Below are 40,703 nucleotides of genomic sequence, written 5' to 3' on the forward strand. Positions count from 1 at the left end.
GAAGTAAAAGAAAAATATCCTCAAGTTCATATAGATTATTTTCAATCGAATATAGAAGGTGAGTTGATTGATAAACTGCAAGAAGTGGGGTTTAGTTGTGATGGTATCATTTTAAACGCTGCAGCTTACACACATACGTCTTTAGGTATTGGCGATGCTGTAAAAGCAATAGAAACACCCGTTGTAGAAGTTCATATTTCTAACACGTTTAATAGAGAAGAGTTTAGGCATCAATCGTTTATATCACCAAACGCTAGGGGCGTAATTCTTGGTTTTGGTTTGCAGAGTTATGAGTTGGCAATTCAAAGTTTTTTGAATTAGAATTTTAGAGATTTACAAACGTAAGTGTTAGACATAAAAAAAGTTCCAGAAATTTATTTCTGGAACTTTTTTTATGTCTAACAATTTTTATAGTCTATAAGTGAATTACCTCATCATAAGCATCAGCTACAGCTTCCATCACCGCTTCACTCATGGTAGGGTGAGGGTGAATTGTTTTTAACACTTCATGACCAGTAGTTTCAAGTTTTCTACCTAAAACAGCTTCAGCAATCATATCAGTAACACCAGCACCAATCATATGACATCCTAACCATTCGCCATATTTGGCATCAAAGATAACTTTTACAAAACCTTCTTTAGTTCCACTAGCACTGGCTTTACCAGATGCTGAAAATGGGAATTTACCGACTTTAATATCTAAACCTTTATCTTTCGCTTGCTTTTCAGTTAAACCAACAGATGCTATTTCTGGAGAACAATATGTACACCCAGGAATATTTCCATAGTCAATAGCTTCAACATGCAGTCCTGCAAGTTTTTCAACACAAAGAATCCCTTCCGCGGAAGCGACATGAGCTAAAGCTTGCCCTGGCGTTACATCTCCAATAGCATAATAACCAGGTATGTTGGTTTGGTAAAAATCATTTACAATAATTTTATCTCTATCAACTACAATACCTACGTCTTCAAGTCCTATGTTTTCAATGTTAGTTTTAATACCAACAGCACTTAAAATAATATCAGCTTCAAGAACTTCTTCGCCTTTTTTAGTTTTTACTGTAGCTTTTACGCTTTTTCCAGAAGTATCAACAGAGGTTACTTCAGCAGAAGTCATAATTTTAATGCCACTCTTTTTAAAAGAGCGTTCTAATTGTTTAGAAATATCTTCATCTTCAACAGGAACAATACCAGGTAAATATTCAACAATAGTGACATCGGTTCCCATAGAATTATAGAAATAAGCAAACTCAACTCCAATAGCACCAGAACCAACCACAATCATTTTCTTAGGTTGTTTCTTTAAGGTCATGGCTTGTCTGTATCCAATTACTTTTTCTCCATCTTGCGGTAAACTTGGTAACTCGCGAGTGCGGGCTCCTGTAGCAATAATAATATTGTCGGCACTATATTCTGTTCCATCAACATCAACTTTTTTTCCTGGTTTAATCTTTCCGTAACCATTAATAACGTCAATTTTGTTCTTCTTCATTAAAAACTGAACACCTTTGCTCATACCATCTGCAACACCACGACTACGGTTAACTACAGCATCAAAATCATGAGCAGCATCTTTAACAGTTAAACCATAATCTTCTGCATGCTTAAGATATTCAAATACTTGCGCAGATTTCAATAAAGCTTTTGTTGGAATACAACCCCAGTTTAAGCATACGCCACCAAGATTTTCTTTTTCAATAATAGCGGTTTTAAAACCTAATTGTGATGCTCTAATAGCTGTTACATAACCACCAGGACCACTTCCAAGAACAATAATATCGTATTTACTCATCTGTTAAAGTTTAAGCTGCGAATTTACAAAATCGAATTTGAATAATAAATTTTAGAAACCTATAAATTTATATCTTTTGCTACCTTTGCCATCATGGATAAAAATCTGAACATCACTAAAACCAGTTACCCTCGAATTGTAATTATTGGTGGCGGTTTTGCTGGGGTTGCCCTTGCAAAAAAATTATCGAAGCAAGAAGTGCAAGTTGTGCTTTTAGATAAGAATAATTATCACACATTTCAGCCTTTATTGTATCAAGTGTCTACTGGAGGTTTAGAACCAGATTCTATTGCTTACCCAATAAGAAAAATTTTAAAAGACTTTCCTAATTTCTATTTTAGGATGGCGGTTGTTGAAGAAATAGATACAGATAAGAACAAAGTAAAAACAAATATTGGTAATTTAAAATTTGATTATTTGGTTGTGGCTTCAGGTTCTACAACAAACTTTTTTGGAAATTCTGAAATAGAAAAGCATAGTATGGCAATGAAAACCATACCACAGTCCTTAAATTTAAGAAGTTTAATTCTTGAAAATTTTGAGGAAGCTTTATTGACTTCAGATTTAAACGAACGAAATGCTTTAATGAACTTTGTTATTGTTGGAGGTGGGCCAACGGGAGTAGAGCTTGCTGGTGCTTTAGCAGAAATAAAGAAAGGGATTCTCCCTAAAGATTACCCGGATTTAGATACACGCTCGGCACAAATACATATTGTTCAATCTGGTGATTGTATATTAAAAGGGATGAGTGGAAAGGCTTCGGCAAAGGCAGAAGATTTTCTTGAAAAGTTAGGTGTAAATATTTGGAAAAACGTTCGGGTCACAAGCTATGATGGAAAAACGGTAACCACAAATACCGATTTAACTTTTGAAACAGCAACCTTAGTTTGGGCTGCAGGTGTTAAAGGCGCTACTATAAAAGGTTTAGATGCAGAGGAGTTCGTAACCAGAGGGAATAGATTATTAGTAAACCAATTCAATCAAGTAAAAGGGTTCAGACATATTTTTGCTATTGGTGATATTGCATGTATGGTTTCAGATGCGTTTCCACATGGCTTTCCTATGATGGCTCAACCTGCCATACAACAAGGCGACCAACTTGGAGAAAATATTTTAAAATTTATTGAACAAAAACCAATGAAAGCCTTCGTTTATAAAGATAAAGGTGCTATGGCTACCATAGGAAGAAACAAAGCGGTTGTAGATTTGCAACATTATAAATTTCAAGGTGTTTTCGCATGGTATGTTTGGATGTTTGTACATCTTTTCTTTTTAATAGGTTTTAGAAATAGAATGGTGGTATTTGTAAATTGGGTATATAATTATGTCCGCTTTGATCGAGAAGCTCGATTAATAATTAGACCTTTTAAAAAGAGACTTAAAAAGTAATTAGTAGAATGATTAATACAACATCTATATAAAATATCTGACTGTAAACGTCGTTTTTTCAGCTATTTTGATTAAATTGAGTGATATTAATCAACAAAAACCTTTTTAAAAATGAAAAAACATGTCATTATTATCATGATGCTTTTCACGTGCATCATGTTTTCGCAAACAAAAAAAAACGGAACCGTTTACAATGAGCATCCTGCAATAAATGCAGTGGAAACCATGATGCAAGCCTATTTTGATGGAGATGCAGATAAAGTAGCAAGTTATTTAACCGATGATTTTAAGGCTTGGGATGGCGTAAGTACAAATAAAGACGCTAAAGGAAATCCCAAGGATAATTTTTTAAATGGTGTAAAATGGGTTAAAGAAAATTTACTATACTCGAGTTATAAAAGAACATCTGGGGCTTATCCTGATGCAATAAAATATAAAGGCGACACAGGGTTGTGGGTGCAAACATGGGATCACTTAAAAGCAATTGACGCTAAAACTGGCGTAAGAATTGATATGCCAATACATCGTCTTTATCAAATGACAGATGATAATAAAGTTAAAAGCATGATTACCTATGATAATGATTTACCTTGGGCAGAAAGAAGAAGTAGTTTTGCGTCGAGAACAAACGGTACAATTTATAACAACCATGATAATATTAATACCGTTAGATTAATGATGGGTGCTTTGGAAAATGGTGATGCTGACAAAGGGTTTAGCTATTTTACTGAAGATGCAACTTTTAGTAATTTAGACATGGCTGAGGGTGTAAGGGCTACTTTAGCTGAAGAAAAAGAAGGGTTTTTAGGAATGCTCGAAAATTGGACTATTACTAGCATTGATGTTCAGGGATATCCCGATTATTTAGAATATGAGTTAGGGAATGCTAAAGTTGTACAGTCTTGGTGGATTGCGAGAATGACAAGAAAGTCTGATGGAAAAAAAGTAAAATTACCATTAATGATGACTCATGATTTTAATGATGAAGGTGAAATAACAGGGGAGAATGGTTATTATTCATTACGAGTGTTGTCAGTAAAATAAATTTTAAGTGTAATAAAAAGAATCCTTCAAATTAAATTTTGGAGGTTTTTTTTTGAGTAAATTCTTTATCTCTTCGTCGCCATTCTTTTTCTCCATCTTCCGTTAAAAAGTTTGTTCAGCTACTAATTATATTGCCAACTATATATATTTATTTATTTTCAATAAACTTAAGTGAAACTCCATTTATACAATGACGCTTACCAGTAGTGTTTTTTGGGCCATCATTAAAAACATGACCTAAGTGTCCACCGCAAGTGGCACAATGTTCTTCTGTTCTAGCATAACCTAAATCGTAATCTGTTGAAAATGCAACATTGTCTTCAACCTCTCTATCAAAACTTGGCCATCCTGATCTAGAATCATATTTATGTTCACTTTTAAATAAGGGTGTGTCACAACCTTTACATATATAAATACCTGCTTCATTATTTTTGTTAAACGGGCTAGTAAATGCACGTTCGGTACCCGCCTTTCTTAATACATTAAACTCTATTGCCGTTAACTGAGTTTTCCATTCAGCTTCAGTTTTCATGACTTTATAAATTTCTGTTTTCTCGTTTGATTTTTTTTGTGCTGAAGAGTTGCAGTTGAAAAATAGAGTTAAGGCAAAAACCATTAATATTTTATTCATAATTATTAGTTTTAAATATTTAAGTCGGTATATAACATAAAACATAACAATAATAAAATACTGATTAAGTTCTGTTTAATGTTCAATGTTTTTTATTTTTGATATTGGGTGACAAATAAACAACTTTAGTGTCTAAAGATTAAAGATACAATTTTTGTATTTTTAAGAATCAGATAAAACCTTTGAAAGATGAAGATAAAAAATACATTTTTTTTAATAGCCATTGTGACTTTAGTTTTTGCATGTGCTACTAATCCTTTTACAGGAAAGAAAACCATGGCATTAGTTCCGAATTCCCAATTATTTCCTACGGCCTTTGCTCAATATAGTCAGTTCCTCAATGAAAATAAAATAGTTACAGGAACTAAAGATTCTGAGATGATAACTAGGGTGGGGCAGCGTATTGCTGTTGCTGCTGAAAGGTGGTTAAATGCTAATGGGCATCAAGCTTATTTAAAAGATTATAAATGGGAGTACAACTTGGTTGATGATAAGACAGTTAATGCTTGGTGTATGCCAGGTGGTAAAATTGTGTTTTATACAGGTATTTTACCAATAGCTGAAAATGAAGCAGGTGTTGCAGCTATTATGGGACATGAGGTGGCACATGCCTTAGCGAATCACGGACAGCAGCGTATGAGCGCAGGAATGTTGCAGCAATTTGGAGCTGTAGCAGGTAATATTGCTATTAAAGACGAAAAATCAAGAAATGCGTTTAATCAGTATTATGGTGTAGGATCACAAGTTGGTGTTATGTTACCTTTTAGTAGAGGTCATGAAACAGAGTCTGATCAAATTGGGATTTATTTAATGGCTATTGCGGGTTATAATCCAGAAGAAGCTTCTAAACTATGGAAACGAATGAAGGCCAATAGTGGCGGACAAGCACCGCCTGAGTTTTTAAGTACACACCCATCAAACGATACTAGAATTGCTAACCTAAAAGCATGGGCGCCAAAAGCCAAAGTAGAAGCTGAAAAATTTGGTGTTACGACATTTAGACAAAAATAAATGACTTTATAAATAAAAATATTGATTATTTTAGACGCTGCTCATAAAAGGGCAGCTTTTTTATTATGGCAATATTAGAAAAAGGAAGTAAAAAGCTTCTTAATGCTTGGGCTTTTTACGATTGGGCCAATTCAGTTTATACGCTTACTATAGCGTCATCTATATTTCCAATATTTTATTCAGCTTTATTTATTAAGAGTACCTCGCAAATCAAAACAGTTTGGGCCTTTGGGTTTGAGTTTAAAAGTACCGCACTAATTACTTTTGTAACCGCATTTACATTTTTAGTAGTCGCATTTACATCGCCAATCATTTCTGGTGTTGCCGATTATGTTGGAAATAAAAAAAGTTTTTTAAAATTTTTCTGTTATGTCGGAAGTGCTGGTTGTATTGGTTTATATTGGTTCGATATCGCGCCAGAAAAAATACATTTAAGTTTGCTGTTTTACTTTATGGGTTTGATAGGATATTGGGGGAGTTTGGTATTTTACAATTCTTATCTGCCAGACATCGCTTTTCCTGAACAACAAGATTTTGTTAGTGCTAAAGGCTTTTCACTAGGTTATTTAGGGAGTGTGCTTCTACTCATTTTTAATTTACTGATGGTTATGTTTCCACAGTTATTTGGGTTTGATATTAGTATATCGAATTCTATAATGGAAAATGGATCAGAAACTGAAATTAATGAGGCTATGAATGCAGCGAAAGATATTGCGTCTTTTCAGGCTATGAAAACATCATTTATAACAGTTGGTATTTGGTGGGCTTTGTTTAGTCAATATTCATTTTATTATTTACCTAAAGGTGTGTCCTCTGGTCATAAAGTAACAAAAGCTGTAATTTTTAATGGATTAAGAGAATTGCGTCAGGTTTGGAATCAATTAAAATTGAACTTAAGACTAAAACGATATTTGTATGCTTTTTTTGTGTTTAGTATGTCGGTACAAACCATTATGCTTGTAGCAGTGTATTTTGGCGAAGAAGAAATTTCATGGGGAGGAGAAAGTGATAAAACAATGGGATTAATAATAAGTATTTTGGTTATTCAATTGGTAGCAATATTAGGCGCGTTCTTAACATCTAGAGCATCTTCAAAATTCGGGAATATTAAAACACTAATTGTTGTTAATTTTATATGGATGGCATTATGTTTTTATGCTTATTTAATGAAAACCCCAATGCAGTTTTATATAGCAGCGAGCTTTGTTGGTTTGGTAATGGGAGGAGTGCAGTCTCTAGCGCGTTCTACATATTCAAAATTTTTACCAGAGACAGAAGACACTACTTCTTATTTTAGTTTTTATGATGTTGCAGAAAAAATAGGGATTGTTATTGGCATGGTTATATTCGCATTTATAGATCAAATAACGGGGAGTATGCGTAATGGTATTTTGTTCTTGGTTCTTTTCTTTCTGGGTGGAATTATATTATTGTTTAGAGTGCCAAAAGAAAATAAGATACATTAGAAAACGCCACTCATTGCGTGGCGTTTTTATACAAAACTGTTTGTTTTTTGATAAATTAGTTTTTAAAAAGTGTTACGCTTCCGTAATCAGAATCAATAGATATATTATTGGTCGATGATGAACTGCCATAATACCCTTGATAGAATTTATCTGATGAATCTTTTATTTCTTTTGTAATTGTTAAGTTGTCGCTATCTCTTAATGAGCCATAGTCTAAATCAATAGTAAAGTTGAAATTGTAAGTAGAAGCATATCCTATTTTAATACCTGTGTAATCAGATTTAATAGTTGCGTTACGTGCATTTTCGTTCATACGGTTTATTTTAATGGATCCATAATCAGCTTTAAGTGTCAAACTCTTATAAATATCTCCAATTACAGTAGTTAAATAATCGCCATTTCCAATAATATTATTTGCTTTGTCTATTTTTATACTTCCGTAATCACAGTTGTAATTTACATCTTCAGCAATTTCAATTTTTGAATTTGTGTAATCCGCATTTATATCTATATTTTTTGTTTTAGAAATGGTGAAATCGCTATAATCAGCATTTATTTTTCCGCTTTTTATATATTCAAAATAGCTTCCTTTTGTGTAATCGAAATTAAAAACATTCCCTTCTGCCATTAACTCTTTAGTGGTAATTTTGCCATAATCACAATTAATTTCTGCTTTACCTTTGAGCTTATCTAGATTAATATTTCCATAATCGTTGTTTAGGTTTACCTTTCCCGAAATAGGCATTTTAACAACATAATTTATTTTTATATTCACATCATTTTTACTGCCCCAATTCCACCAAGAATTTGAACTCTTTTTTCCGAATAATGTTTCTGCCGCTACCCAATCTTTGGATGCCGAAAATTTTACATCAATTTCATTTAATCGCTTTTCTGTTTTTTCTTCATTATTGCCAGAAGCTGTTATTTTAATTTCAAATACGATTCTATTTTCGTTCCAAGTAATAACATCTATATTTCCATAACTATTATTTATTTTTAAAGTAGCGTTAGAATTTACTGCAAATTCTTTATTGATAGTTTTTGTTTTTTCATGTTTGTTCTTTATTTCTGGTGTAGCCGAAATAACTAGGGGCAGCATTAAAAATGCCAGAATAGTTTTAAATTGTCGTGCTCGTGTCATGTGATGAGTTTTTTAATTGTTTTACGATTTCTATTTGATTTAATGTGTTTTTTAAGATGTCTATTCTATTTTGAAAATTGGAAATCATGGCATATATAACGCGACTATCATCACCGCTATTTGTTAAATCTACTTTTAACTTTGTATAGTCGTTTTCCAGTATTTTTATTTGCTTTAAAGCATCATTTATAAGATTTTGAGCTATGGGTGAAGCCTCTTCTTTTAGTTTATTTAATTCTTCATTAATAGCTGAAGTAAAAAAGTTTTGTGTTTCTTCCATTTTTGGAGACACACTGGCTAAATCTCTTGATTCGTTTTGTTGCAGGCTTCCAATAAACAAGGTAATTATAAGAGTGACAGAAGCCGCGATGCCTATAAAAGGCTTCCATAAATTCTTTTTCTTCTTATTTAAACTTGAATCTTGAGTTTTTAATTTTTGAAAGAATCGTTCTTGATGTCCTAAATCTGGGTTTTCTGTATCAAATTTATTTTCAAGACTTTTAAATAAGTTGTCTATTTTGTTTTTACTCATTATGTTTTCTTTAAGCGTTAACTACTTGTAATTTTTTCCTTAAACTTTCTTTCGCTCTAGAAATTGTAGTTCTACAATTCGCATTAGATATGTTCATTATTTTACTAATTTCTTCAATGTCATAACCTTCAATAAGGTTTAAGGTTAAAGCTAATCTGTAATTGTCTTTCAGTGTTTTCATAGAATTTAAAACTTGCTGCGCTTTTAAGTTTGTAAATTCATAATCACTACTAATTCCATCTTCTTCATTTTCAACTTTGTATAATATATCATCAATAGGAACTTCATTATTTTTAATGGTTTTCTTATAATGATAAATACTGTTATTGATAACAATCCGTTTTAGCCATGGTCCGAAAGTTGCTATGTTTTTTAGGCTTTCTAATTTTGTAAATGCCGTTAAAAACGAATCTTGCATAATGTCTTCAGCTTCAAAATTGTTTTTTACAATCCGTAATGAAACATTATACATAGCTTTGTAATACCTATTATAAATCTCTAATTGCGCAGATTGATTTCCAGATTTACAAAGGGTAACGAGCTGCTCGGTATTTAGTTTGGTTAGCGTCACAAAAAAATGGTTGTTATAGTATAGATACTTATCGTTTTAATTTGTTACAGTTTTTCAAAAAAAAATCCTACTTTAAGGTTAAAGTAGGATTTTAATTAGTGTTAAATTTATTAGATTTAAGACTCTGTCGGCTTTTCAGCTTTCTCAATACTAATGCTTAATTCATCAGTTTTGGTGTCTAAATCTATTTTAATATGATCACCTTCTTGCAGATGTGATGCCACAATCTCTTCAGCTAGAGCATCTTCAACATATTTTTGAATAGCTCTTTTAAGAGGTCTTGCTCCATATTGTTTATCAAAACCTTTTTCAGCTATATAATTTTTGGCACTTTCAGTGAGTGTTAAAATGTAGCCTAAGCCTTTAATCCTCGTTAAAAGTTTCTCTAGTTCAATATCAATAATTTTATTAATATCCTCTTTCTCTAGGGCATTAAATATAACAACATCATCAATTCTATTTAAGAACTCAGGAGCAAATGATTTTTTCAAAGCATTTTCTATAACACTTCGTGCATTGTCATCTTCTTGAGCCTTTTGTGATGCTGTGCCGAAACCTATACCTGTTCCAAAGTCTTTAAGCTTACGAGCACCAATATTAGACGTCATAATAATAATCGTATTTCTAAAATCAATCTTTCTTCCTAGGCTATCTGTTAAATAACCATCATCAAGCACTTGAAGCAACATATTAAATACATCTGGATGTGCTTTTTCAATTTCATCTAATAGAAGAACAGCATAAGGTTTTCTTCTGATTTTTTCAGTAAGTTGCCCGCCTTCTTCATAACCTACATATCCTGGAGGTGCACCAATTAATCTAGAGATAGCAAATTTCTCCATGTATTCACTCATGTCAATTCTAACAAGTGAATCTTCACTATCGAATAATTCGCTAGATAAAACTTTGGCTAACTGTGTTTTACCAACCCCGGTTTGACCTAAAAATATAAATGAACCAATGGGTTTGTTTGGGTCTTTAAGACCTGCTCTATTACGCTGGATAGCCTTAACTACTTTAGCAACTGCCTCATCTTGACCAATTACTTTTCCTTTTATGAGGTTTGGTAAATCGGCAAGCTTATTAATCTCAGTTTGAGCGATTCTATTCACAGGAACTCCGGTCATCATAGAAACCACATCTGCGACATTATCTTCAGTTACAATTTCACGATGCTGTTTCGTTTCTTCTTCCCATTTTTCTTGCGCAATAGTTAGTTCTTTTTCAATACGCTTTTCGTCATCTCTAAGTTTTGCAGCTTCTTCATATTTTTGTTTTCTAACAACTGCATTTTTAGTTTCTTTAATGCTTTCTAGTTGTTTTTCAAGTTCTGTAATTTGCTTTGGCACTTCTATATTTGTAATATGCACACGAGATCCAGCCTCGTCTAGAGCATCAATAGCTTTGTCTGGTAAAAATCGTTCGGTCATATATCTATTTGTTAATTTTACACAAGCTTCAATAGCTTCCGGAGTATAATCAACATTATGATGCTCTTCGTATTTTTCTTTTATATTATTTAGAATTTCAATAGTTTCTTCAACTGTAGTTGGCTCAACAATAACTTTTTGGAAACGACGCTCTAAAGCACCATCTTTTTCTATATACTGTCTGTATTCATCTAAAGTTGTAGCACCAATACATTGAATTTCACCTCTTGCTAAAGCAGGTTTAAACATGTTTGAAGCATCTAAACTTCCTGTTGCACCACCAGCTCCAACAATGGTATGTATTTCATCAATAAATAAAATAACATCATCATTTTTTTCAAGCTCATTCATTACAGCTTTCATGCGTTCTTCAAACTGACCACGGTATTTTGTACCAGCTACCAGGCTTGCTAAATCTAAAGTAACCACACGCTTGTTAAACAAAATACGTGACACTTTTCGTTTAACAATTCTAAGCGCTAAACCTTCAGCAATGGCAGATTTACCAACACCAGGCTCTCCAATTAAAAGTGGATTATTTTTCTTTCTTCTACTTAAAACTTGAGAAACGCGCTGAATTTCCTTTTCTCTACCCACTACAGGGTCTAACTTACCTTCTTCAGCCATCGCTGTTAAATCACGCCCAAAATTATCTAAAACAGGGGTTTTAGACTTCTTGTTAGACTTTCCAGCAGGAGCATTAAAAATATTATCTTTTGTTGAATCCTCTTCAGGAGAATTGTCGTCGTCTTGAAATTCTGACTTAGGTTCCGTAAAATTATTATCGTTTGTAATCATAAGTTTAAATTGTTCTTTAACATTATCGTAGTCAACTTTAAGCTTATTTAATAGCTTTGTAGTGGGGTCGTTTTCGTTTCTTAAAATGCAAAGCAATAAATGTGCTGTGTTAATTGACGTGCTTTGAAATAATTTTGCTTCTAAGAATGTGGTTTTCAGAGCGCGTTCTGCTTGCCTTGTAAGGTGTAGATTTGTTTTTTGATTAGAAGCTATAGTCGTATTAGGGTTCGCCGGACTTAATATTTCAACTTTGCGCCTTAAATGATTTAAGTCAATATTTAAGGTATTAAGTATATTTATTGCTTTTCCATCACCATCACGTAAAAGCCCTAACATTAAATGTTCAGTGCCAATAAAATCGTGACCTAAACGCAAAGCTTCTTCTTTGCTATAAGCAATAACATCTTTTACTCTTGGGGAAAAATTATCATCCATAATCGTTTGTGCTTTCTGCATTAAAAATAGTAAAACATTTTACTAAAGTCAAAAACTATACCTAAAATTGTATGTAAATTGCTAATTGACGAAAAAATCTTTATAAAATCAAAATTTTAGCACTCATACTTATCAACCAAATAAGCCGTTTAAATTGTTAATAAATCACATTAAAAAGGAAGCTTGATAGTCTTGCTATGACTGACGAAATTCTTATATTAGCATGTTTTGAAAATCACATAAAATTAAATTCAAATATTTATGGCAGAAGGAGAAAAATTAATCCCGATTAATATTGAGGATGAGATGAAATCGGCATACATTGATTATTCAATGTCGGTCATTGTGTCACGTGCTTTACCAGATGTAAGAGATGGTTTAAAACCAGTTCATAGACGTGTGCTTTATGGCATGCACGAACTTGGTATTAGAGCAAATACGGCACATAAAAAATCTGCAAGAATAGTTGGGGAAGTTTTAGGTAAGTATCACCCACATGGCGACACCTCGGTTTACGACGCTATGGTGCGTATGGCTCAAGAATGGAGTTTGCGTTATATGCTTGTTGATGGACAAGGAAACTTTGGTTCTATTGATGGAGATAGTCCTGCAGCAATGCGTTATACAGAAGCGCGTATGCAAAAAATATCTGAGGATATGTTGGCAGATATTGATAAAGAAACAGTAGACCACAAGTTGAATTTTGATGATACCCTGCAAGAGCCGACGGTTTTGCCAACGCGTATTCCAGGACTTTTAGTTAATGGTGCATCTGGTATTGCAGTAGGTATGGCAACGAATATGCCTCCTCACAATTTAACTGAAGTTGTGAACGGAACCATTGCGTACATAGAGAATAACGATATTGAAATTGACGAGTTAATTACTCACATTAAAGCACCAGACTTTCCAACTGGCGGAACTATTTATGGTTACGATGGGGTAAAGGAGGCTTTTCATACAGGGCGTGGACGTGTAATGATGCGTGCCAAAACCAATATTGAGGAGGTGAATGGTCGTGAATGTATTATAGTTGACGAGATTCCTTACCAAGTGAATAAGGCAGATATGATCAAGAAAACTGCTGATTTGGTAAACGATAAAAAGTTAGAAGGTATTTCGCTTATTCGTGATGAATCTGATAGAAATGGGATGCGCATTGTTTACGTTTTAAAACGTGATGCTATTCCAAATATCGTATTAAATAAATTATTTAAGTACACAGCGTTACAATCCTCATTTAGTGTAAATAACATTGCATTAGTTAATGGACGTCCACAGATGTTAAACTTAAAAGAGTTAATTCATTATTTCGTTGAACACAGACATGAAGTTGTTGTAAGACGAACTACTTATGAATTGCGTAAAGCGGAAGAAAGAGCACATATTTTAGAGGGATTAATTATTGCTTCTGATAATATTGATGAAGTTATAAAAATTATTAGAGCGTCATCAAATGCTGATGAGGCTAGAAATAATTTAATTGAACGTTTTAAACTTTCTGAGATTCAAGCTAAAGCTATTGTTGAGATGAGACTACGTCAGTTGACTGGTTTAGAACAAGATAAGCTTCGTAAAGAATATGAGGAAATAATGAAGACTATTATCGATCTTAAAGATATTTTAGATAAGAAAGATCGTAGAATGGATATCATTAAAGGTGAATTAGAAGTTGTTAGGGATAAGTATGGCGATGAGCGTCGTTCGGTTATTGAATATGCTGGAGGGGATTTAAGTATAGAAGATATGATTCCTAACGAAAAAGTAGTCATTACAATTTCGCATGCTGGTTATATTAAGCGTACATCTTTAACAGAATACAAAACACAAAATAGAGGTGGAGTTGGTCAAAAAGCATCAACGACGCGAAACGAAGACTTCTTAGAGCATTTATTCGTTGGTACAAACCATCAATATATGTTATTCTTCACCCAAAAGGGAAAATGTTTTTGGATGCGTGTTTACGAAATACCAGAAGGTAGTAAAACATCGAAAGGAAGGGCGATACAAAACCTTATAAATATTGAGCAAGACGACAAAGTAATGGCGTTTATTTGTACTCAAGATTTAAAGGACGAAGCTTACATTAATAGTCATTATGTAATAATGGCCACTAAAAAAGGACAAGTTAAAAAGACATCATTAGAGCAATATTCTAGACCGAGAACAAATGGTATCAATGCGATTACTATTAAAGATGGTGATGTGTTACTGGAAGCTAAGTTAACAACAGGTGAAAGCCAAGTCATGTTAGCATTAAAATCCGGTAAAGCTATTCGTTTTGAAGAAGCAAAAACAAGGCCAATGGGACGTGGTGCTTCTGGTGTAAGAGGAATTAGATTACAAAATGAAAAAACGGATGAAGTCATTGGTATGATTGCAGTAGATGACATGGATAGTAACATCTTAGTAGTTTCCGAAAATGGTTATGGTAAGCGTTCTAGTTTAGAAGATTACCGAATAACTAATCGTGGAGGGAAAGGTGTGAAAACCATTTCTATTACCGAAAAAACAGGTGACTTAGTATCTATAAAGAATGTAACCGATGATGATGATTTAATGATTATCAACAAATCTGGAATTGCTATTCGTATGGCGGTAAAAGATTTAAGAGTTATGGGAAGAGCTACTCAAGGGGTTAAATTAATTAACTTAAAAGGAAACGATTCTATAGCTGCTGTTGCAAAAGTAATGCATGATGAAGATGAGGTAGAAGATGTTGAGGGTGTTGAAGGCATTGAAAATACTGATGTTTCGGAAGATGGCACAACTCTTGATATTAATACTGACAATAATAACACTGAAAATTAAACTTAATATTATTTAAAATGAAGAAACAATTAATCATAGCTTTAGCGTTTTCAATAAGTGCACTCTCATTTGCGCAAAAGAAAGAATTGAAGACTGCTGAGAAAGCTATTAAAAACAACAATTATGCAGAGGCCAAAGCAGCTATTAGTCAGGCTGAGGGCTTAATGTCTGCCATGGATACAAAATCCAAGGCTAAATTTTATTATGTAAAAGGTCAAGTATTGTATGCTAATGGTAAAGGATCAATGGCGGATATTGATGCAGCTATTGAAAGTTTAGGGAAAGTTGAAGGTGCGTATGTTGCAGAAATTAAGCAGTTAAAACAAAGGATGTTTAGCGGAGTATTAACAACAGGTAACGAAGCTTACGAAAGTAAAGATTATTCAAAAGCTTCAAAGTATTTTGAAAAGGCATACAGAATTACTGAAGTAGATACTTTATTTCTTTACTATGCGGCATCTACAGCCGTTAGTGAAAAAGAGTATGACAGAGCTTTAGTATTATACGAAGAGCTTAAAGACTTAAATTATACAGGTATTGAAAAACAATATTTTGCTACGGATAAGGAATCTGGTAAAGAAGTTGTTTTTGATAAAGCGACTCGTGATCTTTATGTTAAGGCTAAAAGTCATATTAAACCGGGAGAACGTTTATCAGAATCTAAGAAGCCAGAAATTGTTAAAAATGTAGCATTAATATATGTTAATAAAGGCGATAATGAAAAAGCTATTGCTGCGATGAAAGAAGCACGAGCAGAAAGTCCGGATGATATTGGTCTGATTTTAAATGAAGCTAACGTTCATTACAAAATGGGAAATACAGAGGAGTTTAAAAACCTTCTGAAGAGAGCAACAGAGCTAGATCCGGAGAATGCTGAATTACAATATAATTTAGGTGTTATTGCATCAGAGTCTAAGGATATAGAAGGAGCAAAAAAGTATTATACTAAAGCGATGGAGCTAGACCCTAACTACATTAATGCTTATATAAACATGTCTGCTTTAGTTTTAGGAGAAGAAGCAGCTTTGATTGAAGAAATGAATGGATTAGGGACTTCAAAGGCTGATGATAAGCGCTATGACGAGTTAAGAGCTGAACGTCAAAATATTTATAAAAATGCTATTCCATATCTAACCAAAGCTCTTGAAATAGATTCTGAAAGTATTAATGCTGCTCAAACATTAATGAATATTTATAGTGTTTTAGGTGAAACAGAGAAGTTTAAAGTTTTAAAAGAAAAAGTGGATGCGTTAATTGCTGACGAGTAACTATTCTTTTAAAAAAGTAATATAAAAAAAGCTGCATTTACAGCTTTTTTTATATTACTTTTTTAATAACTCGTAGTTTATGTGTGTGTGTATTTTTGTCAACATTATAGATGCCAGAGTGGTCTAAACGATCTATTCTAACTTTGCCATGAGCATGTATAACATAGTTGTCTTTCATTATGATACCAACATGAATAATTTCACCTTCACTGTTATCAAAAAAAGCTAAATCACCTGGCTCACTTTCTTCTATAAAGCTCAATGCTTCGCCTTGTGTGGCTTGTTGTGATGCATCACGTAATAACTTGTAACCGTTAAGTTTGTATACCATTTGTGTAAAACCAGAACAGTCAATACCAAAAGGTGTTTTTCCTCCCCATAAGTATGGCGCGTTTAGAAAAGTAAAAGCGGTTTGAATTATATTAGATTTTGTATTTTTTTCATTAATTGAAGCACCATCATATTTATGGTTTAGAAGTGATAGTCCGTTCAAGCTCGATCCAATAGTAATTGGAAATAATTGATTGTTGTCATCTTCAATAAACTCTACTAAATCAGTAGATAATTTCGGTTTCTCTTTACAGAGAGCATTATATTGGTCTTCAGATATTTCAACATATTGTTTGTTGTCAACCCAACCTTCATATTTGTCAAAAGCCAACCTAATTTTACTCCATTGCTTACGTTGCTCTAAGACTTTAAAAAAATCACCGTAAATCACTTGCGAAACTAATTCGCTAGTGTCTGCAGGGTCGTCTCGAAGCGGAACAAGGCTTAAATTACAAATACCGTATTGCATTAAATACTTTTAGTTACGTTCTATAATCATTGCTGAAGCTCCACCACCACCATTACAAATTGCAGCAGCACCAATTTTAGCATTATTTTGTTCTAAAACATTTAATAAAGTAATCAGAATTCTTACTCCAGAGCACCCGAGAGGATGTCCTAGGGAAACAGCGCCACCATTAACGTTAACGTTTTTATCAGTAAGCCCTAAAATTTTCATGTTTGCTAAACCAACTATAGAAAATGCTTCATTAAATTCAAAAAAATCAATATCATCTATGGAAACACCAGCTTTATCAAGTGCCTTTGGTAGGGCTTTTGCTGGAGCAGTTGTAAACCATTCAGGCTCCTGCGCTGCATCTGCATAACTTTTTATAGTTGCTAAGGGTTTTAATCCCAATTCATCTGCCTTTTCTTTACTCATTAAAACCATCGCACCCCCGCCATCGTTAATAGTAGATGCATTGGCCGCAGTTACGGTGCCATCTTTTGTAAAAGCTGGACGTAATTGCGGAATTTTATCCATTCTAACATTGGTGTATTCTTCATCTTTAACAACAATTATAGGTTCTCCACGGCGCTGAGGAACTTCAACAGGAACTACTTCATTGTTAAATTTACCCGTTTCCCAAGCTTCAGCAGAACGCTCATACGATTGAATGGCATAAGCATCTTGTTCTTCCCTAGAAAACTCATATTTAGTAGCGCAGGCATCAGCACAAACACCCATGGCGTTTTGATCATAAGCATCAACTAAGCCATCCTTCTGCATGCCATCAACTAATGTCGCTGGTCCAAATTTAGTGCCATTTCTGGCGTATAAATAGTGTGGAATAAGACTCATATTTTCCATACCGCCGGCCACAACAATATCAGCGTCGCCTAATGCTATAGATTGAGCAGCCTGCATAACAGTTTTCATACCAGAAGCGCATACTTTATTTATAGTTGTACAAGGCACAGTATTCGGTATGCCGGCATAAATAGCAGCTTGTCTTGCAGGAGCTTGTCCAGTGCCAGCCTGTACAACATTACCCATTAACACTTCTTCAACAAGCTCGGGTTTTAAATTTATTTTTTCTAAAGCGCCTTTTATCGCAATAGCTCCTAATTTAGGAGCAGGAATAGTTGATAAAGCACCTAAAAAACTTCCTATTGGAGTTCTTGCAGCAGAAACAATAACGACTTCTCTGTTCATCAGTCTAACAATTTAGTTTAATACGCGCTAAAATAACGATTTTTTAGTAGAAATTTGAAAGATTAGATGTTTATAAAAAATGGTAAAAGCTTATAAATTTATTACATTTGATTTCTAGATGAAAGACTTCATAAATAAATTATATAGAAACCATTCCTTAATTTATAAAGGGCTACTATTTATATGTACAACTTTCTTAATTGTATATCTATTTCCCAAAAGCGGAAAGTTTAAATATAATTTTGAAAAAGGTAAACCATGGCAGTCTGAAAGTTTACAGGCACCTTTTGGTTTTGCCATTAAAAAGACTGATGAAGAAATAGCGATAGAAGAAAAGGGTGTTATTGATAATGCCATGCTGTATTTTGATTTAGATAATTCCATACTGAAAAAGGTTAATGATGCTTACGAAGAACAGTTTAAAGCTATTTTTCCGGATACTATACCAAATAGCATTTCTAATAAATTATATAAAACGGGGGAAGGTATTTTTTCTGAGTTATATAAATATGGTGTTTTAAGTGATAATTACGATTTTTCTAAAGACAGATCCATCGTTGTTCTTGATGGAAGAGAAAAAAAGCTAGATGGTTTTTATTCAAACTTGATTGAACAGAGCGATGTAACAGCTGTAATAGAAAGCGTATTAGATAAAAACAATTTATCGAATTTCAAAGCCGACTTTGTTGCCTTGTGTTTCGATTTGGTCGAGCCCAACATAACGTTTAATAAAATATTTACAGATAAGGCGATTCAAGATGAATTAAGCAGAATTTCTTATACTAGGGGAAGCATTGCAAAAGAAACTTTGATAGTCTCTAAAGGTGAAGTTGTTGAAGGCGATAAATATCAAATTTTAAAATCTTTACAGTCTGAATACGAATCTCAAGTTTGGAATGAAGCCAACTATAATTGGGTGCTATTTGCATATACCTTGCTAGTTGCTTTAGCATTATTGATGTTACTCTTGTTTCTAAGAAAGTATAGGGTAGAGGTTTTTGAGAATAATACAAAAGTAACCTTCATATTTTTTAATATTTCATTGATGATATTCATTACAACACTCGTAGTGAATTATGACGCAAAATATATATATATTGTTCCAATTTGTATATTACCGTTGGTTTTTAAGGCGTTTTTTGATGCGCGATTAGGTTTATTTGCTCATGTTCTTACCGTGCTTTTACTGGGCTTTATAGTACCTAATAGTTATGAATATATGTTTCTACAAATAATAGCTGGTATAGTAACTATACTTACCGTTTCAGAGTTATACAAGCGGGCTAATTTATTTATTTCAGTAGGGCAGATAACGCTTATTTACATTATTGCCTATTTTGCATTTTTTGTAATTCATGAAGGCAGTATTGAAACACTTAATTGGGAAACATTTATATGGTTTATTTTATGTGGATTAGCTACCTTGTTTGTTCAACCTTTAATTTATGCTTATGAAAAGCTTTTTGGATTGGTTTCCGATGTTTCGCTTTTAGAGCTTTCTGACACGAATACCAAGTTGCTTAAGGAGTTATCAAATAAAGCACCAGGAACATTTCATCATTCATTAAACGTCGCAAATTTAGCTGAAGCTTCAGCAAATGAAATAGGAGCTAACGCTATGCTGGTTAGGGTAGGAGCTTTATATCACGATATTGGTAAAATGAAGAACCCTACTTATTACACCGAAAATCAATCAACAGGTATCAATCCTCATGATGAGTTATCTTCAAAAGAAAGTGCTAGAATAATTACAGATCATGTAATAAACGGTATTGAGATAGCTAGAAAAAATAATTTACCAGATAGAGTCATAGATTTTATCAGGACACATCATGGAACGAGTGTTGTGTATTATTTTTACATGCAACAGAAAAAGGATTATCCAGATATTGAAATAGATAAAGCTAATTTTAGTTACCCAGGACCTAAGCCCTTTAGTAAAGAAACTGCTATTTTAATGATGTGCGATAGTGTTGAGGCGGCATCTAAAAGTTTAAAAGATCCAACATCCGCCAAGATCGAGGCTTTTGTTGAAAATATTATAAATAAGCAAATTGAACAAGGACAATTTTTAAATGCAGATATTACGTTTAAAGAAATTGAATCTATAAAAAAAGTGCTAAAGCACAAGCTTGCAAATATTTATCATTTAAGGATAGAATATCCTGAATAAAATTAAAAAAAATTAAATAAAATAGTTGTTTGCTTTAAGATGAAAACTTACATTTGCATCCGCATTTAAATGCGATGTTCTTATAACAGTATTGGAGAGGTGCCTGAGTGGCCGAAAGGAACGGTTTGCTAAATCGTCGTACCCCAAAAGGGTACCCGGGGTTCGAATCCCCGTCTCTCCGCAAATTATTTTAATATAATTGATAATCACTTCGGGGTGTAGCGTAGCCCGGTTATCGCGCCACGTTTGGGACGTGGAGGCCGCAGGTTCGAATCCTGCCACCCCGACTAACCTAGTAAGAGGTAGTATCAAAACACTGTTAATCGTATGATTATCAGTGTTTTTTTGTTTTATATGATGTTGTTTGATATCATATAAAATCAAATGAAAGGAGTGCAATTAGGTGTACACTTTCTTTACAGAATTGTCCTAACTTTAAAGAGCTTTTATGAGCAATTTGACTTTTGTTTTTACAACACATTTTCAATCATTTTATTTACTAGAAAATCGCGAAGAATGACTTTAGAAGATAAGGTATATCAAATGAATCAGTTTGCTGGGGTGGAGCATATGACAAAAGGAAATCCTGATGACGACAAAGAAAAATAACAACATTAGCAGACTGAATGCATTAATCTTTTAATTAAACACATTCAGTCTGCACGTTAACTACTAAAAAATTTGACATGACATAAATTAAGAGGTCACTTTATCTTTAGTTCTTGCATCAACAATCTTTTCAATCAAGTCTGGCACTTTTTCAAAAGCGGCCGCTAAACCATGAATTTTTCCTGCTTCAATAAAAGATATTTCGTCTTCTTTTGTTACTAAAAAGCCTATAGGTTCTATACCAACACCAGCTCCTCCGCCTGCTCCTTGTCCTTTTAGGACTTTTGTTTTGGTTTCAACGCCTTCGCCTCCGCCTGAACCAAATCCCATCCCTACTTTAATTACGGGAACACATTTAAATTGTCCTAATTCAAATTGTTCGCCAACAACAGTTTCTGTTTTGGCCTCTGTTTTAATAAAGTCAGTAATCTGACCTAATAATTCTTCAAAATGTAAATCCATAATACAATAATTTAAAGGTTAATAAGTGATTTTATAATATCTATTGGTCTGTTTTTCACAAGTAAAACCAATTGATTTCGTCCTTGAAAATTTATATAAAAATTCCCTGTGTAATAATTTAGTAATGCGAATAATGGATATAGTTTGGCATTCAGAATGCAATTTCCTGTATCGATATTTATAAAAAATCGTTTTATTTTAAATGTTTTTAATATTTTAAAAAACCTATTAAAAGTGATATGGGTTTTAGGTTTGGTTACATGCTTCTTATTCTCTTTTTTTTGTTTGTTTAGTTTCTTTTTTTTTAAGGGATACATATAAAATGTCATGAATAAAACATGTAATCGAATTCTAAAAATTTCTGTCTCATGTTTTTCTATATTGACTTTAATTAAACCTTGTAATTCAAAATAATATTCGTCAGATGCTGTATCAATACATATAATTATTGGCACGAGTAGCAAGGAAACTAAAAGCAATAGAAATAGTGTTATGACTATGAAAAGTGTCATGATTAAATTTTGTCTTAAAGTAAATAGTATCAAGTTTATAAAACAATGATATTGCTCAGCATGAATCAATAGATTTGATATATATCATTGTTTTTGTTACTAAAGGAGATGATTTTTTTGATAATAAGATGATTCAACCATCAGAAAACACGGGTAGCTTAAAGGAAATCATTTAAGTAAGAATAAATTGTAATATAATTACTAATCAAGATGAAAGTAATTTTTTTAACTCATGAAGTTTTAATGAATATTTTGGATACTACTGTTTTTAATTTATCTTGTTGAGATAAGAATAAGACAGCGGAATATCATATAATAAGTTCTATTCATATGAGCAATCATTTATTGAAACCATAGATATCTTTTAATACTCCTTCTTCGCCTTTCTCATCCATAACATTTAAATCATATCTTATTTTAATTTTTGTACCAATAGGAGCATAATAGTAAATAACCCAAGCATCGGCTTCGTTAGTGCCAATACAGCCATTTGAATACGCTTTCCCTAAAGTTTTCGGGTTAGTGGTTGGATGAATTAATTGTCCATTCCTAAGGCCGTTTATTTCGGTTTCTATAAAAGGGATTTGGGGGAGTTTAGTAACTTTTTTATCATCTCTTTTTGTAACAAAATAACGATGGCCGTTAACTGGATTATAGTAACTTGGGTTTCGAACATGATTTACTATGGTGCCATCACCGATTTTAGTTTTTAAATCTACCACTCTTCCCGCCATTTTAAGGAATTTCTTTTCGTTTTTTCCAACGCGGACAGGGAATTCATAATGTTTAGTTGAAGCTTCTAAAATGGACAATTTTAATTCTGGGATATTAATATCTATAAGGGTGTTTTTAAATGAATTTAAAAGTTTTATAGCATTTATAGAATCAGGAATAGTTATAATGGATCCTTTGGGTAAAACAATCATTTTTTTTTGATTATATATAAAAGAATCTCGTGTTTTCATTCTATAATAATCTGTATTTTGAAGTGTGTCTATGATCCATTTATTTGTTCTAACCAAAAGATGTTCGCTTAATTTATAAGAGGTTATTGAGTCATATTTGTGAACAATAGAATCTATATATTCAAAGTATTTTTCAACAATGATATTTTTGTTAACTTTAAATGTAATAGGAGTTGTGGAATGAACTAAAGCTTTGCTATTCAATATATTTGAATACATGTTTATGTTGTCATCTTTTGGGCAACAAAACTTTAATATTATTAATAAAGAAATTAAAGCAAATACGGCTACTTTTAGTTGTGATAATAGTTTCATATCATTCAATTTGCAATTAATAATTCCTTTATATGCTTAACCGCATTATTATATTAAAAAATGTTTAATCTTTTTTTCTTGCAAGAATTGAAGTGATTAACAAACCAATTCCCAGTCCAAAAATTATAGATCCTACAAACATTAGAGCAGACTCCGTTAGAAAAAAGAAACCAATTCCAAGACCTGCGAGAACACCGCCACCAATAGCCCAATTATTCTTATCTTTTTTGTTATTCATTGTTATGATTAATATTAATTTTGTTAAACTTCATTTAAAATAGTGTCTTTTTCTATCTTTTTAATTTTACCTGTGGTACAACTTATATAAGATTTAACTTTTTTGCCTAAATCATTTTTTTCGCCGAAAGGAGGATAACCAATTTTTGATAATAGTCGTTTTACCTCTTCGATATCTTCATTTGTCTCATGCTCAAGTGTCATTGTGCCATATTGAAGTTTAATAGATATATTAGAGATGCCTTGTAGTGCAGAAATCTTATGTATTATAGTGGCTTCGCCTCCACGACATTTTAAGTTTTGTATGTACAGCGTAGTTTTCATGATATAACCATTATTTAATACCCATGAAGATACATTTAAGGCAGCAAAACAGAAATGACAACCATCAGTCTTTGTAGAATATTATTAAAAATTCAAAAAGAGAGTGCTAATTGTAACTCCGGATATTATAAGGCTTCATTTAAGAGAAATTTAATAATATCAGCAGTAGACACAATACCTACTATTTTATTATTTTCAAGAATAGGAATGGCATGATAATATCCCTCAGCTAAAACTTTAGCAACATCTTCTATAGTTGCAGTAGTTGTTAAATAAAATGGTTTTTGAGTCATTATGTCTTTAACTCTTAACTCTTTATATATTTTATGGTCATCACTAATTCCAGCTCCAGAAATATGATACATAAAGTCTATTAAACTCACCATACCTACTAATTCTTCATTTTCTATAACAGGAATGTGATGATGCCATTTTTTCTTCTCATAAATATGTTTAACATCTAAAAGATATTGCTCTGGAGAAATGCAAATCACATTTTTGGTCATTATTGTTGTAATCGAATTGGTTTTCATTGGAATAAAATTAATGTTTTAGTCTACTTTAAAATTAAACCATTAGCTCATGACGCAAAATGATTAATATCATATTAAATGATATTATTTGTCTTTATATTTAGTATTAGTTTAAGTCAAACGCCAAAAGTTATGAAAACAAAAACAATTTTAGAGCTACTCACACTAAGTTCTAGTATTTATTATTTAGCAAAAGACACGAAATTTCTAGATAAAATAAGTGAGTTTTCAGAAAAAGGGAAAGAAAATCTCAATAATATCATGTCCGAATCTCATTTAGATGAAAATGGAAATGAATTAGAATTTGCAGATAAAATAATTTTAAAAACCCATGAGTTAAAGGAAGAGTTAAATGATGAAATAGAAGAATTAATTGTCAAGTTTTATAAAAAAATAAATGTTGCACATTTAGATGAAATAAAAGCTTTAAACGAAAAACTTGAGAAAATGGACGCTACTGTTGCGCTATTAGAAGCTAGATTAAATAGAATAGAAGCATAATACAATGGGAATTATAGCAGGTATTGGAAAGAATTTTAGATCTATCTCCAGATACAATCAAATAGTTAAAGTTTTAATAAAATATGGCTTTGAAGATTTGGTAGAATATTTAGAGGAGAATAATCAATATTCTTTTATGCGAAAATTAATACCTAAAGCTTCAAGAAAGCATGCAATGGCCTATAGTAAATGGGCCAAAATGAGACTGGTATGCGAAGAGCTAGGGCCTACATTTGTAAAGTTTGGACAAATTTTAAGTAACAGACCAGATTTAGTTCCTTTGGAATTAACTTTTGAGTTAGAAAAACTTCATGACAATGTACCACCAATGCTAGAAAGTGTTGCTAAACAAGTTGTAGAAACAGAATTAAAAGATAAAGTAGAAAACCTATTTGCTTGGTTTGAGCCCAAACCATTTGCTTCAGCATCCATAGCACAAGTTCATAAAGTAACTCTGCACTCTGGTAAGCGTGTTGCTTTAAAAGTTCAACGATTGGGCATTCATGACATTATTTTAGAAGATATTAAGGCCATGTATAAAATTGCAGAAGTTTTAGAAAGAAGAATCCCTTCTTTAAAAAACTTTGATCCTATTGGAATTGTTAAAAACTTTGAAGAATCGATACTAAAAGAAATTGATTTTATTAATGAATCTATTAATATTCAAAGGTTTTATAATAATCTAAAAAACGATAAGACTTTAGATCAATTTGCCGAGGCTCCTAAAGTGTATTCAGCTTTTACAACATCAAAAGTATTAGCTATGGAGTTTATTTCAGGAATTAAAATTAATCAAATTGACAAGTTAAAAGCTAAAAACATTGATACTAAAGTTATTGCCAGAAGACTTACAGTTAGCTATTTTAAACAGATTTTTGAATATGGTTTCTTCCATGCTGATCCACATCCAGGGAATTTATTGGTACTTCCTAATAGTCATATTTGTTATTTAGATTTTGGCATGATGGGAAGTATGCTCCCAAGAGATGTTTCAATTTTTAGTAAATTATTTGTAGCTATTACAAACAAGGACGTAAAGATTATAATTAAAACTTTACAACAGCTATCAAATAATGTTCCTATTTCAAATATGAGAGATTTGGAGTTTGATATAAATGAATTTGTAGAAAAATATTATGTGAGAGATATCCATGAAAATGAAATGAGTACGGTTCTATTAGAACTAAAAGATATTATCATTGCTCATGGATTAAAAGTTCCTACTTATTTTTTCCTTTTTGCAAGATCTTTAGTTACTATTGAGGGTGTTATTAACAAACTAGATGCTGACTTGGAACAATTCGAAATTGCAAAACCATATCTTAGAACTAGTATCACTAAAAAATATAACCCTATAAAAATGGGTAAGAAAGTTGCTAATTCTATTGTGGAACTTGCAGATTATATGGAAGAATTTCCGTCCGATTTAAAGAATGCAATACGCAAAATAAATTCCGGTCAAATAAAAGTAGACTTAACCCATAAGGGTATAGATCCTATGGTACATACACTCCAAAGAATAACAAAACAACTCATTACAACTTTTATTATGGTAGCCTTAATAATTGGGGCTTCATTATTGATAGTTTTTGAAATCCACCCGCTCTGGAAGAGTATATCTGTATTAGGAATTTTAAGTTTTATTATAGCAGTAATCTTGGGGTTTGGTGTTCTGAAGAATATAAATAAAGGGGACTATGATTATTAATATGCTCAAGTCAATAGATGAGTTTTAAATTAAAAAAAACACAATTTGCATTGTGTTTTTTTTTACATTACTAAAAGGGTTAGGCTTTGGAAAATGCTTTTTTAAAATGATCAAAAGCTTCGGAAATTTCATTTTGAAAATGCTCTAGTTTTGTTTCTTCTTTTTTCTTTCCATACTTGCCTTTAAACTTATCAATAAAAGAATTAAAGTCTTTTTTTCCTTTTTCAAAAGTGTCTTTAGCTTCTCTTTTATCTTTGCTATACCTCTGTTCTAAAATCTCTAACTGAATTTTAAATTGTTCTATTTCAATTAGTGTTAAAGCATACATTCTATTTAAATTTTCATTCGTTTTTATTTTAACTTCAATATCATGCAGTATTAAAAGTATTTGCTTTTTTTGTTTTTTAAAAATTTCTTTGGTCTCAGCTTTTCCTAAAGCCAATTGTACGCGCAGCTCATCAAACTTTGTATTAAGTTCTTCTATTTTTTCTTTAATACCTTTTATTTTAAACTCGCTGTCATGTATAAACAGGTTAAAGTTCTTTTTAACCTCTTCATATTTAACATGTGCATCTGCTTTTCCTAAAGCAGCTTTAACTTGAAACTCTTCTAACTCTACTGCAGATTTTCTCAGTGCTCCTATTACTTTATCAACAAATTGAATGTCCCGTGTATTTTTCATGATTATTAAGTTTTATGATTACTTTCAATATATGATTAAAACATAAGACAATAAATGATGACCGTCAGTTTTCAGATTTTTTTATCAAAAATTTGTTCTTATTATTTTCTAATGCTTCTATGGTAGCATCATACCCAATTTTAAATATATCTTCAAGGTGCTTTTTATCAAAAATGCCATATTTACTTAATTCTTTTGGAGATATAACTAAATCACATTCATTAAATTTTTCTTGATCGTCTTTTACTGATTTTAATTTAAACGCCCGTTCTATAACGTTATGCGAATGTTTTAAATCATTTATGCTTATGGTGTCAAAACCATTAACATAAACCCCAATAATTTTATCGCATCTTGATTTTAATAATTCTACTGGAAAGTTATTGAGCGAACCACCATCAATATAATACGAATCCTTTATTTTTACTGGAGCAAATATGCCAGGAATAGCGGCTGAAGCTAAAATGGGTTTAATCAATTCTCCTTTATCAAAAATTTCTGATCGTCCATTTAAAATATTAGTAGCCGTTAAACTGAAGGTTTTTTCAAGAAAAGAGAAATCATCGTTTTTTATATACTTCTTAAATTCTGGATAAAACTTCTCAGCATCTATAAAACCTGGTTTATTTAAAGCGTATTTTTTAATATCTAATATTTGAATTCCTTTAAAAAAAGTCAAAATATCTTTCCATTTATAACCATAGGCATAAAGCGCTCCAACTATAGCACCCGCGCTTGTACCAGCAATATGGTTTGGGTATAAGTTATGTTCTTCTAAAGCTTTTATAGCTCCAATATGAGCAGCACCTCGCATGCCACCACCAGATAATACTAAGCCTAAATTCATTTGTTAAATAATAATATTGAAAAAGTAGATGTAATTAAATGATTTTCAAATGATATGCATCAGTCGGTAAATGATTTTAATCATTTTATATGTAGTAATGATGTTATAAATTTAAATACTTTAATAGTTACTTTATGCTAAAATCAATTATAATAAAGACATTTCTTATCGAAATAGGTGAACTCGCTTACTTTGCACGTCGATTTTTTAAAGAATTATTTAAGAAACCTTTCGAGTTTAAAGAGTTACTAAGGCAATGTTATAGTATAGGGAATAAGTCCTTGTTGTTAGTGGGAGTTACAGGTTTTATTATTGGATTAGTAATAACCCTGCAAACGCGCCCTACATTAGAAGAGTTTGGTGCAGAATCTTGGATGCCTTCTATGGTAAGTATATCTATTATTAGAGAAATTGGACCCGTAATAATAGCATTAACATTTGCTGGCCGAATAGCCTCTGGCATAGGAGCCGAATTAGGTTCCATGCGTGTAACAGAGCAAATTGATGCCATGGAGGTTTCAGGTACAAATCCCTTTAAATATTTAGTGGTTACAAGAATTTTAGCGGCAACACTGATGCTGCCTATACTAGTAATTTTAGGCGATGCGATTGCCCTCTATGGTTCTTTTATAATTGAAAACACAAAAGGAGAAGTATCGTTTCAATTATTTTTTAATAAAGTATTTAATGCGCTAGAGTTTGGAGATCTTATTCCCGCAACAATTAAAACTTATTTCTTCGGATTTGCTATTGGACTAGTTGGATGTTTTAAGGGTTATTACTGTGAAAAAGGAACTGTAGGGGTGGGGTTGGCAGCAAATTCCGCAGTGGTATTTTCATCCATGCTCCTCTTTATAATTGACTTTATTGCTGTATTTGTAACTGATATATTTTTTGAAATATAAAAGATGAATCCAAATCAAAACATACAAGAAAAAAAAGAACCCATAATCTCTAAAAAGTTTATACTTGAAATTAAAGATTTAAAAAAAACGTTTGGGAATAATCATGTTTTAAACGGATTTAATTTAGAGCTTTTTGAAGGCGAAAACTTGGTAATAATGGGTAAATCGGGTTCAGGAAAATCCGTTATGATAAAATGTTTAGTCGGTTTAATGCAGCCAGATTCTGGAAGTATTAAAGTTATGGGTAAAGATATTACGACTCTAAATCGCATAGATTTAGATGAATTGCGAACGGACATAGGTTTTTTATTTCAAGGAAGTGCATTGTACGATTCTATGACGGTAAGAGAGAACTTAGAATTTCCATTGAGACGCCACAAACACAAGTTTGGCAATATTTCAGATACAGCTCCATTAGTTATTGAAGCCCTGGAAAGTGTTGGATTGGTTGATGCCATAGACTTAATGCCCGCAGAACTATCTGGTGGGATGCAAAGGCGTGTGGCATTGGCTAGGACATTAATACTTAAGCCTAAGATAATTTTATATGACGAACCTACAAGTGGATTAGACCCCATAACGGCTAAGGAAATTATTGAACTTATGAAACGTATACGTCGTCAGTATAAAACATCATCACTAATTATAACTCACGATGTAGATTGTGCTCGCGTAGTCTCTGAACGGATGATATTATTAGTTGATGGTATAAATTATGCTGAGGGTACGTTTTCTGAATTAAAAGCGTCCAAAGATGAAAAAGTGAAAGCGTTTTTTAAGTAAATAAAATTTGAAAATCATGAAAAAAACAGCCAAAGAGAAACTAGAATTAGGTGTTTTTGTAATTATAGGGTTACTTATTTTTATAGTATCCATTTACTTTATTGGTCAACGTCAAAATATATTTGCGAAAACCTTTTCAATAAGTACCAATTTTAATAATGTTAATGGATTAATAAATGGTAATAATGTGCGGTATTCTGGTATTAATGTTGGTACGGTAAAGGCCATAACTATGATTAATGATTCTACAATAAATGTAGTTATGGTAATAGAAGAAAAAATGATAAATCATATTAAAAAGGATGCCATTGCAACTATAGGGACGGATGGACTGGTAGGAAATATGATTGTAAATATTATTCCTGGAGATGGAATTAATGGGCTTATTTCATCTGGTGATGTTATCAAATCATATACTAAAATAGGAACTTCAGACATGTTAAACACCTTAAGTGTTACCAATGAAAATGCAGCTTTATTAACCGCTAAATTATTAAAAATAGCTGATGCTATGGCAGATAGTAAAGGCACATTTGGAATGCTTATAAACGATACCATTGTGTCTACCAATCTTAAACAAACTGTAAAACAATTGCGAATTATGAGTATTGAAGCATCAAGATCGATGAAAGAATTAAACAGCATTATTTCTTCGATTAACTTTAATGAAAGTATTGCTGGCACTTTGCTGAATGATTCTTTGCAATCTGTAAAAATGAAAAATATCATTGCAAATTTGGAAGATTCCAGTACAGAAATAAAAGGTGTTATTACTAATATGGACGAAGCTATTACTAATGTAAAAGAAGGCGAGGGCGCCTTAAATTACCTTTCCAATGATGCAGAATTTGTTAAAAGTCTTAAAGAAACTATTAAAAACATTAATGAAGGAACAGATAAGTTCAACCAAAACATGGAAGCTTTAAAGCATAATTTTTTAACACGGAGTTATTTTAGAAAATTAGAACGAGAGCAAAAAAAGTCAAAGAAAAACAATGAGTAAAGAACTTTGTTCTTTGCCTATATTTCTTGGTATAATTATCAGTAAGGTTTTAGGATTCTACTAATATTTTTCTTTTATTATCCGCGTTAACCTTCTTTAAATTTGTTTTTTTTTTGCTAAAAACTAATAATGGTATGGAAACTGTAGCTTCCATATCTTTCACTAAACCTTTATGGAACAAGTTGTTAAATTCCCAATCATGTTCGCGTTCTAACATTGCCAACATACTCGCTTTTTCATTATTCAAAACGCTTAATAAGCCCGTTTTTATTTTACTAGAAAGAATACTTCTAAACGTTATTTCTGGATAGGAAATCTGATTTAAAAGTATGTTTTTAAATTTATCCATGTTTTCTTGCGCAGTGTATGTATCCATTTCGTATACATGTATGATTTCTACAAGTGCCTCAAATGGGCTTGCTATTTCTATAATTTTTTTAATTGATGAAATGTCTTCTTGTTCAAAATCAGTGGCATATACTATAGTTGAAGGAACATTATAGGTCATGTCATTTGGTGCAATTAATAAGGGCACTTCAATTTTATCTAGTAATGAATCAGCAATATTACTGGAAAAATAACCTCTAGTACTATGGTTATCTTTCATACCTATAATAATTAAATCCGGGCCTAATATTTTAGAGAGACGCGAAATACTCTCAGAGATAGAATTGTTTTCAATAACATGAGTGGTCATAGGTTTATGATAAAATTCATTTTTGAGATGTTTTTCACAGTATTTTTTTACGAGTTCTATGCGCTCTTTATGCATTCTTTTTTTCAATGACTCTAAAGGCTGAATAGTTGCAAGGTTCATTGGAGGAAAATCGTAAACATGTAAAACATGTAAATCTGCTTTCATAATAGAACTAAACCGATAAGCGTACTTTAATGAGTAAGCATCGTTTTTGGTACAATCTGTGGCATATAATATAGTTTTCATAATGGCGTTTTTTAACCTTATAAAGGTATGCTGACACATTATTTTATGAAATGATATTTGTCATAATAACACGACTAATTCGTTGGTTTTTATTTACTTTCAAAAAATAGTTTAGATAGATCGTCCTTTTATGAATGGCACACCTTAGTTATTATGTCATAAATATATATGACAAACAATTGGTATGGCTTTAGACGTAGTTTTTTCAGAAAATTTAGGAACAAAATAAAACTATTATTTCCTTTCTCTCCCTGTTAGTTCTTCAATATCAATTTTAAAAACTATAGGTGGTCCTTCTTTATAAATTTTACTCGAAAATTCACTTAAATATTTTAAATCCCTTCCTTCTTTTATTCTGACAACACGTTTTACACCTTCAGAAAATTTGTGTAAGTTAATTTTAGCTGTACTACCTTCAAGTTCGTAAAAAGCACCTTGTACTGATACAGATTTCCAAGTGTTTACAGACTCAATATCAGCGACTTCTAGTGAAACAGCATTGTTAATTCGTAAAGCATTTATTTTATGTCCGTTACCCGAATAACCGAATAAGGAATTAGTACTATCATCATAATAATAAGTAACTGGTATTACAAAAGGTCTATTCTTATAAATATATGCCAAATGGCCTATGTAATTATTACTTAGTAGTGTTCTGCATTTAGATTTTCCGAGTTTAAGAATCATGACTACCTGATATTAAAGTTAGATGTTGATATTTAAAAGTGATGTACAAAAACCAAATATTTGATTTAAGCTCTAATTTATTTTATCGTCATGATATATTCAATGATATTAGTCAGTTTAAATTAATTTGCAACAGAACTACTAGATTTAAGTTGCATAAATGTAATTTCTGGGCGCATACCTAACCTACCAGGAAACCCCAACCATCCGAGTCCTCGATTAACATATAGGTATTGTTGTTCTAATTTATATAGGCCAGCCCAATGCTTAAACTTATATTTTATAGGACTCCATTGTTTTTTTCCTAAATTTATACCAGCTTGCATGCCATGTGTATGACCAGAAAATGTAAGTGTAATATCTGTCTTTTTTACTACCTCTTCCTGCCAATGGCTCGGATCATGACTTAACAAAATCTTAAAAGCAACATGTTGTGACGATATTAAAGCTTTTTGTAAGTCGCCATATTGCTTAAAAGGTGGTTTTCCCCAGTTTTCGACACCAAGAATAGAGATGTTTTCACCGTTTATTTTAATAGTGTCAGAGGTGTTTCGTAGAAGTTTAAAGCCCGTAGATTTATAAAATTTTTCTATAGCATTAAAATTTTTTTGCTTGTCAGATTTATTTTTCCATTCACTATAATCACCATAATCATGATTTCCTAAAACTGCATATTTATTAATTTCAGCATGTAACTTTAAAAAGACTTTGTCCCAACCCCGCAATTCCCAAGCATAGTTGTTTACCAAATCACCAGTAAAAAAAATCAGATCGGGCTTTAAATTGTTAATCAACTTTACAGCGTTCTCCAAAGTTTTATATCGGTAATTAAAACTTCCTAAATGCAAATCAGATATTTGCACAATTTTTAATCCATGAAACGATTTAGGTAAATGCTGAAAACTTATTTTATGACGATGAATTTTAAAGTGATATACGGCTTTTAAAATGGCATATAAAATAATTAAAAAAGGTAGAAACCCAGAAAACAATCCCACTAATGGAATTATTAAAATAGATTCTTTTTCTGAAAAAGCATAGTTGGTATAGAACAATATAGATATAATTATTACAAATAATATTTTAGGAATAAAAGACGAAACGGTAAGCCCATATAGCGATGAGATTAACTTGTGCTTACGTCTTGGGTTTATATCATCTAGTTTGATTTTAAGTACGATTATAGCCGTTATTAGACCTGTAGTAAATATCCAAAACAATATGTTTATTAGTAACTTAAAAAAACTTGAGGTTAACAATATGGTTATAGATTGCAACCAATAAAATGCAACCATATCTACCAATAATATCAGTAAGCATAAAAGTAAAATAGTAAATATAGAATAGCTGCGCATAATGGAACTCGGGTATTAATGACTCTTGTTTTTTAAACGGCGTTTGTCTCGCATCGCCCAATAAATGCCTTTTACATCGGAAGCCCAATTATCGTACATGAAAATAAGGGTGATTTCTTCAAAAGTTTCTAATAATCCAATGATAATCATAATATAAAATAGGACATATTCTGGATTAAAGAATAGCGACCATAATATAAATAGACTTTGAAGCATTGCTGAAAGCTTAGCTAAATAGGTGTGAAATGCTGTTGCTTTACCATATTTAAAATAAGCTATCCCCATTTGTAAAATATACGGAATGAATGCTATCAGTATTAAAACGAGGTTTGTTTTAATAAAATTAGTTTCAAAATAAAACAAACCTATTAATCCAACAATAAGCGTTACTTGGTCCCCAAATGAATCCAGTTGTGATCCTCTGGGACTGGTTATTTTTAGTTTCCTAGCTAAATACCCATCAATGGCATCAGTAGAATAACTTATTAAAAGAAGCCATGTAAAAAAAAGTTGTAAATCTAACCAAATTAGAAGCAATAAAAATGGCGCGGCAAATATTCGGTAAAATGAAAACCAATCAGCAATATTATAGTTTTTAAAGGTGAGCATATCTTTTCATTTTTTAATATCTACTTTTATTTCAGGTATTTTGATAAGTTTGATATACCATTTGTTAACTAAAGTTTCCCACTGTAATTTTGAATTGGCTGTGCACTCTGAAAGAATTTCTGAGACTTAAATTGTGCATCTGTATCCCTTACTTTTTTTCCTAAAAACAGTCTTGTTATTTGAATTAAAATAAGAACAAAAACAACCAGTAAAATATACTTAAAATCACTTCATATACTTGGGTTTTAGACAATCCAATCTTTAATGAATTCAATCCATTTCATATATTATAAAGTTAACTGATGGATGTTATATTAAAAATGATGGATATCATTTCAAGTTTAATTTTTTAATCGTTTTTTTAATTTAAGTTAAAATTGTAAATCATGAAAAAACTAATTTATGCTTTTGTAATATTTACACTCCTAAATTGCTCATCTACGAGAATGGTTGATAGTTGGAGGAGCCAAGAATATACTACTTATATACCTGAAAAAGTATTGATTATTGGGGTAACTGAAAATTTAACCGCAAGAAAAAAGTTTGAATCGCAATTAGCAACAGAATTAAAAAACAGAGGTGTTGAAGCGGTTGAAAGTTATGATGTGTTCACACCTACTTTTACTAGTTTGAAACAAACTGAGGCCGATATTGAAAAAGAAGTAGGGAAAATATATAATACTGGTTTTGATGCTATTTTGATATCGGCAGTAAAAGGGATTGATGAAAAAATGACTTACACTGGAGATCGGTACAGAACAGATTATTATTGGCGTCGTTTTGGACGTTATTACTATCTCTATCAAGATGTATATTTTGACAGTGGATATTATAATAAATATAATATTTACACTATCGAATCTTCTCTCTATAATTTAAAAGATAATAGTGATAAATCATTAGTTTGGGTGGCATCATACAATGTCGTGGATACTTCTTCAATTAATACAACTATTAATGATTATGTGAAAGCCATTATAAAATCATTAGAAACTCAAGGTCTAATTGATAAAATCTATTAATCCTGTTAAGGTTTTAATAATGGATCTAAACGTTCAATAATTAAATATGTATTAGAGGCTGTGTTTTCTAATTTAGATTCGCCAGTTATAGCATCGATACCTTTCATTTTGAATGACCCTTGTCCAGAAGTTGTTAACACTACAATCTTATTGTGGTATGCTTGTGTTCGATCTATAAAAGCTTTTACATCTATCGGAGGTTTCCAGTTTTCCCAAGTATGCATAATAACTAAAGCAGTCCAGTTTTGAGGGTCTGTTTCTGATAAAGACGATATATCTATCACTTTGATGAATATTGAATCTGGTTGGTAAAACTCAACAATATTTTTAGTGATTTCGTTTTTAAACGCGCTGCCTTGTGTAGCGATTATAAGTTTGCGCTCGAGCTTTGACGTGTTAACTTCAAAGCTTTTTGCAGTATCCATCGAATATTGGTATTTATACCAAAATGCAAAGAGTAAAAACAGTAACCCAAGCATAATAATTGATAACGTTATCTTCTTTTTATTTGTCATGGCTTATTGGGATGTACATTATTATGTTCATGATATTAAATTTATTTACTAAAATATAGTTTGCCAATACGCTGTGTAATGATATTGGTCATTTATTACCTATAATGATTAATATCATTGTACAAATTGTGCTTTATTGATTTCTTTATAGAGTTAAAAAGATAATCATGAAAACACTTAAATTTTATTTTGTTGCATTTTTACTTATCATTTTTATGAGTTTAGAAAGTTGTGGACCTGTAATTATTTCTTCAAGACCAAGCAATCCACCACCACCATGGTTTTACCCTAATAGAGTTCTGAATGTTAGGTATGTATACTTTCCAGATTATACCATTTATTACGATTTAACCCTGCGTAATTACCTGTATCTTAATAATAATGTTTGGATTCGTGTCAATGCATTGCCATCACGATATAATGGGCTAGATTTTAGAAGATCTAAAAAAGTTCGTATTCATGATTATTTTGACAATAATATTAGAACATACCACTCTAAAAGACGTGTTAGTGACACAGAAAGTCGAACAAGTACAAGCAGAAGTAGGAGGTAAGGACATTGGATTTTTTAAGTAATCAGTATTTAAAAATCATTATGTGTTCTTATCTTATAACTATTTCAATTGTGTTCCAGGAAAGGTTTTGTTTTTTAATTTGGCGTTTCCCAATGGTTTAAGTCCATAGTTTATCTTGATTCTTAGAGATTAATAATGACACTGATTTACATGTACCATTTGAAATACGTTACTCATAATAAACTTACTGATATATATCATTTCATATTTTAGGTTGCAATAATACATTTAAACTGTTATTCAGAATATTAATTAAAATTCATTAAATTATGAGAACAGATTCAAAAATTAAAGAAGATGTGCTAGAGGAATTAGCATGGCAACCTAACATTGACGAAACTCAAATAGGAGTGGTAGTTGATAAGGGTATTGTAACTTTATCAGGTACAGTTGATAGTTATTCAAAGAAGATTACTGCAGAAAAAGCAGCAAAAAGTGTTTTTGGTGTTAGAGCGGTAGCAGAAGACATTAAAGTGCAATATGGTAAAAGCTATCAAAAAACAGATTCTGAAATTGCAAGAGCTTCGGCTGATGCTTTAAAATGGAATACTTCCGTGCCTGAAGATAAGATCAATATCAAAGTTGAAGATGGCTGGGTTTATTTATCAGGAGCAGTTATGTGGGATTATCAAAAACAAGCAGCTAAAAAAACTGTAGAGAAATTGGCAGGGGTGAAATTTGTTTCAAACACTATTTCTATTGAACAACCCGTAAAACCTATCGACATTAAGAATAGAATTACTAAAGCATTTAAACGCTCTGCAGATATTGATGCAAAAAATGTAACGGTAGCAGTGGATGGTCATACTGTGAAATTAAGAGGCAAAGTACATTCACTAGCAGAAAAAGAAGATGCTAGAAAAGCAGCGTATTTTGCGCCTGGTGTTTACAAAGTAGAAAATGAACTTGAAATTGTATATTAATTTTTAAACGCAATGACCCATTATATACTAGTTGTATATAATGGGTCATTTTTTATTTATGATTTTTGGAATTTTTAATAATAGCAATTAAGGGCAGAGAAAGCTAAATATTAATCCATCTTAAAACGAAGAAGTCTTAATGCATTAAGTACGACAACGAGAGTTGAGCCCTCATGAAAAGCAACCGCTAACCCTATATTCGTAAGCCCCAAAATTGTAACAGGAATGAGCAAGCCTACTACGCCTAAACTTATCCAAATATTTTGTTTTATTATGTGTTTGGATGCTCTACTCAATCCTATTACAAAAGGTAAGTTCTCAATTTTATCAGACATTAAAGCAACATCGGCCGTTTCTAAAGCAACATCGCTTCCTGCAGCTCCCATTGCGACGCTTACGGTGCTTAATGCCATAGCTGGCGCATCATTTACACCATCGCCAACCATGGCTATTTTTTTATATCTTTTAATTAATATTTTAATGGCATCGACTTTATCTTCTGGCAGCAAATTTCCTTTCGCTTCTGTCAGGCCTATTTGTTTCGCAATAGCATCACCAACATTTTGATGATCACCAGTAAGCATAACCATGTATTTAATTCCAATTTCTTTTAGTTTCTTTAGCGTAGCCGCTGCTGTTTTTCGAGGTAAATCCATCACACTTAGTAATCCTATAATGGCATCCTTATAAGCTACAAGCATGACTGTGTGTCCATTTTCCAAAAGATTAACCATTTTAGAAATAATGCTCGCTTCGATATTTATACCTGAATCTTCCATCAACTTTACATTTCCAATGTAAACGGTATTGCTATTATAAATAGCACGTATTCCTTTTCCTTGAATGGCATTAACGTGAGATGCTTTATTTTGAGATTCCATGTTGTTATGTGCTTTTATATCCTTTGCTATAGCTTTTGCAAGTGGGTGATTACTTAAGCTTTCAACTTCGAGAACTAACTCAATAAACTTGTTTTTATCAAAATTGTTTAGCGGAATGATGTTTGTTAGTTTTGGTTTTCCCTCCGTTAGCGTTCCTGTTTTATCAAATGCAATCGTGGTAATTTCACCTAAATTCTCTAACGCTCTTCCGCCTTTAATAAGGACCCCTTTTTGTGCTGCTCTTGCTATACCACTTAGTACAGCACTAGGTGTCGAAATGGCTAATGCACAAGGGCTTGCTGCTACTAATACTGTAATAGCGCGATATAAACTTCTATTAAAACTTTCATCAATTACCAAATAAGCAAAGCATAATAACAAAACCACAATTATGACTAATGGGACGTACCATTTTTCGAACTTTTTGGTGAGTCTTTGTGTAGGCGATTTTTGAGTTTCTACCTCACTTACCATTTTAATTAATCTGGAAACAGTAGAATCTTTATTTAGTTTAAGAACTAAAACTTCAATGCTATTATCGCCATTAATAGTTCCAGTAAATACAATGTGCTTTTTATCAATGTCTTTAAACATTGGTAAATTATTAATAGTATCTATAGATACCTTATCTACAGGGATGCTTTCTCCAGTTATCGGAGCTTGATTAATACTGCTGCTACCACTAATAATAACACCGTCTGCAGCAATTTTTGTATTTGGTTTTACAACAATAATATCATTTAGACAGAGACTTTTTATAGGTATTTCTTCAAGTTTACCATGTTTCTTTATGAGTGCTGTTTTTGGGGATAGCTTACCTAAGGCTTCAATAGACTTTTTGGCTTTATTCATGGCGTAATGCTCTAAAGCATGTCCTACACTAAACAGAAATAAAAGTAATGCGCCTTCTGCCCATTTATCAATATAGAAAGCTCCTGCGGCAGCCGCAATCATCAAAAAATCGATATCAAAACCACCCTTAATGATTTTTTTATAGGCTTGAATGGTTATAAAGTAGCTTCCAAAAAAATACGAGATGATATAACTTGATAAAAAATACCAGTTTGATAAATTTGTTAGTTTTTGAATAAAAAACCCTAAAAGAAGGAATAGGCCACAAAGACTAGCAAAATAAAGTTCCGTTTTCGGTTTTGAGCTGTATTTGCGCTCATGAGTTTCATCTTTCATAGTCGTTAAGATAACCTCCATCAATCAAGTTTAATTTTTTATTTATGTAGGGCTATAAAAGCAAGGTTTCAAAGTCCTCTTTTTTATAATCTACAACATCTCTTAAGTTGAATTCAATTAGCCTTTTTTAAATCTAAAAATCCTCATATAATCGTAACCTGTTGTTTAAGGTTGTTATTTCTTTTCTCAAAGAATTTACTTGTTCTAATAAGTTGTAAATAGCATCAATACCTTCAATATTTATTTCTAAATCATAATGTAAACGCACAATTTTTTCAACCTCTTTTATTTGTGCTTTGTGTATATAGAAATCATCTTTTTCAATGGTTAGTTCTATTAGCTGAAACTCTTGCAATGTGTTTATAAAGGCAACAGGTACTTTGTAATGTTCACAAACTAAATCTATGGGTATTAAATCTTTTGTTTTCATTATGCACGTAGTGTTTGTAACTGTTTAATTAATTCTTTTTCTTTATCTGAAAGCGTCTTAGGTAATTTAATTTGATAGGTGATATATAAATCCCCAAATTCATCCACTTTTTTATACTTAGGAAACCCTTTGCCTTTAAGCTTTACTTTTGTTCCATTTTGAGTTTCTGGTTTTATATTGAGCTTTACTTTGCCGTTAAATGTATCTACCATGAGTTCGCCTCCTAGCAGAGCCGAGTATAAATCGACATCTAAAGTAACATAAAGGTTGTCTTTGTCTCTTTTAAATTTTGAATGGTTTACAATTGAAAATTGGATTAATAAATCACCATTAGGTCCATTATTAATACCTTTGCCACCGTGACCTTTTATTTTAATAACTTGCCCATCTTGTACTCCTGCCGGAATGGTAATTCTAATGTTTTTCTGGTTAACCGTTAACGTGCGTTTATGTGTTGTATAAACATCTTTTAAGTCTAGCCTAAGCTCAGCATTAAAATCTTGCCCCCTAAATTTTACTTGTCTATTTCCAGGGCCCGAAGCTCTGCCACCAAACATGTTTTCAAAAAAATCAGAAAACTCTTCTTCGTTATATCCACCAGTTCCTCCGCTATACGTTTTTTGATATTGTTTTTGTTGATTTGCTTTTTCATATTCTTCAGAATGCTGCCAATGCTCGCCATATTGATCATACTTTTTGCGGTTTTC

40 protein-coding genes, 2 tRNA genes and 1 pseudogene are annotated in these 40,703 nt (G+C 31.9%); 18 read left to right on the forward strand and 25 right to left on the reverse strand.

What is annotated here, in order from left to right; genetic code table 11:
- Window positions 1-321 (forward strand): type II 3-dehydroquinate dehydratase (locus tag QZ260_RS05370; protein WP_295983639.1); only part of this gene is annotated, 321 nt, incomplete at its 5' end.
- Between the two features lie 94 nt (window positions 322-415).
- Here the strand turns inward: QZ260_RS05370 and lpdA are convergent.
- Window positions 416-1,792: a dihydrolipoyl dehydrogenase gene (gene lpdA / locus QZ260_RS05375; protein ID WP_295983641.1), complete on the reverse strand. Its 1,377-nt coding sequence runs from the start codon at window positions 1,790-1,792 to the stop codon at window positions 416-418.
- Window positions 1,793-1,897: 105 nt separating this feature from the next.
- Between lpdA and QZ260_RS05380 the strand changes: the two genes are divergently transcribed.
- Together QZ260_RS05380 and QZ260_RS05385 are read left to right on the forward strand one after the other, a co-directional pair.
- Window positions 1,898-3,181, forward strand: a complete 1,284-nt coding sequence (locus QZ260_RS05380; protein ID WP_295983721.1) for an NAD(P)/FAD-dependent oxidoreductase — start codon at window positions 1,898-1,900, stop codon at window positions 3,179-3,181.
- 111 nt (window positions 3,182-3,292) lie between these two features.
- Entirely contained in the window at window positions 3,293-4,225 is a 933-nt protein-coding gene (locus tag QZ260_RS05385; protein ID WP_295983642.1) for a nuclear transport factor 2 family protein, read from the forward strand.
- A gap of 40 nt (window positions 4,226-4,265) precedes the next feature.
- Here QZ260_RS05385 and QZ260_RS05390 read toward each other — a convergent pair.
- Window positions 4,266-4,370 (reverse strand): annotated as a pseudogene (locus QZ260_RS05390) (DUF1572 family protein); the annotation flags it as partial.
- Between the two features lie 3 nt (window positions 4,371-4,373).
- Window positions 4,374-4,856, reverse strand: coding sequence for a peptide-methionine (R)-S-oxide reductase MsrB (gene msrB, locus QZ260_RS05395; protein WP_295983644.1), 483 nt, complete (start codon window positions 4,854-4,856; stop codon window positions 4,374-4,376).
- Window positions 4,857-5,045: 189 nt separating this feature from the next.
- Between msrB and QZ260_RS05400 the strand changes: the two genes are divergently transcribed.
- Both QZ260_RS05400 and QZ260_RS05405 read left to right on the forward strand, forming a co-directional pair.
- Window positions 5,046-5,867 (forward strand): M48 family metallopeptidase, encoded by an 822-nt coding sequence (locus QZ260_RS05400; RefSeq protein ID WP_295983647.1) that lies wholly within the window; start codon window positions 5,046-5,048, stop codon window positions 5,865-5,867.
- Between the two features lie 65 nt (window positions 5,868-5,932).
- Window positions 5,933-7,333 (forward strand): MFS transporter, encoded by a 1,401-nt coding sequence (locus QZ260_RS05405; protein WP_295983649.1) that lies wholly within the window; start codon window positions 5,933-5,935, stop codon window positions 7,331-7,333.
- A gap of 55 nt (window positions 7,334-7,388) precedes the next feature.
- On the opposite strand, the gene QZ260_RS05410 is transcribed toward QZ260_RS05405, so the two are convergent.
- The 4 genes from QZ260_RS05410 to QZ260_RS05425 all read right to left on the reverse strand — a co-directional run bounded on the left by QZ260_RS05410 (window position 7,389) and on the right by QZ260_RS05425 (window position 12,243).
- Window positions 7,389-8,477: a hypothetical protein gene (locus tag QZ260_RS05410; RefSeq protein WP_295983652.1), complete on the reverse strand. Its 1,089-nt coding sequence runs from the start codon at window positions 8,475-8,477 to the stop codon at window positions 7,389-7,391.
- Window positions 8,455-9,009: a hypothetical protein gene (locus QZ260_RS05415; protein WP_295983656.1), complete on the reverse strand. Its 555-nt coding sequence runs from the start codon at window positions 9,007-9,009 to the stop codon at window positions 8,455-8,457. Before QZ260_RS05415 ends, QZ260_RS05410 begins: the two co-directional genes overlap by 23 nt.
- Window positions 9,010-9,019: 10 nt before the next feature.
- Entirely contained in the window at window positions 9,020-9,580 is a 561-nt protein-coding gene (locus tag QZ260_RS05420) for an RNA polymerase sigma factor (RefSeq protein ID WP_295983659.1), read from the reverse strand.
- 116 nt (window positions 9,581-9,696) lie between these two features.
- Entirely contained in the window at window positions 9,697-12,243 is a 2,547-nt protein-coding gene (locus tag QZ260_RS05425; RefSeq protein WP_295983723.1) for an ATP-dependent Clp protease ATP-binding subunit, read from the reverse strand.
- Between the two features lie 261 nt (window positions 12,244-12,504).
- Between QZ260_RS05425 and gyrA the strand changes: the two genes are divergently transcribed.
- Window positions 12,505-15,054, forward strand: coding sequence for a DNA gyrase subunit A (gene gyrA / locus QZ260_RS05430; RefSeq protein WP_295983662.1), 2,550 nt, complete (start codon window positions 12,505-12,507; stop codon window positions 15,052-15,054).
- A 17-nt stretch (window positions 15,055-15,071) separates the two neighbouring features.
- Entirely contained in the window at window positions 15,072-16,322 is a 1,251-nt protein-coding gene (locus QZ260_RS05435; protein ID WP_295983664.1) for a tetratricopeptide repeat protein, read from the forward strand.
- 49 nt (window positions 16,323-16,371) lie between these two features.
- On the opposite strand, the gene QZ260_RS05440 is transcribed toward QZ260_RS05435, so the two are convergent.
- Both QZ260_RS05440 and QZ260_RS05445 read right to left on the reverse strand, forming a co-directional pair.
- Window positions 16,372-17,121 (reverse strand): C40 family peptidase, encoded by a 750-nt coding sequence (locus tag QZ260_RS05440; protein ID WP_295983666.1) that lies wholly within the window; start codon window positions 17,119-17,121, stop codon window positions 16,372-16,374.
- A gap of 9 nt (window positions 17,122-17,130) precedes the next feature.
- Window positions 17,131-18,309: an acetyl-CoA C-acyltransferase gene (locus QZ260_RS05445; protein ID WP_295983669.1), complete on the reverse strand. Its 1,179-nt coding sequence runs from the start codon at window positions 18,307-18,309 to the stop codon at window positions 17,131-17,133.
- A gap of 118 nt (window positions 18,310-18,427) precedes the next feature.
- Between QZ260_RS05445 and QZ260_RS05450 the strand changes: the two genes are divergently transcribed.
- The 3 genes from QZ260_RS05450 to QZ260_RS05460 all read left to right on the forward strand — a co-directional run bounded on the left by QZ260_RS05450 (window position 18,428) and on the right by QZ260_RS05460 (window position 20,769).
- Window positions 18,428-20,482: an HDIG domain-containing metalloprotein gene (locus QZ260_RS05450; protein ID WP_295983672.1), complete on the forward strand. Its 2,055-nt coding sequence runs from the start codon at window positions 18,428-18,430 to the stop codon at window positions 20,480-20,482.
- A 93-nt stretch (window positions 20,483-20,575) separates the two neighbouring features.
- Window positions 20,576-20,663: transfer RNA gene (locus tag QZ260_RS05455), tRNA-Ser, on the forward strand.
- A gap of 31 nt (window positions 20,664-20,694) precedes the next feature.
- Window positions 20,695-20,769 (forward strand) — tRNA-Pro (locus tag QZ260_RS05460).
- Window positions 20,770-21,178: 409 nt separating this feature from the next.
- Here the strand turns inward: QZ260_RS05460 and QZ260_RS05465 are convergent.
- From QZ260_RS05465 to QZ260_RS05490, 6 genes are all read right to left on the reverse strand, one after another.
- Window positions 21,179-21,553 carry a GerW family sporulation protein gene (locus tag QZ260_RS05465; protein ID WP_295983674.1) on the reverse strand — a complete coding sequence of 125 codons (375 nt, stop codon included), beginning with the start codon at window positions 21,551-21,553 and terminating at the stop codon, window positions 21,179-21,181.
- Window positions 21,554-21,564: 11 nt separating this feature from the next.
- A complete protein-coding gene (locus tag QZ260_RS05470) occupies window positions 21,565-22,065 on the reverse strand; it encodes a hypothetical protein (protein ID WP_295983677.1) in 501 nt (166 codons plus the stop codon).
- Window positions 22,066-22,403: 338 nt separating this feature from the next.
- Window positions 22,404-23,345, reverse strand: a complete 942-nt coding sequence (locus tag QZ260_RS05475) for a L,D-transpeptidase (protein ID WP_295983679.1) — start codon at window positions 23,343-23,345, stop codon at window positions 22,404-22,406.
- 64 nt (window positions 23,346-23,409) lie between these two features.
- Window positions 23,410-23,583: a hypothetical protein gene (locus QZ260_RS05480; protein ID WP_295983681.1), complete on the reverse strand. Its 174-nt coding sequence runs from the start codon at window positions 23,581-23,583 to the stop codon at window positions 23,410-23,412.
- A gap of 23 nt (window positions 23,584-23,606) precedes the next feature.
- On the reverse strand, window positions 23,607-23,906 hold the full coding sequence (locus QZ260_RS05485) for a cation transporter (protein ID WP_295983684.1): 300 nt from the start codon (window positions 23,904-23,906) through the stop codon (window positions 23,607-23,609).
- 125 nt (window positions 23,907-24,031) lie between these two features.
- Window positions 24,032-24,439, reverse strand: coding sequence for a CBS domain-containing protein (locus QZ260_RS05490; protein ID WP_295983686.1), 408 nt, complete (start codon window positions 24,437-24,439; stop codon window positions 24,032-24,034).
- Between the two features lie 132 nt (window positions 24,440-24,571).
- Here QZ260_RS05490 and QZ260_RS05495 point away from each other — a divergent pair, with 132 nt between their 5' ends.
- A complete protein-coding gene (locus QZ260_RS05495; RefSeq protein ID WP_295983688.1) occupies window positions 24,572-24,940 on the forward strand; it encodes a hypothetical protein in 369 nt (122 codons plus the stop codon).
- 4 nt (window positions 24,941-24,944) lie between these two features.
- Window positions 24,945-26,648, forward strand: coding sequence for an AarF/UbiB family protein (locus QZ260_RS05500; protein WP_295983689.1), 1,704 nt, complete (start codon window positions 24,945-24,947; stop codon window positions 26,646-26,648).
- 79 nt (window positions 26,649-26,727) lie between these two features.
- On the opposite strand, the gene QZ260_RS05505 is transcribed toward QZ260_RS05500, so the two are convergent.
- Window positions 26,728-27,330, reverse strand: a complete 603-nt coding sequence (locus QZ260_RS05505) for a hypothetical protein (RefSeq protein WP_295983691.1) — start codon at window positions 27,328-27,330, stop codon at window positions 26,728-26,730.
- Between the two features lie 64 nt (window positions 27,331-27,394).
- Window positions 27,395-28,177, reverse strand: a complete 783-nt coding sequence (locus tag QZ260_RS05510) for a patatin-like phospholipase family protein (RefSeq protein WP_295983693.1) — start codon at window positions 28,175-28,177, stop codon at window positions 27,395-27,397.
- 134 nt (window positions 28,178-28,311) lie between these two features.
- On the opposite strand from QZ260_RS05510, the gene QZ260_RS05515 reads away from it, so the two are divergent.
- Genes QZ260_RS05515 through QZ260_RS05525 form a run of 3 tightly spaced genes read left to right on the forward strand, consistent with a single transcriptional unit; the run spans window position 28,312 to window position 30,868 of the window.
- Entirely contained in the window at window positions 28,312-29,082 is a 771-nt protein-coding gene (locus tag QZ260_RS05515; protein ID WP_295983696.1) for an ABC transporter permease, read from the forward strand.
- 3 nt (window positions 29,083-29,085) lie between these two features.
- Window positions 29,086-29,865 (forward strand): ATP-binding cassette domain-containing protein, encoded by a 780-nt coding sequence (locus tag QZ260_RS05520; RefSeq protein ID WP_295983699.1) that lies wholly within the window; start codon window positions 29,086-29,088, stop codon window positions 29,863-29,865.
- 16 nt (window positions 29,866-29,881) lie between these two features.
- Window positions 29,882-30,868: an MlaD family protein gene (locus QZ260_RS05525; RefSeq protein ID WP_295983701.1), complete on the forward strand. Its 987-nt coding sequence runs from the start codon at window positions 29,882-29,884 to the stop codon at window positions 30,866-30,868.
- 49 nt (window positions 30,869-30,917) lie between these two features.
- On the opposite strand, the gene QZ260_RS05530 is transcribed toward QZ260_RS05525, so the two are convergent.
- The 4 genes from QZ260_RS05530 to QZ260_RS05545 form a co-directional block, all read right to left on the reverse strand.
- Window positions 30,918-31,811, reverse strand: coding sequence for a universal stress protein (locus QZ260_RS05530; RefSeq protein ID WP_295983703.1), 894 nt, complete (start codon window positions 31,809-31,811; stop codon window positions 30,918-30,920).
- A gap of 234 nt (window positions 31,812-32,045) precedes the next feature.
- Window positions 32,046-32,498 (reverse strand): pyridoxamine 5'-phosphate oxidase family protein, encoded by a 453-nt coding sequence (locus tag QZ260_RS05535; protein WP_295983704.1) that lies wholly within the window; start codon window positions 32,496-32,498, stop codon window positions 32,046-32,048.
- A 122-nt stretch (window positions 32,499-32,620) separates the two neighbouring features.
- Window positions 32,621-33,853, reverse strand: coding sequence for a metallophosphoesterase (locus tag QZ260_RS05540; protein WP_295983706.1), 1,233 nt, complete (start codon window positions 33,851-33,853; stop codon window positions 32,621-32,623).
- A gap of 15 nt (window positions 33,854-33,868) precedes the next feature.
- Window positions 33,869-34,462 (reverse strand): CDP-alcohol phosphatidyltransferase family protein, encoded by a 594-nt coding sequence (locus QZ260_RS05545; RefSeq protein WP_295983707.1) that lies wholly within the window; start codon window positions 34,460-34,462, stop codon window positions 33,869-33,871.
- A 386-nt stretch (window positions 34,463-34,848) separates the two neighbouring features.
- On the opposite strand from QZ260_RS05545, the gene QZ260_RS05550 reads away from it, so the two are divergent.
- Window positions 34,849-35,484, forward strand: coding sequence for a hypothetical protein (locus tag QZ260_RS05550; RefSeq protein ID WP_295983710.1), 636 nt, complete (start codon window positions 34,849-34,851; stop codon window positions 35,482-35,484).
- Between the two features lie 5 nt (window positions 35,485-35,489).
- On the opposite strand, the gene QZ260_RS05555 is transcribed toward QZ260_RS05550, so the two are convergent.
- Complete coding sequence (locus QZ260_RS05555; protein WP_295983712.1) at window positions 35,490-35,999, reverse strand: hypothetical protein; 510 nt, start codon at window positions 35,997-35,999, stop codon at window positions 35,490-35,492.
- Between the two features lie 167 nt (window positions 36,000-36,166).
- Between QZ260_RS05555 and QZ260_RS05560 the strand changes: the two genes are divergently transcribed.
- Window positions 36,167-36,553, forward strand: coding sequence for a hypothetical protein (locus QZ260_RS05560; protein WP_295983714.1), 387 nt, complete (start codon window positions 36,167-36,169; stop codon window positions 36,551-36,553).
- Window positions 36,554-36,843: 290 nt separating this feature from the next.
- Window positions 36,844-37,497 carry a BON domain-containing protein gene (locus tag QZ260_RS05565; RefSeq protein ID WP_295983715.1) on the forward strand — a complete coding sequence of 218 codons (654 nt, stop codon included), beginning with the start codon at window positions 36,844-36,846 and terminating at the stop codon, window positions 37,495-37,497.
- Between the two features lie 110 nt (window positions 37,498-37,607).
- On the opposite strand, the gene QZ260_RS05570 is transcribed toward QZ260_RS05565, so the two are convergent.
- From QZ260_RS05570 to QZ260_RS05580, 3 genes are all read right to left on the reverse strand, one after another.
- Window positions 37,608-39,566, reverse strand: coding sequence for a heavy metal translocating P-type ATPase (locus QZ260_RS05570; RefSeq protein WP_295983725.1), 1,959 nt, complete (start codon window positions 39,564-39,566; stop codon window positions 37,608-37,610).
- Window positions 39,567-39,699: 133 nt separating this feature from the next.
- Window positions 39,700-39,996: a chaperone modulator CbpM gene (locus tag QZ260_RS05575; protein WP_295983717.1), complete on the reverse strand. Its 297-nt coding sequence runs from the start codon at window positions 39,994-39,996 to the stop codon at window positions 39,700-39,702.
- A partial coding sequence (locus tag QZ260_RS05580; protein ID WP_295983719.1) for a J domain-containing protein occupies window positions 39,996-40,703 on the reverse strand: 708 nt, incomplete at its 5' end. The genes QZ260_RS05580 and QZ260_RS05575, both read right to left, overlap by 1 nt.

The sequence above is a fragment of the uncultured Algibacter sp. genome (genome assembly GCF_905480415.1).
GTDB lineage: Bacteria > Bacteroidota > Bacteroidia > Flavobacteriales > Flavobacteriaceae > Algibacter_B.

Bases quoted from the DNA above. Each gene is read 5' to 3' on its own strand.
- lpdA (WP_295983641.1), bottom strand. From the start codon at position 1,792: ATGAGTAAATACGATATTATTGTTCTTGGAAGTGGTCCTGGTGGTTAT.
- QZ260_RS05385 (WP_295983642.1), top strand. From the start codon at position 3,293: ATGAAAAAACATGTCATTATTATCATGATGCTTTTCACGTGCATCATG.
- msrB (WP_295983644.1), bottom strand. From the start codon at position 4,856: ATGAATAAAATATTAATGGTTTTTGCCTTAACTCTATTTTTCAACTGC.
- QZ260_RS05400 (WP_295983647.1), top strand. From the start codon at position 5,046: ATGAAGATAAAAAATACATTTTTTTTAATAGCCATTGTGACTTTAGTT.
- QZ260_RS05405 (WP_295983649.1), top strand. From the start codon at position 5,933: ATGGCAATATTAGAAAAAGGAAGTAAAAAGCTTCTTAATGCTTGGGCT.
- QZ260_RS05410 (WP_295983652.1), bottom strand. From the start codon at position 8,477: ATGACACGAGCACGACAATTTAAAACTATTCTGGCATTTTTAATGCTG.
- QZ260_RS05415 (WP_295983656.1), bottom strand. From the start codon at position 9,009: ATGAGTAAAAACAAAATAGACAACTTATTTAAAAGTCTTGAAAATAAA.
- QZ260_RS05425 (WP_295983723.1), bottom strand. From the start codon at position 12,243: ATGGATGATAATTTTTCCCCAAGAGTAAAAGATGTTATTGCTTATAGC.
- gyrA (WP_295983662.1), top strand. From the start codon at position 12,505: ATGGCAGAAGGAGAAAAATTAATCCCGATTAATATTGAGGATGAGATG.
- QZ260_RS05435 (WP_295983664.1), top strand. From the start codon at position 15,072: ATGAAGAAACAATTAATCATAGCTTTAGCGTTTTCAATAAGTGCACTC.
- QZ260_RS05440 (WP_295983666.1), bottom strand. From the start codon at position 17,121: ATGCAATACGGTATTTGTAATTTAAGCCTTGTTCCGCTTCGAGACGAC.
- QZ260_RS05445 (WP_295983669.1), bottom strand. From the start codon at position 18,309: ATGAACAGAGAAGTCGTTATTGTTTCTGCTGCAAGAACTCCAATAGGA.
- QZ260_RS05450 (WP_295983672.1), top strand. From the start codon at position 18,428: ATGAAAGACTTCATAAATAAATTATATAGAAACCATTCCTTAATTTAT.
- QZ260_RS05465 (WP_295983674.1), bottom strand. From the start codon at position 21,553: ATGGATTTACATTTTGAAGAATTATTAGGTCAGATTACTGACTTTATT.
- QZ260_RS05470 (WP_295983677.1), bottom strand. From the start codon at position 22,065: ATGACACTTTTCATAGTCATAACACTATTTCTATTGCTTTTAGTTTCC.
- QZ260_RS05475 (WP_295983679.1), bottom strand. From the start codon at position 23,345: ATGAAACTATTATCACAACTAAAAGTAGCCGTATTTGCTTTAATTTCT.
- QZ260_RS05480 (WP_295983681.1), bottom strand. From the start codon at position 23,583: ATGAATAACAAAAAAGATAAGAATAATTGGGCTATTGGTGGCGGTGTT.
- QZ260_RS05485 (WP_295983684.1), bottom strand. From the start codon at position 23,906: ATGAAAACTACGCTGTACATACAAAACTTAAAATGTCGTGGAGGCGAA.
- QZ260_RS05490 (WP_295983686.1), bottom strand. From the start codon at position 24,439: ATGAAAACCAATTCGATTACAACAATAATGACCAAAAATGTGATTTGC.
- QZ260_RS05495 (WP_295983688.1), top strand. From the start codon at position 24,572: ATGAAAACAAAAACAATTTTAGAGCTACTCACACTAAGTTCTAGTATT.
- QZ260_RS05500 (WP_295983689.1), top strand. From the start codon at position 24,945: ATGGGAATTATAGCAGGTATTGGAAAGAATTTTAGATCTATCTCCAGA.
- QZ260_RS05505 (WP_295983691.1), bottom strand. From the start codon at position 27,330: ATGAAAAATACACGGGACATTCAATTTGTTGATAAAGTAATAGGAGCA.
- QZ260_RS05510 (WP_295983693.1), bottom strand. From the start codon at position 28,177: ATGAATTTAGGCTTAGTATTATCTGGTGGTGGCATGCGAGGTGCTGCT.
- QZ260_RS05515 (WP_295983696.1), top strand. From the start codon at position 28,312: ATGCTAAAATCAATTATAATAAAGACATTTCTTATCGAAATAGGTGAA.
- QZ260_RS05520 (WP_295983699.1), top strand. From the start codon at position 29,086: ATGAATCCAAATCAAAACATACAAGAAAAAAAAGAACCCATAATCTCT.
- QZ260_RS05525 (WP_295983701.1), top strand. From the start codon at position 29,882: ATGAAAAAAACAGCCAAAGAGAAACTAGAATTAGGTGTTTTTGTAATT.
- QZ260_RS05530 (WP_295983703.1), bottom strand. From the start codon at position 31,811: ATGAAAACTATATTATATGCCACAGATTGTACCAAAAACGATGCTTAC.
- QZ260_RS05535 (WP_295983704.1), bottom strand. From the start codon at position 32,498: ATGATTCTTAAACTCGGAAAATCTAAATGCAGAACACTACTAAGTAAT.
- QZ260_RS05540 (WP_295983706.1), bottom strand. From the start codon at position 33,853: ATGCGCAGCTATTCTATATTTACTATTTTACTTTTATGCTTACTGATA.
- QZ260_RS05545 (WP_295983707.1), bottom strand. From the start codon at position 34,462: ATGCTCACCTTTAAAAACTATAATATTGCTGATTGGTTTTCATTTTAC.
- QZ260_RS05550 (WP_295983710.1), top strand. From the start codon at position 34,849: ATGAAAAAACTAATTTATGCTTTTGTAATATTTACACTCCTAAATTGC.
- QZ260_RS05555 (WP_295983712.1), bottom strand. From the start codon at position 35,999: ATGACAAATAAAAAGAAGATAACGTTATCAATTATTATGCTTGGGTTA.
- QZ260_RS05560 (WP_295983714.1), top strand. From the start codon at position 36,167: ATGAAAACACTTAAATTTTATTTTGTTGCATTTTTACTTATCATTTTT.
- QZ260_RS05565 (WP_295983715.1), top strand. From the start codon at position 36,844: ATGAGAACAGATTCAAAAATTAAAGAAGATGTGCTAGAGGAATTAGCA.
- QZ260_RS05570 (WP_295983725.1), bottom strand. From the start codon at position 39,566: ATGAAAGATGAAACTCATGAGCGCAAATACAGCTCAAAACCGAAAACG.
- QZ260_RS05575 (WP_295983717.1), bottom strand. From the start codon at position 39,996: ATGAAAACAAAAGATTTAATACCCATAGATTTAGTTTGTGAACATTAC.